Source organism: Actinomycetota bacterium (genome assembly GCA_013152275.1).
Classification (GTDB): Bacteria; Actinomycetota; Acidimicrobiia; order Spongiisociales; family UBA4744; genus BMS3Bbin01.
In genome coordinates this window covers 1-55,994 of the sequence record JAADGS010000070.1, presented here as the reverse complement: position 1 = coordinate 55,994, position 55,994 = coordinate 1, and the positions used below count along the sequence as shown (strand labels likewise).

The following is a 55,994-nucleotide window of genomic DNA, read 5'->3' as shown; positions in this document are numbered from 1 at the left end:
GCCGACATCGAGCTGTTGACGGGTCGTTCCGAAGCCGACGCCTACGACCATTTCGCCCGGCGAGTTGCCTTGCCGCCGTCTGGCCGCCTGTCCGAGGAGCTGGCCATCGCGATCTCGCAACGGTTCACAACGTCACTGGAAGCCTTTGAGGATGTCGAAGATACGCTGGAAGCCCTGGTGGCACGCGATGTCCCGCTCGCCGTGGCGTCGTCGAGCTCTCGGCGGCGCCTGGCCCTTTCGCTCTCTTCCACCGGCCTGGATCGCTTCTTTCAAGTCGTGGTCGCAGGGGACGAGGTCGACGCCGGCAAGCCTGAGCCGGATGTCTTCCTGGAAGCCGCTCGCCGGCTCGGCTTCTCGCCCGAGGTCTGTGTCGCCGTCGAGGATTCTCCTGCGGGCGTGATGGCGGCCAAGCGGGCAGGAATGTTCGTCGTGGGAGTCCAGCGCTCCGGATCCGCAGATCTGGGCGCGGCGGATCGAGTCGTTCCCCGTCTCACCCCGGCGTCCGTTGTCCTCGAGTAGCCGGTGGCCCGCTGTCTCTGACGGTCGACCGCCGAGTGTGATTAGGCTCCGTTCTGTGCAAAACGTGCCGCTGATCATCGCGATCGCAGCAGCAGTGCTCGTCGGCTTCTGGCTGCTGAAGAAACTCGTCAGACTCGCCCTCTGGGCGGCCGTGATCGGCGCCGTCGCCTGGCTCTGGTACTTCAAGATCCGATGAGCTTTCTCGCGGATGTGATCCGCCAGGCGGTGGAGATCATCGGCCGGTTCGGAGCCGAGCTACAGGCCGTCGTGTGGCTCACGCTCGTCGTGAGCGGAACGGCGACGCTGCTCGGCGTACTCGCAGGTGTTCCTCTGGGGGCTGCGCTCGGTCTTGGCCGATTCAGGGGGAGGAGGCTGCTCCTTGCGGCGGTGAACACCGGCATGGGGATGCCGCCCGTCCTCGCCGGCCTGTTGTTGTTGCTGCTGCTGTGGGGTGAAGGTCCGCTTGGATCGTGGGGGCTCATCTTCACTCCGATGGCGATGGTGATCGCCCAGACGATGCTCGCCATACCGATCGCCGCCGGTGTCACGTCCGGAGCCATCCGCGGCCTGCCCGGCGACGCTCACGAACAGCTCGCTGCGTTGCGCCTGTCGAAGGTGAGCCGTGCAAGAGTCGCCCTTCGAGAGGCGTGGCCCGGCGTTGTGGCAGCCGTGGCGGCCGCCTTCGGGCGCGTGGTCTCCGAAGTCGGTGCGGTCCTCATCATCGGCGGCAACATCCGGGGAGAGACACGAGTGCTGACGACAGCGATCGTTCAAGAAGCCCGCCAGGCTCGGTTCGGGGAGGCGCTGGCTCTCGGCATCGTCCTGATGGCCATTGCACTGGTCGTCAACCTCTCCCTGACGTGGCTGCAGGAGCGGGGCGCGTGAAGGTACTGACGAACTTGCGGTACGGGTCTGTCGTCACCGTTCCCGAGCTGATCCTCGACCCGAACGGAAAAGCGGTGATCTTCGGCCCGAACGGCGCCGGCAAGACGACCCTGCTGCGAATGCTGGCCGGACGGCTGCCGGGCCCTGCTCTCGAGACCGCCTACCTTCCTCAACGTCCGTACCTCTTCCGTGGAAGCGCAGGACACAACCTCGGACTGGGGCTGTCGAGTGAGCAGGCGGCGCGTGCCCGGCAACTGGTCGAGCGGTTCGGACTTGCACCGGAGGTGCTCAGGCGTCCGTCGGGCACGTTGAGTGGGGGAGAGCGTCAGCGTCTCGTCCTTGCACGCACGATTGCCCGACCGGAGCCGTGGGTTCTGCTCGACGAGCCTCTGGCGGCGCTCGACGTGCGAGATCGCATGGATGTCGCCCACGAGCTCGTGGCGGCGCTCGACGATCGTGGAGTGGTCATCGTGACCCACGACCGTGACGTGGCGGTTGCGATGGGAGATTCGGTGGCGGTGATGATCGATGGGGCCATCCAGCAGGTCGGCCCGGTCTCGGAGGTCTTCGCTCTCCCTGCCACAGAGAGGGTGGCGTCGGTGATCGGCACGGCGAACGTTCTCGAAGGTCGCACGTCGGGTTCGGTCCATCCGCTCGTTGCCCTCGACCTTGGAAGCGTCGAGGTGTGGGGCATGGGTTCGCTGCCTTCGGGCTCGTCCGCCAGGGCACTGTTCGGAGCGGAGGCCGTAACGATCTATGGGGGGGCGGCAAAAACCGGATCTGCACAAAACCACTGGCGCGGCAGGGTCGTCGACCTTCGGCAGGTGGATCGGCTCATCGAAGTCGTCGTCGACGTCGGTGTCAGAGTCGTCGCGCTCATCACGCCGGGTGCGCAGGCGATGCTCGACCTTCACTCCGGATCCGAGGTGACCGTTGCCGTGAAGGCCACCGCGGTTCGAATCGTTCCGACATGAGGCGGGCGCTCGTCGCTGTGATGATTGCGGCTCTGCTCGTGGGGTGCGCAGGAGGAGACCGGGTGATCGTCGCCGCCGGTACGACCGTGGTCGACTCCGGCTTCCTCGATGCGGTGATCGACATCTACGAGTCCGAGCATCCGGGAATCGAGGTGAGCGTCGTCGGCGATGCAACGAGTCGGGTGCTCGAGTTGGGGCGGCGCGAATCCGCCGACCTGCTCATCACCCACGCTCCCGATCAGGAGCGCCGGTTTGTCGATGAGGGGCTGGCGTTTCGGTACGCACCGTTCATCGACTCCAGATTCGTGATCGTGGCCCCTCCCGATTCCGGGCTGTCCGGTCCACCCGAGGAGATTCTGCGCGCGATCGCGCGGCGGTCCTTCCCGTTCGTCACCCGTGCCGACGGCTCCGGCACCAACGCGAAGGAGATCGAGTTGTGGCGAGACGCGGGGATCGATCCGACGGGCCGCCCCTGGTATATCGAAACCGGTCAGGGCATGGGATTCACGCTGCAGGTCGCTGATCAACGGAACGCCGCAACACTCGCGGAGCTCGGCGCGTATCTGGCCGCCGCGCCGACACTTTCGCTCGTGCCGGTGTCGTCGGACGATCCGCGGCTCGTCAACCCGTATCACCTCATCGTCGTGGCACACGCCTCGAATCGTGGAGCGGCCGCCGACCTTGCCGAGTGGCTGCTCTCACCGGATGGCCGTGCAGCGGAGAGACGGGTCGACCGGGAGCTCTTCGGCACGATCGTGTACGAGCCCACCGACGCAAACTCTTGAACCCAGGGCTCAGGGGGGTCGTCACGACCCCTACGAGCCCTGGGTTCGCCGTGACGCGAAGAGCGTGTGTGTGCCAAGCTTCAGGGTGACGAGAGGAGAGAGATGCGCGCACTAGGTACTGCGGCATGGTTTGCCGTGCTTTCGGGGCTGGTTACAGGATGGCTGGCGGTCGTTCACGCGGTTGGAGCGGAGGACATGCCCGCCGCGGTGAGTCTTCTCGCCGCGGGATTGGTATTCGGGCTGCTGTCGCTGGCGCTGCTGAGGGCGGTCAAGCGATGAAGAGCGATGTCATCGAGGTTCGAAACCCGTACGACGGTGAGGTCGTGGGCACCGTCCCCTTGTGCGATGCGAACGACGTCGATGCCGCGTGTCGGACTGCGGCGGCGGTGCTTGCACGTGACGATTTCCCCAGGCACGCGAGAGCGCGTGTTCTCGAACAGGCGGCGGGACTGCTCAGAGGCCGTGTTCGCGAGTTTGGAGAGGTGATTGCCAGGGAATCCGGCAAGCCGATCAGGACGGCAACGGCGGAGGCGATGCGAGCCGTCGACACGCTGACGTTCTCTGCCGCGGTGGCACGCACGTTCACCGGAGAGATGGTTCCGATGGAAGCGTCCCAAGCCGGGGAAGGGCGGATCGGCTTTGCGATGCGGGTGCCGATCGGGGTCGTGGCCGCGATCAGCCCGTTCAACTTCCCCCTCAACCTGGTCGCCCACAAGGTGGGTCCGGCGATTGCCGCCGGCTGTCCGGTCGTGTTGAAACCGGCATCGGCGACGCCGCTGTCGGCGATCGCTCTCGTGGATCTCTTGATCGAAGCCGGCCTTCCGTCGGACTGGATCACGGTCGTCACCGGTCCAGGGGCGACCGTTGGCGGCGCCCTCGTCGATCATCCGATCCCCGCGCTGATCTCGTTCACGGGAAGCCCGGCCGCCGGATGGCAGATCCGGGCACGCGCCCCGCACAAGAAGGTGTCGTTGGAGCTTGGCTCGAGCTCACCGCTGATCGTCGAACCGGGCGTCGACCTGGACAGGGTGGCTTCGGCGGTGCGAACCGCAGGCTTCTCCCATGCAGGACAGAGCTGCATCTCCACACAGCGCATTCTCGTCCACAGGGACGTCAAGGATGCGCTCGAACATCTTCTCGCGAAAGCCGTCGATTCCCTCGTCGTCGGCGATCCACTGGACGAGGCGACGGATGTCGGCCCGCTGATCGATGCGGCGGAGACCGAACGCGTGTTGCGATGGATTCAGGCTGCAGTCGCGGAGGGGGCGAGGCTCGTGGCGGGTGGCAACGTCGAGAGCGGCCTGCTGCGACCGACCGTGGTGGCCGACGCTCCACTCGACACGGATCTGTGTACGAAGGAAGTGTTCGGCCCTGTGGTCGTGACGATCGGCTACGAGACGTTCGATGAGGCCATCGGGATCGCCAACGCCACCGATTTCGGGCTCAACGCAGGCGTCTTCACGAACGATCTGGGCAAAGCACTGCGGGCAGTACGGGCGTTGCACTTCGGGAGCGTCCTGATCAACGAAGTGCCGACCTACCGTGCGGATCAGCAGCCATACGGAGGCGTGAAACAGTCGGGGAACACGAGGGAGGGCCCCGCCTACGCCGTGCAGGAGATGACCGAGCTCCGGTTTGTGATGTTCTGAGCTACAACGGCACGACCATGACCGGGCACGGCGCATAGTGGACGAGACGGTCGGCAACCGATCCCAGGATGAAGCGTTCGATCAACCCGGCACCGCGACGGCCGATGACGAGTAGATCGGCGTTGTTCTGCTCGCAGAAACTGACGATCGTCGCAGCCGGATCGCCCAGCTCCTCGACCGTCTCATAGTCGACGTCGTCGAGGTCGAGAGCGTCGAGCGTCGAGTCGAGTGCTTCCTGTTGCGCCTCGTCCAGCGCCTTGGTGAGAGCGGTGGCGGTCGGAGGGGCGCCGCCGATGCCCCACCACCCCTCAGGAGGGCGTACCACGGTGACGAGCAGGAGCTTGGAACCCCATGCCCGGGCGATGTTGGCTGCCACCTGTGAAGCTCGAACACTGCCTTCGGAGCCGTCGGTTGCCGCAACGATGATCTTGGGAGCCCATGTCTTCATACGCCACCTCCAGTGAGTTTTCTCACCCAACTCTATGGCATCGCCGGCCACGATGTTGGTTTTGTGGCTTCAAACGGCAACAATGTCGGCTGTGAAGATCGTCGTCGCAGAGCCCATAGCGGATGCAGGGTTGCAACTGTTGGCCGTCAACGCCGAGGTGGATCTGGCCACCGAGGCGGATCACGAGGAGCTCATACGGCGTCTCCGAGAGGCAGACGCGCTTGTTGTTCGCTCCGCCACCCGGGTCGATGCGGGAATGATCGAGGCAGCTTCCAAGCTGCGAGTCATCGGCCGTGCGGGGATCGGCGTGGACAATATCGATCTGGAGGCCGCGACCCGAGCAGGCGTTCTCGTCGTCAACGCCCCGCAGGCAAACACCATATCGGCCGCCGAGCACACCATGGCTCTCCTGCTGGCCCAGGCACGCAATATCGCCCAGGCAGATGCCGCGTTGCGGAGCGGATCATGGGACCGAAAGCGGTTCCGGGGCGTCGAAGTGCACGGCAAGACCCTCGGCATCATCGGGCTGGGCAACATCGGAACGCTGGTTGCCAAGAGGGCGGCGGCGTTCGGGATGCGGCTCATCGGGTATGACCCCTACGTTCTGCCCGCCAGGGCATCCCGCGTCGGGGTCGAGCTCTCCGCCGATTTGGCAGGGTTGTGCGCGGAAGCCGATTTCATCACGGTGCACCTTCCCCGGACGAGGGAGACGGAAGGACTGATCGGAGCCGACCTCTTGGCACTCATGCGGGACGGTGTGCGGATCGTCAACACATCTCGAGGCGGGATCATCGACGAGGAGGCACTGGCGGACGCAGTGAGATCGGGCAAGGTCGCCGGTGCCGCCCTCGACGTGTACGCGTCGGAGCCGCTGCGTAACAGTCCGTTGTTCGAGCTACCTCAGGTCGTACTCACGCCGCATCTTGGAGCTTCGACGCGCGAAGCCCAGGATCGTGCGGCCACCGACGTCGCCGAAGCAGTCGTGGCTGCGCTCAACGGTGAACTCGTGCTCTCGGCGGTCAACGTCGATCTCGGCCAGGACATCTCGGATGAAGTGCGGCGGTTCCTGGCAGTTGCCGAACATCTCGGCAAGGTGTTCGTGGCGCTCGCCGGTGGCCTTCCGCGCGTCCTCACGATACGAGCCGAAGGGCGACTCGGCGGATACCCGATTCGTCCCCTGCGCCTTGGAGTGCTCAAAGGGGCGCTCGCCGGGAGCAGCGATGCACCGGTCTCCTATGTCAACGCTCCCGCGATGGCGGCGGATCGAGGCGTCAGGGTGGAGGAGGAGTCTTCTGAAGAGGCTCGCGGGTATCAGTCGGTGTTTCGGGTTTCAGGGATGGTGGCCGGTCGCGCGATCTCCGTTGCCGGCACGGTCGGTCGGGGCCCGCTCATCGCCGGGATACTCGGGTTTGCGCTCGAGCTTCCGCTGGCAAGTCACCTGTTGATCATCCGTAACCAGGACATCCCGGGGATGATCGGCAGGGTCGGTACCCTCCTCGGAGAACTCGACATCAACATTGCGGATATGGTTTTGGGACGATCACAGGATCAGCCGGGGATCGCGTTGATGGCGCTGAGCGTCGACCGCAGCATGTCGGATACGGAACTGGACGGATTGCGGGCCATGCGCGGTGTCGGCGAGGCGGTCGCCGTCGAACTGGATCTGCACTGACCGCCGTCGAGTCTCTCTCCCGAACCGGAGCGGGTGGAGCCGACACGTCGTCACGCCAGGATGGCGAAGAGCGCCCATCCGGCGGCGAGTCCGTAGAGGCCGGCGATGATGTCGTCCGCGGTGACTCCCAGCGCGCCGGGTAGGCGTTCCGCTTCGGAGACGCCGGGGAATCGCTTGGTGATGTCGGCGACACGGAACACGACGAACGCGACGACCGCCGCCCATCCTCCGAGGCCAATCGTGGCCCACAGCATGCCGGCGGCCTCGTCGGCGACGACCCATCCGGGGTCTCCTTCGGCGAACGGGCCGGCAGACCAGAGGGCGAGCGCGGTGACGGCCAGTGCGGCTGCGAGTTGCACACCCCACCCGAATGGATGCAGGAGGAGGGCAATGACCAGGGTCACCACCGAAGCGACCGTTCCCGAACCTGCATCGGAACCCCGAAGTCGTCTGAGTATGAGCCCGGAACCGAACCAGGATGCGACGAACCGATGCATCCCGTCAGCGTAGCCCGGGGCGTCGGGCCTGCGACGAACCGGATATAGCTCATCGGTCGGGATCGGACAGGTTCGGGATCGGGTGTGGATGTCTCCGATCCGGCATCGGCAGGCGCGGCCGACACCCGACGGCCCGCGATCTGCAAAACTAGGGACATGGATACGTCACGGTTTGTCTGGATGGACGGCGAGCTTGTTCCATGGGAGAAGGCCACCGTCCATGTTCTCGCTCATGCACTGCACTACGGCACCGGGGTCTTCGAGGGCATCCGTGCCTACGAGACTCCCGATGGCACTGCCGTGTTCCGCCACAGGGAGCACATGGAGCGTCTCCACAGTTCGGCACGGGCCTACGGCCTCGAGTTGGAGTGGACGGTCGATCAGCTCATGGAAGCCGCACGGCTGGTGGTCAGAGAGAACGAGCTCGAATCCGCCTACATCCGTCCGCTGGTGTATCTCGGGACGGGGTCGCTCGGTCTCAACCCGACCGGAGTTCCGACCCGCACCGCGATCGCCGCATGGCGTTGGGGTGCGTACCTCGGAGAGGAGGGGCTCCGGCGCGGTATTCGAGTGCGGGTGTCGTCGTGGCGGCGGCTCGACCATCAGGCGTTCGTGCCAAACGCGAAGGGGACGGGCGGCTACATGAACAGTGTGCTCGCGAAACGCGAGGCCGTTCGAGACGGGTATGACGAAGCCATCCTGCTCAATATGCGCGGGTTCGTGGCGGAGGGCTCCGGAGAGAACCTCTTCCTGGTGCGCCGCGGGGAGGTGAAGACTCCGCCGGTCTCCGCCGGGATCCTCGATGGGATTACACGCGCAACGGTGATGCAGCTCCTGCGCGACGACGGGTACGACGTTGCAGAGATGGAGGTCACCAGAAGTGATCTCTACAACGCAGACGAGCTGTTCTTCACCGGAACGGCCGCGGAGGTGACGCCGATTCGTGAGCTCGATGGCCGGTCGGTGGGTGCCGGCGAGCGCGGTCCTGTCTCGAAGCGGGCACAGGAGTTGTTCAAAGGCACTGTCACCGGCGAACTCGACCGGTACCGCCACTGGCTGGATTTCGTGTAGGAGGCTGACCGGTGGCCCAACAACCCAACATCGAACTGAACCGCGCCGACCTGCCTCGCCCGGGTCTGGCGTCTGAGGCGGCGGCCTGGAAACAACGGCGGCCCGGAGAGATCACCACCCCCGAACAGGCGGTGTGGGGCGGGTCGTTTGGCCGTCCCGGTCCGGACGCCGGCTGGGTGTTGCGTCTCGTCCGCGGCGCCGAGTTCGATCGAGGCGATCGCCCGGATACGCTCGAACGGATCGTTGCCACGGTTGCCGGCGCCAGAGCGGCTTTGGCGGGACGGGGGCCGATGTCCGAAGATGTCGAGGTTGCTTTGATCCTGCTCGGGTTGCGTCCGGAAGGTCTTCCGGGACAAGTCGCGGGTGTCCTTTCGGATGCCAGACGCGCCGCGATCGACCATGCCGCCCACGAACGGGACAAGGGCCGTTCCTTCTTGCGGACCGTGCCGGACGAGAAGCTCACCGCGAGCCCGGCCGAGCTTCTCGACATGCTGGCCGCCTGATGCAGGGTCGTTCAGGCGTGCGCGACGTCGAGCGGTCGCACCGATGAAGGTCGTGCGGCTCCAGACCGGCGAGGGGATTGCCTACGGCGTCCCCGAACAGGACGGCATTCGAGTCTACGAGGGCAGTCCGTTCGTGGCCTGGCGACAGACCGACGCCATCATCCCCTACAAAGAGGCGAAACTCCTGGCCCCGGTCTTTCCGACGAAGATCGTCTGTGTCGGCAAGAACTACGCTGCACACGCGGAGGAGATGGGTTCCGGTGTTCCCTCGGAGCCGATCATGTTTCTCAAGCCTGCCACGGCGGTGATCGGCCCCGGCGCCCCGATCATGTATCCGCGGATCTCGAAGAACGTGCACCACGAGGCAGAACTGGCGGTGGTGATCGGCAGTGTCGCGCATCATGTCAAGGCGGAAGAGGCCGAGTCGGTCATCTTCGGCTACACCGCGGCCAACGATGTCACGGCTCGCGACCTGCAACTCCGCGACGGGCAGTGGACGCGAGGCAAAGGGTTCGACACGTTTTGTCCACTCGGTCCGGCGATCGAGACCGAGCTGGATCCTCGAGAGGGTCTGGCCGTGTCGGCGCGGGTCAATGGAGAGACGAGGCAGTCCGGGTCGACCGCCGACATGGTGTTCGGTGTGGATGAACTGATCGAGTTCATCTCCGAGGTGATGACGCTGCTGCCGGGGGACGTCATCCTCACCGGCACACCGTCCGGAGCAGGGCCGATGCTTCCCGGTGACAGAGTCGATATCGAGATCGACCGCATCGGCGTTCTGTCCAATCAGGTGGCGGCCTCGTGAGCGTTCGTGTCCGCATCGCGCCCTCACCGACAGGGCCCCTCCACATCGGCAATCTCCGATCGGCGCTCTTCAACTGGCTGTTCGCACGGCATGAGGGTGGCGTGTTCATCGTGCGGATCGACGACACCGACTCGGTTCGCTCCCACCGCGAGTACGAGGACGATGCGCAAGAGAGCTTGAGGTGGCTTGGCCTGGACTGGGATGAAGGGGTCGGCGTCGGAGGCCCGCACGGCTCCTACCGGCAATCCGACCGACTCGACCGCTACAGGGAGGTCGCCGATGCGTTGTTGGATCAAGGGAAGGCGTATCGGTGTTTCTGCACTCCCGACGAGTTGACGAGGCGCAGAGAGTTGGCCAGGGCGCAAGGCGGGTTCTCGGGGTACGACGGCGTCTGCCGGCTGATCGACCCCGAGGAAGCCGCGCAGCGCAAGGACTCCGGAGAGGCGTCGGCATTGCGGCTGGCCGTCCCGCGCCCCGGTGAGACCCGGTTTCAGGATCTCGTGCGTGGCGAGATGCGATTCGACCATGCGGACGTGGACGATTTCATCCTGTTGCGATCCGACGGATCACCCACCTACCACCTGGCATCGACGGTCGACGACGTCGATTACGGGATCACCCATGTCGTGCGGGGTGAGGACCTGCTCTCTTCCACTCCGAAGCACATCCTCATCACGAAGGCGATGGGCGCACCTGTTGCGACATACGCCCACCTGCCGCTGCTGTTCGGTCCGGACGGGAAGAAACTCTCCAAGCGTCATGGTGACGTCTCCGTGCAGGCATACAGGGACCGGGGGATCCTTCCGGAAGCGATGTTCAACTACCTCGCGCTGCTCGGGTGGTCCTACGAACCGGACGTCACGGTGTTCACGAAGGAGCAGGCCGTCGAGCGATTCGACCTTGCCGACGTTTCCAAGAACCCGGCCGTCTTCGATCCGGCGAAGTTGGAGTGGATGAACGGCGTCTACATCCGAAACCTCGATGCCGACGGCTTCGTGTCGAGGGCGGTTCCTTTCGTGGAAGTTTCGATCGGGCGGACGCTCACCGATGACGAGCGTGAACGGTTCCGCAAGGTCTCGCCGCTGATTCAGGAGCGTGTGAAGAGCCTCACCGAAGTTGCACCGATGGTCGCTTTCGTCTTCACCGACCGACTGGAATATGACGAGAAGTCGTGGCGGAAAGTGCTCGGCCATGAGACGGCCCCGGCTGTGCTGGTGGCTGCGATCGAACGCCTCGGACGTCTCGCAGAGTGGGATCACGCAGCGATCGAGTCTGCGCTTCGCGCGATGCTGGAGGATCTGGGCATTGGCGCACGTCGAGGCCTTCAGCCGGTTCGTGTCGCCGTGACCGGATCGTCGGTGAGCCCTCCGCTGTTCGAATCGCTCGAGATCCTCGGCAAGGAAGTGACCCTTCACCGCCTCCGCGACGTCGCGGCACGACTGGAATCCTGAGGGCCGGTCTCCCGTTCGGGTCCACAGGGTCGTGCCAGGCCGGTGCCGGCCATGACTCTGTCAGAACGTGGGCGGGGCGGCACTAGGCTCAGGAAGTCGCATGGAGGAGGAAGGATGAATAAGGGACGCTGGCTCATTTTCGTGGCCGTGCTCGCCATGGTCATTGCAGCATGTTCGAGCGGTACGACCGCTGGTAGTGGAGGGACGTCGTGCGCGAAGGGCGACCTGCGGCTCGTCACCCCTGGTGTGTTGACGATAGGAACGGACGACCCGGCGTTCCCGCCGTGGTTCGAGGAGAACGACCCTTCGAATGGCAAGGGTTTCGAGAGTGCGGTTGCGTACGCGGTTGCCAAGGAACTGGGATTCTCGCCCGACGAGGTCACCTGGGTGGTGGTTCCGTTCAACAACTCGTACCAGCCGGGTGAGAAGAACTTCGACTTCGATATCAACCAGATCTCGATCACGCCGGAGCGGGCCCAGGTCGTCGACTTCAGCGACGGCTACTACAACGTCAATCAGGCGCTCGTGGCCTTCGACACCTCGCCTGCAGCGAGCGCGAAGACAATGGCCGATGTGAAGAAGTTGAAGCTCGGCGCCCAGATCGGTACGACGAGCCTTCAGTACATCGAGAACGAGATCAAGCCTGACACGGAGCCGTTCGTCTATGACACGAACAACGACGCGAAACTCGCGATGGAGGCCGGTCAGATCGATGGGATCGTCGTCGACCTGCCGACGGCGTTCTACATCAGCGCGGTCGAGATCGAGGGTTCCTCGGTCGTCGGTCAGTTCCCGTCGGTGGGGGACAATCCCGAGCAGTTCGGCATGCTGTTCCAGAAGGACAACCCGCTGCGAGCCTGTGTGAACGATGCCTTGCAGAAGCTCAAGGACAACGGGGAACTCGCAGGGATCGAGAAGCAGTGGCTTTCGGATGCCACCGGAGCGCCTGTGATCACTCCCTAGATGAGACTGTTCGGACCACCGCGGGACGTCGAGCCGACGTCCCGCGGGTGGTCGAGTCGGAGCCTGCCTCAGCGGTGGCGTGATCTGCGTGCCCAGGAAGGGGCGCGGGCCGCGCTGATCGCCATGGGCAGCACCGTCGTGTTCTTCACGATCGTCATCTGGGCGGTGCTGAGCTCCCCGACGTGGCCGAAAGTGCAGAAACAGTTCTTCTCGGGCGCCCATTTCGCCAAGGTGTGGCCGGACGTGCTTGCCGGGTTCTGGCTCGACGTGAAGATGTTCCTCGTCGCCGAAGCCCTGATCCTGATCATCTCGCTCATCATCGCGGTGATGCGCAGTCTTCACGGTCCCGTGTACTTCCCGCTGCGAATCCTCGCCGTGGGATACACCGATCTGATTCGTGGTATCCCCCTGCTGCTCCTCCTCTTGCTGCTCGGTTTCGGGGTCCCCGCCCTCGGTCTTCACGGGGTGCCGTCCAGCCCGGTGTTCTGGGCCGTTGCGTCACTCGTCATCTCGTACAGCGCGTACACCGCGGAGGTGTACCGGGCGGGTATCGATTCGGTGCACCCGAGCCAGCGTGCGGCGGCGAGGTCTCTCGCGCTCAGCCAGGGTCAGTCGCTGCGCTATGTCGTGCTGCCCCAGGCGGTGCGGAACGTCATCCCACCGCTCCTCAACGGTTTCGTCAGTCTCCAGAAGGACGTTGCGCTGGTGAGCATCCTCGGGGCGCGGGAGGCGGTGCGCGAAGCGCAGATCTATGCGGCGCTGAATTTCAACAACACGGGGCTCGTCGCGGCGGCACTGCTGTTCCTCGCAGTGAGTGTCCCCCTTGCGCGATTCACCGACTGGTATGCGGAGCGTGACCGTCGGCGCCGGTCGAGTGGGATGCTCGTATGAGGGCGACACCGAAACTCATGCTCGAGAAGGTCCGTAAGTCGTTCGGAGATCTGCTCGTTCTCGACGACATAGATCTCCAGGTCGGTGAGCACGAGGTCTTCTGTCTGATCGGCTCGTCGGGTTCCGGCAAATCGACCCTGCTCAAGTGTGTGAATCTTCTCGAGGCGATCGACGCGGGCAGGATCCTGCTCGACGGCAAGGTGACGACAGAGAGGGGAGTGAGTCCGAACGATGTGCGACGGCACATCGGGATCGTGTTCCAGTCGTTCAATCTCTTCCCGCACATGATGGTGCTCGACAACATCACCCTCGGACCTCGCAAGGCTCTCGGTGTGGACGACGAGGAGGCGGAGGACGCGGCGATGACGCTGTTGGAGCGCTTCGGCCTCGCCGACAAGGCGTCGGAGTATCCGGATCGTCTCTCCGGCGGCCAGCAGCAGCGTGTCGCCATCGTTCGGGCGTTGGCGATGCAGCCGGATCTCATGCTCTTCGACGAGGTGACGTCGGCGCTCGACCCCGAGCTCGTCGGCGAGGTTCTCGGAGTGATCCGCGATCTGAAGGCTTCGGGCATGACGATGCTCATCGCGACGCACGAGATGGGTTTTGCCCGTGAGATCGCCGATCAGGTCTGCTTCCTCGACGGCGGTCGTATCCTCGAGCAGGCACCACCCGAGGAGATCTTCACCAATCCGAAAGCGACGAGGACCCAACAGTTCCTCCAGAGGATCATCGAGGCGGGACGGCTTTGAGTTCTTCGTGGCCTTCGGGGAGGCTGCCCAACTGGCGGCATGCTTCTGGGCGCCTATCATCGTTCCGTCATCGTGGCCCCGTCGTCCAGCGGCCCAGGACGCCGGCCTTTCAAGCCGGTAACGCCAGTTCGAATCTGGTCGGGGCTACCAGTGCGGATTCGCTCGTGATCTCTCCGACGGGCCGCTCTCCTTCCGTACCGGCGGGTCCGGCGGCGTACGTCCCTCATCGCGGGTCGGCAATTCTGTCGGGGGGGCCTGGTACGATACGAACGTATGTTCGATACCTCGATACCGCAGCGTTTGGCCGAGATGGAGCCGGGGCCGGCTCTGGCCGCGTTCCTGGCGTCGATCGATGTCGGGAAGTTGTCTGGTCATGACCGGGTTGTCGTGTTGCGAGCCCATCAGCGAATGGTGTCGTGCTACACGGCCCATGTGTATGAGGACATGGCCGCCGTGGTCGACCACATGCACCAACTCGATGACGATCGGCGACTGGCCGAGGAGTCGGCGGCTGCCGAGATCCGGGCGGCACTGCGCCTGACTCGTCGTGCCGCCGACACAGAGCTGGGCTGGGCGCTGGACCTCAAGCTGCGTCTCCCACAGGTCTGGGGGCTGTTGGCCGCCGGCCACATCGATGTACGTCGCGCCAAAGCCATCATCGTGGCCACTTCGCATCTTTCGATGGAGACTGCCCGGGAAGTCGTGGAGCGGGTGTTGGACATGGCCCCACAGTGGACAACCGGGCAGTTGACGGCTCGGTTACGGCGGCTGTGTATCGAAACCGATCCCCAACAGGCCGAAGTGCGTTATGTCGAAGCGGTGGCGGATCGCAGGGTGGTGGTGCAGCCGACCGAGTCCGGGACCGCCAATCTGCTGGGTTTCGACCTGCCGCCGCATCGGGTGGCTGCCATAGCCCGCACGATCAATAGGTTGGCTCGAAGCCTCAGAACCACCGACGAGCCTCGTACGATGGATCAACTCCGAGCCGACGTGTTCATGGACCTCCTCGCCGTCACCGACGGCACCGGCGCGGTGAGCAGGGATCGGGGGGTCGTCGACATCCATGTCGATCTCGAGACTTTGACGGGTCTGTCGGAAGCTCCCGGTGAGTTGGCCGGATACGGGCCCGTCATTGCCGACATCGCCCGTCAGGTGGCCGAACGGCAAGAAGAGGCCGAGTGGCGGTTCGTCGTCACCGATCCCGACACCGGGCTTCCCCTCCACGATGGGATCACCCGCCGGCGGCCCTCCGTCGAGCAACGACGTTTCGTGGAGACTCGTGATCGAACCTGTGTGTTCCCCGGTTGCCGCATGCCGGCCACCGACTGTGATCTCGACCACCGAGATCCCTACGCGCAGGGCGGGTCCACCGATCCCACGAACCTGGCGCCTCTGTGCCGACACGACCATGGCATTCGCCATCAGGCAGGATGGACATACCAGTCCCTTCCCGACGGCGGCCATGAATGGACCAGCAGGCTTGGCCACCGCTACACGATCTGTGGTCGATCGCCCTGACCACGCCTGAAGGTCGGCAATGGTGATATCGCTAGCCTGATCGGGTGACCAAGTACCTGGTTCGGCGTACGCTCTCGGGGCTCGTCGCTCTGGTGCTGTTTACCGCCGGCATGTTCCTGCTCGTCGAGGCGCTCATTCCCGGCGACTACGCGACACCGTCCCGACTCTCCCTGTCCGGACCGGAACTCGAAGTGTTGCGCACCCAACTCGGCCTCGATCGCCCGATCCTGATTCGGTATCTGTTCTGGCTCCGCAACGTGGTCACGCACGGGCTCGGGTCGACCACGTTGGGCTGGGTGGGGCCGGGGGAATTGATGAGGGCCATTCCTGCGACCGCTCTCGTGTTCATGGTCGGAATCGGGGTTGCGTACCTGTTCGGTTCGTGGCTGGGACGCATAGCCGGCTGGCGGCGCGGGGCGAGGGGAAGGACCTTGACATTCCTCGCCGTCACCACGTACACGATCTTTCCCCCGTTCCTCGGATTCATGCTCGTCTACCTCCTCCGGAGCCGGCTCGTCGATGTGCGCAACGGTGTGTTGGGTTCCACCGTCGACTGGTTGGGAGTCGATCGCGCAGCCGTGATGGGGCGAATGACCGTCACGATCGTGATCGCCACGCTCCTCGTGTTCACCGTCGGGGTCGTCGGGGCTCGAGTCTTGGGGAGGCGGCGGGGCCTGCCCCTGCTCGGCAAGCTCGTCTTGGTCGTGGGGGTCTCCGTGGGGTGGTGGGCCTACCGGGGGATGCTGGGCTTCGCGATCGACGTGCTGTTCCTGGCGGCAGTTCCGACGATCGCCTTCGCGGTCCTCTCCTACGGTGATTTCCTGCTCGTGATGAGAACGTCCATCGCCGCCGTCAGGCACGAGGACTACGTGATGGCCGCTACGGCCAAAGGGCTTCCGGATCGAGTCGTGCGGGACCACCATGCCGCGCGAAATGCCGTGTTGCCGGTCCTCGGCAGACTCGTGGTCAGCCTGCCCTACCTGCTCAGCGGCCTGATCATCATCGAAGAGTCCGTCGGATGGGCCGGAATGGGCACGCTGCTCTTCGATGCGGTGTCGGCACAGGACATGCCGGTCGTCATGGACATCTTGCTGCTGATCGGCGTGCTCACACTCGTCGTGCGCCTTGTGTTCGAGATCATGCAGGCGGTGCTCGACCCGCGGATCTGGAGGGCCGTGTGAAACTCGTGGTCGAGCGCATTCGGGCACGCCGGCGAGGCGTCCGCAGGTCTCTGCAGGCCGTCTGGGGGAGCCCGACCGCCGTGGTCGGGCTCGGGCTGATCCTGCTGTTCGGGATCGCCGCGTTGATCTATCCGCTACTGCTGAGGACGGTCTGGCCGGCCAAGATCTACGATCCGCTGGTCGGATTCGACTTCACGATGATGCATCCCGCCGATCCGTCTTCCGCGCATCTGCTCGGCACCGACGCCCTTGGCCGCGATGTGCTCAGCATGATCCTGGCCGCCTCGCGGCCCGCGTGGGTGGTCGCGCTCACCGCGGCGATCACAACAGGCATGATCGCGACGTTCGTCGGAGCTTTGGGAGCCTTCTACAGGGGGTGGGTCGATGGTGTGCTGTCCCATGTCTCCGACGCCTTCCTGCTGCTGCCGGCACCGATCTTCGTACTGATCATCGCCGAGCAGGTCGAGCTGTCCCCGGTCCGGTTCGGGCTGGTGTTCGGGCTCATCAACGGTCTCGGTGCGGGGGCGATCGTGATGCGGAGTCAGGGGCTCAAGGTCATGGCCGAACCCTTCATCGAGGCCGCCAGGGTCGCCGGCGGGGGCGGTCCCCATATCCTGGTCAGGCACCTCGTGCCGCACTTGCTGCCCCTGGCGGTCCTGTACATGATGCTGTCGGTCGTCGGAGCGATCGTCGCTCACGGATTCGCGGCGTTTCTCGGACAAACGGAGTCACTCGTGAGTTGGGGTGCGATCGTGTTCTTCGGTGTCACTTCGGCGAGATCGTTCAGCGGCGTGGTGCCTTGGAGTGCGCTGGTATCGGCCTCTGCGGCGCTTTCGCTGTTCGCCGGGGCGTTCTACCTGGTGTCGTCGGGGCTGCGCGAGATCCTCGATCCGCGTCTGCGGGCTCGGTGAGTTTTGCCGAGAGCAACCCCCTTCGGTACCGTAATGGTCCCTTCGGGGGTGGTGTAATTGGCAACACAGCAGGTTCTGGTCCTGTCATTGAGGGTTCGAGTCCTTCCCCCCGAGCGAAACGATCGTTTCGCCGCGCTCGGCCCCGTCGTCTAGCGGCCTAGGACGCCGGCCTCTCAAGCCGGTAACGCCAGTTCGAATCTGGTCGGGGCTACCACGCGAGACCCCTGCTCGGCGGGGGTCTCTGCGCGTGATGTGCCACGCGTCCCACCGGATCTCGGATTCCGCCCTAGGCGGCTGGTGTGAGCACGGATTCGAGTTCACGGATGGCGATCGACCGCGTGCCCGTCCGCTCGCGGAGGAGGATCCGCCATTCGGAGTGGATGACCTCGATGCCGAGGTACTCGCCGATGGCGACGAGGCCGGTCTGGGTTCTTGCCGTATACGTCTTTCCCCGGCGGAGGTGGTTGATGTCGATGGTCGCGACGGTGCGCGACCGGGAAGGTGCCGTCATGGCACTCCTTTCTGGATTGGGCCTGATCCGACCCAAGTGTGGTGTCTGGTCGAGGTCGCAACGACGGCGTATTCGCCGTCGTTGCGGACCGATTGGTGGAAGGCTCGGCCGGCCTACTCGGACTCGATGCCGAGTTCGACGAAGATCCGATGGCGTTCCTTCGCGTAGAGGTCCTCTGCGAGCGCGCCGGCGGCGTAACGCTCGCTCAGCACTCGGAATTCCTCCATGAGTCCGGCCTCATCGGGCGCGTCCGTCGGGTCGGCGGCGTCTGCGGAGGCAGACTGGCGCCGCACGCGCTTCGCCTCCTGTCGCTCCTGGCGAGCCCGTTCCCGGGCCCGCTTCGCCATTGCCTGAGCCCCACGCCGTGCCATGTCAGACGGGCCTGACGTTGACCGCCTCTGGACCCTTGCGTCCCGGTGCGGTCTCGTACTGGACCGACTGGCCCTCCGTGAGCGAGCGGGATTCGCTCCCTGCGATATTGGATGCGTGGACGAACACGTCGTCTCCGTCCGGCGAGGTGATGAAGCCGAACCCCTTCTGTTCGTTGAAGAACTTGACAGTTCCGGTTGTTGTCATTGTCGACCTCCTGGGTCGTGCGTCATATCCGACGCGCCGGGATCGGTACCCGGATTGTGATTCCCGCGCGTGTTCGAGCTGCAGACTCCTGAGAATCGCGAGAACCGAATGGTCGGTCTTCGCCATGAAGGACCGACTGCGGGGCCCGAGATGACTCGGGCCTGACATAGGTTAGTCGATTACCCCGGAATACGAGCATCTTTTCGATTGCCGGCGGTGATGGCCGCATCGTGTTCGTCCGCCCGAGACGTCTACCGGCCGGTTTGGCGAGAGAAGAACCGGTCCACCACGACCAACGCAACGGCCGTGGCGGCGGCGATGACGAGCGCCGCATACCAATCGATGGGGCGGTGAGGCCATAGGCCCTGGACCACCACGTTGACCAGAAAGGCCGATACGAACACGACAAGCGCCAATCTCGGTGAGCGTCCCATCACGTTTGATTGTACCTGTGGCGACCGTCCACGTCGGCTTGCTGTCAGACGTGTCGGCTACCGTGGTGGCATGAGTTGGCACACAGGACCGCTTGCCGCTCTCGATCTCGAGGCCACCGGTGTCGACCCGGCGACCGCTCGCATCGTCGAGGTGGCGCTTGTCGAAGTCGCCCCGGACGGCACCGCGCGAGAGATCGTGAACCGGCTCGTCAACCCGGGGGTCCCCATGCCACGAGCTGCCTCCGAGATCACCGGGATCACGACCGCCGAACTTCGAGAACGGGGCGACGATCCCGTGGACGTGCTCGGGGAGACGCTCGGTGCCATCCGGCGGTTCGTTCGCGACGGGATTCCGATCGCGATCTACAACGCACCGTATGACTGGCCGCTCCTCGCCGAGGAGCTGGCCCGGTACGGGCTTGGCGCGCTCCCCGATGTGCCGCCCGCGGTGATTGTCGATCCGCTCGTTCTGGACCGGCACGTCGACCGGTATCGGAAAGGCAGGCGCCCCCTTGCGGTCACTGCCGAGCACTACGGGGTGAAGGTCGGTGGATCTCACCGAGCGGCCGCCGACGCGATCGCGGCCGTCGGCGTTGCTCGTGCTCTCGCCGATAGATACCCGGAGTTGCAGCTCGACGGTCCCGACCTCGTCGCCCTCCAGATCGATGCATACCGGACATGGAGGGACGGCCTCAACAAGTATCTGGCACGCATCGGTGCCGACCGTCCCCCGGTCGTCGGAGAGTGGCCAGGGCGTTGAGGGATCAGGCCCTTCCGTACACGGGGATGGCTGCCCCGGAGATCGTTGTGCTCGCTTCACTCAGCATGAATTCCATCACGGCCGCGATCTCATCGGGTGTGGGCCAGTCGACGTAGTCGGAGTAGGGGAGTGCTTTTCGCGTGGCGGGCGTGTCGATGACCGAGGGCAGGATCACGTTGGCGGTGATGGCATCGCCTCCGAGTTCTTGAGCGAGTGACTTGGCGAGTGCGACCACACCGGCTTTGGCGACGTTGAATGCGGCTTGTCCCGCCGGGGCGTCGACGGCTGCGCGGCTTCCCATGAGCAGGATGCGGCCCCAACCGGCCGTTTTCAGGTAGGGGAGCGCAGCCCGAACCGCCACGAACGCCGATCGGAGGTTCGTGTCGATCATCCTGTCGAACCGGACATCGTCCGTGTCGACGACATCGCGCCCGCCGGCCCATTTGCCCGCGAGGCAGCAGAGCGAGTCGATGCTCCCGAAGCGTTCCGCCGTGTGTTGCATGAACGTTTCCACTTCTTGGGTGTTCGCGGCATCGACTCGTGCAAGGAGGAGTCGCTCTTCATCGAGGAGCACGGATTCTTCGAAGGCCCGTGCTTCTTCCGGGACGAGGTAGGTGGCGGCGAACCGATAGTCCGAGGCTGCGAGCCTACGAACCAGGGCAGTGCCCAAGCCTCCGGTCGCTCCTGTGATCACGAGCACGCGTGTATCGCTCATCATGGTTCCCTTCTTTTTGCTATTTTGGCACCTGCAGCGCGAGATGGGTGGAGGACACCGTGGCGGGTATTCGTTTTGATGAGGTCGGCAAAGTCTATCCGGGGGGCACACGGGCGATTGAGGACGTCTCCTTCGAAGTGGGCGACGGTGAGTTCGTCGTGCTGGTGGGTCCGTCCGGGTGTGGCAAGTCGACGCTCTTGCGCATGGTCGCCGGACTCGAGGAGATTACCGAGGGGGAGGTGCGGATCGGGGACAAGGTCGTCAACGATGTTCCCCCGAAAGACAGGGACATTGCAATGGTGTTTCAGAACTACGCGCTGTATCCGCACATGTCTGTTTTCGACAATATGGCGTTCGGTCTGAAGCTCAGGAAGCTTCCGAAAGAAGAGATAAAGACCAGGGTCGAGGATGCTGCGAGGACTCTCGAGATCACCGACTTCCTCGCGAGGAAACCCAAGGCTCTCTCCGGTGGCCAGCGACAGCGCGTCGCGATGGGCCGGGCGATCGTGCGCGAGCCGGAGGCGTTCCTGATGGACGAGCCGCTGTCGAACCTCGATGCGAAGCTGCGCGTGCAGATGCGATCTGAGCTTGGCGAGCTGCATGCCCGGCTGAAAACAACCACGCTCTACGTCACACACGATCAGGTCGAGGCGATGACGATGGGGGATCGTGTGGCGGTCATGCGCAAGGGAACCCTGCAACAGGTCGACACGCCGCGCGTCCTCTACGACCATCCGGTCAACATTTTCGTGGGCGGGTTCATCGGCTCACCGTCGATGAATTTCGTCTACGGGACGTTGGGGGCCGAGGAGGACCGAGTGTTCGCTTCGTTCGGCGACGATCGGCTGCGCATCGCTCCCGAGCTCCTTGCCGAACGTCCGGGTCTTGGCCGCTATGTCGGGAAGGAACTGGTGGTCGGCATCCGACCAGAGTGTTTCGAGATGGCCACGGCCGTTCCGGGTGCACCCGAAGATCGGCTGTTGAAGGTCAGGGTGGCGCTCGTGGAGCAGCTCGGTCCGGAGGCATTCGTGCACTTCGAGAAGCTGATTCCACCGGTGGTCACTCCGGACATCCAGGAGCTGATCGCCGATCAGGGTCAGGACGCATCGGTCCTCGGAGACCTCACGAAGTTCACGGCCCGTGTCAATGCCGACACGGCCCCACGGCTCGGCGATGAGGTGCAGTTGTTCGTCGATACCTCCAAGCTGCACTTCTTCGACAGGCACAGCGGGTCGGCGATCTACTGATCGACCAGTGACCGTAGCCAGGCTCCGCGTGGATGCCTGATCGCGCTCTCCAGGTCGGAGGGACCGTCGAGGTCGAGGCCCAGTCCCAGCCTCACCACGATCCGAAGCCGCTTTCGTGATGCGACGCCGAGGTGCCGGCGGAAGCTGCCTTCCCCGTAGCGAAAGTCGAACGAGCCCAAGGTCCCCGCGACCACCGTCGTGCCTCCGTTGTAGGACGGAGCGATCACGACGTCTGCTTCTTCGAGCGCCCCGATGACGGCATGAAAATCATCGACTTCCACGAGAGGGAGGTCGGCGTGGGCGATGATCCAGGGACACGTATCGAACGCTGCCGCGTCCACCGCTGCCCGGGCAGCTCCGGTGAGGCCCGGCTCCAGCTCCGGGATGCTCGCAAACCCGAGGGCGCCGGCCCACTGCCGGACCCCTCGGTCGCCGGCGACCACAACGACGCTCGCTCCCGTCTGTCGCGCGGCCTCCAAGGTTCTGGCCGCGATCCGGCGGCCGACGATGGATCGTGTGGGGGCGTCCATCACGGTCGCGAGTCGGCGCTTGGCGACGCCGAACGGCTTCACGGGGACGGCGATGAGGGGTCGTGGCATGGAGACGCATGGTACTTACGGAGCAAGCACTCATAAGGTGTGGGCACGCAGACGATCGGAGTTCATAGATGCGTTTTGGCGCCTTTGTTCCACAAGGATGGCGGATGGACCTCGCCGGCATACCCGAGGAACGCCATTGGGAGACGATGCGGTCGGTGGCCGCGACGATCGAGCGATCCGGATACGAGTCCCTGTGGGTGTACGACCATTTTCACACGGTCCCGGTCCCATCTCAGGAGGTGACCTACGAGGCCTGGACGCTGATGGCGTCGCTGGCCGCCGTCACGAGCACCGTGCGGCTCGGCCAGATGTGCACCTGCAACTCCTATCGACTTCCCTCGTATCTGGCAAAGGTCGCGGCTTCGATCGATGTGATCAGCGGAGGCCGGGTCGAGATGGGACTTGGCGCGGGATGGTATGAGCACGAGCACGCAGGGTACGGATATGCGTTTCCCAAAGCATCGGTCAGAATCGGCATGCTGCGCGAGGGGATCGAGATCATGCGCAAGATGTGGACCGAGGACACGGTCCATCATGAGGGGAGGTACTACACCCTCGACGGTGCCATCTGCCGTCCGAAGCCCGTCCAGGACCCACATATCCCCTTCTGGGTGGCCGGCGGAGGAGAGAAGTTGACCCTCAACGTGGCGGCGCGGTACGCGGCCTACACGAACTTCGGTCAGTCGGTCGACGAGTTCATCCACAAGTCCGAGATTCTTCGAGGGCACTGCGAGGACGTCGGCACCGACTTCGACACGATCGTTCGATCGAGCAACTTCAATGTCGTATGCGAAGAGTCCGAAGCGGCGGTGGAGGAGCGCCTTGGTTGGATCAAGGACCATTATCGGCCGTACGTTGCCGAGGATCGGCTCGACCGGATGGAGGCGATGTATCGCGAGATGGCCGGAACGCCGGAACAGCTCGTCGCCAGACTGAAGCCCTGGGCCGATGCGGGTCTGCGCTACGCGATCGGGTACTTCGCGGAGGCGGCATATGACACCAACGGTCTCGAACTCTTCGCGCGTGAGGTGATTCCGGCTCTCGCCTAGACAGGCCCCGGTGGGTACGCTTCCGATCATGACCAGACAAACCAAGATCGTCGTCACGCTGGGTCCCGCCGTTGCCACCGCAGAGGCGATCGACGGGCTGGTTGCCGCGGGGATGGACGTCGCCAGATTGAACTTCTCCCACGGCGACCATGACACGCACCGCAAACTGGCGACCTTCGTACGTGAAGCTGCCACCCGGCAGAAGAGAGCCGTTGCGATCCTGCAGGACATCCAGGGGCCCAAGATCAGGGTCGGTACGTTTCCCGATGGCGGGATCCGACTGAAGAGCGGAGACCGCGTCAGCCTCGTCGCCGGCATGGGGCTCGGCGACGCGAGCCGAATCGAGATCGGGTACCCGCGTCTCGTCAACGATGTGGGGGTGGGCTCGGAAGTCGTACTCGCCGACGGTCTCGTTCGCATGAGAGTGACCGAGCAGACCCGAGACCGACTCGTTGCCGAAGTGATCGAGGGTGGTCCCGTGGGTGACCATCGCGGAGCCGCCTTCCCGAAGGCGAATCTGCGTGTCTCGGCGGTGACGGAGAAAGACAAGGTGGACCTGGCGTTCGGGCGCGAGATCGAGGTGGATTTCGTCGCTGCGTCCTTCGTCCGCTCGGCGGCAGATGTGGAGCGGGTCCGCCAACTCTCGGGGGTGCCGGTCATCGCAAAGGTCGAACTCGCAGTCGCATTCGAGAACCTCGATGCGATCCTGGGGGTGGCCGATGGTGTGATGGTGGCTCGCGGAGACCTTGGCGTCGAGATGCCACTCGAGCGGCTCCCGTTCGTGCAGCAGGACATCCTGCGCCGGACGAATGCCGCCGGACTCATCTCGGTGACCGCGACGGAGATGCTGGAGTCGATGATTCACAGTACGCGTCCCACCCGGGCCGAAGTCACCGACGTCGCGACGGCCGTCATGGAGGGAACGGATGCGGTCATGCTCTCGGGAGAGACCGCAATCGGGGACTATCCGATCGAGACGGTGGCGATGATGGATCGGATCCTGGTCGAGGCCGACCGTCCGCGATCCGATCATCAGTCGATCGGCTTCCTTGCCGGGCAGGCAGGCTATGCGTCTGCGATGGCGAGAGCTGCCGTGGAAGCGGCGACGGATCTCGGTCTCGGCATCATCGTTGCCTTCACCGAGTCTGGCAGTACGGCACGGTTGCTCTCGAAATATCGTCCTGGAGCGGCGATCATGGCCTTCAGCCCCGTGGAGCGCACACGCCGTAGAATGGCGATCTACCGGGGCGTGACTCCTGTCGCCTTCGAACGACTCGACTCGACCGATGCGATGATCGAGTCCGCCGACCGCTACCTCGCCGAGAACGGCGTGTGTGTGGCCGGTGAGGGTGTCGTGATCGTCGCGGGAACCCCTCCAAACCGCAGCGCCTCGACGAATCTGATGAAACTGCAGACCATCGGCGAGTGAGGATCCTGAAGGGAGCAGATGTGGGCCAGAGTATTGCGGTCGAGAGCGCCGTCCACGGAGAAGTGGCGATCTTCGATACGGACCGGACCTTTACAGGTCAGGACGGCCGGGAGTTCACGCGTCCGGTGGCCGAGGACGGCCTCGGTGCTCGTCTCGCGGAGCGTCTCTTCGAGGCGGATCCGGCAATTCGGCACGTGTATGTGCAATTCAACGTGGTGTCGGTACAGCGAAACGGTGGATGGGACGAGGGCAGCGTTCGCCGTGCCGGAGAACAGATCCGCGACTTCTTCGTGGTGACGGCTGCTAGTCGGTCGCGGTCGTCGTAGTCGACGCCACGGTCGTCGTAGTCGCCGCCGTGGTCGTCGTGGTGGTCGTCGACTCCGTCGTCGTCGTGGGACAGGGCACGGGCTCTTGCCCTTCCTCGGGGGGGATCATGCAGGAATTCACTTCGACTTCACGGGGCTGTGGCCGGTAGCGAACACGCCATTGCTGGGTGTCGACATGACCGTCCGGGTATTCGATGTGTCTCTTCACGATGACCGTCCAGCCGATTCTGCCCTTCACGTTGACGATCTCCTCACCGGGCAGCAGTTCGTCGTTGGCCGTGTACTCGATCGGCGGGTCTGTCTGATCGAAGCGCGAAGAGACGCTGGATGTGACCTTTCTGGCGGTTGCGTCTCCTTCCGAGGTGACCTCCATGTGCAGACGTCCGTTCTTTTGCTCTCCGACGACAGTCCGCCCTCCGTTGTTCCCGTAGAAGCTCACGGTCAGGGAGGTGTCGGTGTAGGACGTCTTGATGAGCACCGCAGCATCGGAGTCATTCCGGAACACGAGATTCGGCGCCGGCCAGGAGATCGTCGCCTCGTGCCCTTCCGGATATCGGCTGAAGTAGTAGCTGTGTGGCGAGTGGGTGATGTCTTCGTACCCGCCCCAGTACATGGCGTTGTAGAACGTCGTGGCGAACTGGCTCACCCCACCGCCGATCGTGTCGACCATCTTCCCCTGCACGATCGTGTGATCGGGAAGGAACCCGCGGGCGGTGTCCCGCTCGCCCACGTACTCGTTGATCGAGAACTTCTCGCCCGGCAGAACGATGACCCCATCGATGATGTCCGCCAGAAGATGAATATTGGTGACACGGTTCTGGCAGCAGCGGTGGTAGGTCGTGAACTGCGAGACCAGATGCTTGATGTTCATCGCCTGGGCGTCTTCGGTTGTGAACTCGGGCTCGGCGGCATCTTCGAACGGCAACCGCCCGGTTCGGTCGGGCGTGCGAGAAGCAACCTCCAGCGCTCCGGCGGTCAACTCCGGATCCACGATCTGTCCGGGTCTGCTCGGCACGATGGTGACCAAACCGTCCTCACCGACCTCGAAGGACGCATCACGCGGCGGCACACCGAGATGGGCGCTCGCCGGTTGCAGAATCGCGCCGATCACCTCGGGATCGAAGCTCAGTTGGATGTGTGCCGGAGAGTTGTGGACGATCCGACTTCGCAGGGCGGACGCAAGGTTCCGGGGTGTGAAGGTCACCGAGATGTCCGGGTCCTCACGTGACAGAACGATCGACCGGCCGATCATCTGTTGTGCCTTGTCGACTGCAGCGTCGATGTCCGCGTCACTGAGGTCGGATTGCAGCGGTGCCGTTGCGATCGTGACGATCGGTCGATCCGGGTTGAGCAGCGACGCAAGGATGGCTTTCGAAGCCGACGATCGGTCGATGCCGGTACCGGGATGTGGGTATCGGGCGACGGCTTGGGTTCCTCGGACCTCGACGGCTCCGTCGAAGGGAGGGTTCGAAATCGTGGATTCGTCCCAATAGTCGAAGACGGCCGAGAGTGCCTCCTCATCCAAGCTTCCATGCACCGGCACGGTTTCGATCGTGAAGACGTGTGTCATCCACCATCGGAATTGGTCGATCACCGTTCCCTCGCGTCCGACGGCGAGAGCACTGGCCGCAGCGTCGGGCTCGTCGATGTCGAAACGGACCGTGGTCGGGTCGAGATCCACGGTCGTCCCGGCGATCTCGAATACCGCGGGCGTCGTGCCGAGCTCGTCCTCCAGCGCGACGAGGGTCAGCTCGGCTCCTGCTTCGTCTTTTCCGGAGAGGTCCACGGATGAAGCGTGCACATTGTGCAGCACCTTGCCGATGTGCAGGGCGCGGTCGATCCCGAATGCCCCGATGACCATCAGGAAGAGACCGGCGAGCACGCCGAGGATGACAATGATGATTCGAGAAGTACGTGACATGATCAGCCCTGGAACGGGAGTTGAGTGTAGTGGTCTCGGCGGTCGGTCGATACCATGTCGTTCATGATCGTGTTTCCAGAGATCGAGCCCGGCGATGCCGTTCGGCTCTCCGGTTCGACGTTTGTGGCCTATGGGGAATGCGCAGACTACGCCAAATCGAGGATCGAGGGAGTCTGGGGACCGGAGAGTGTCCCGGCATTCAAGGGTGGGCTCGCCCACCGTGTGTTCGCCCGGCATCTCGGCAGTGGACCGATCTCTGCCGACCGGCTGGAACAAGTGTGCCGCGAAGAGATCGGTGGCTCGAACTTGAACTTCAAGATGGCTGCGTTGTCGATGAAACCCTCCGGTCTCGAACGGGTCATCGATGAAGTGGGTGCCCTCTACGAGCGGTTCCGACGTTTCCCTGTCGAAGGATTCCAGGGAGCGGAGGTTCAGATCCAGGTCGAACCCGTCGACGGTGTGACCCTCGTCGGGTCGGTAGATGCAGTGTTCTCCGACGATGGAGGGGTTCGTCTGGTCGACTGGAAGACGGGTGAGCTGGGGGAGGTTCACGAACAACTGCGCTTCTACGCACTCCTGTGGGTGCTCGACAAGGGAGAGATCCCGTCGAAAGTGGAGGCGGTATCCATCCGTACCGGGGAGCGGTTCACCGAAGAGCCCGGGACCGATTCGCTCAGGGAGACGGCTCGGCAGGTGGCCGGTATCGTCAATGCGTTGCGTCGGGCGTGGGCCGAGCGGCGGGACATCGAGCGCAGGGGCGGTCCATGGTGCCGGTACTGCGGCCTCCTCGAGGAATGTGTCGAGGGCCGTGCCGCGACGGCACTTCTGTGATCCGGCCGAATCCCTGCCGACTGCAGAGACCTAGTCGTCCTGCTCGTCCTTCTCCTCGATGGACTCGACGACATCGCCATCACTGCACACGGCCTCGAACTTGGATGTGTGGTCGGAACTCTCGAACTTGACATCCACCTTGTTCTCTTCGACTTCTGTGCGTTCGACGGAGAATCCGGCCTTTGGAGCGGCGGATTTGAAGCTGATGTCGTCTCCGGAGCAGGCAACCGTTACCCAGCCACCGACGAGTGTGTAACGCCGATCTACGCTCGGCGCAGCGGTCGTCGTCGGTGCGGCGCTCGTCGTCGTCGGTGCAGGGATCGTCGTCGTCGGTACGGCGCTCGTCGTTGTCGGTGCAGGGATCGTTGTCGACGTGGGGCTCGCCGTGCGCTGGGGGACTTCGGGGTCGATGACGGTCGGCGTGGCGGCGAGAGCTGCAGTGGACGGCGTCGTTGCCGTTGCAAGGAGAGTGGAGACCGTCCGGGAGGGTCGATCGGTGACCTGGTCTCGCACGAGACCGACGGCCTGGGAGGCGAGTACGATCGCCAGCAGGGTCGCCGTCAGCCAGGCGGCGAACAGGCCAAGACGCCGTGTGCTCATGTGGGCAGTATTGCCGGTATGCGCGTTGGAGAGCGGTAACGGCAGGTTAAAGGTGTGATAAGTGGGTCGCGTCGGCGATGGTTCGGTGTGGCATCCGTATAGGGTGTGAAGGTGGCTTCATTGATCATCATCGAGGACGACGTCCGGATCCGCCAGACGCTGGCAGCAAGGCTGGCAGAGCGTGGACACGACGTCCGTGCCGCCGGCTCAGGCCTTGGCGGGCTCGAGCTCGCGGTGTCCGGAAACCCCGATGCCGTGATTCTCGACCTTGGGCTGCCCGACATCGACGGGGCCGAGCTCCTGAAGATGATTCGAGCCGTGACCGATGTCCCGGTCATCGTGGCAACGGCCCGGGACGATGAGCAGGAGATCGTCCATCTCCTCGATGCAGGGGCGGACGACTATGTCGTCAAGCCGTTCTCCGCGGCTCATCTCGACGCGAGGATCAGGGCCGTGCTTCGTCGCGGAGGTGAGGCAGCCGAGAAGGTCGTCCTGTCGCTCGGGGATCTGGTGATCGATCTTGCTTCCCGAGATGTGAGGTTGGACGGCCGGACGCTGATACTCACCCGAAAGGAGTTCGACCTGCTGGCATACCTCGCGCAGCGACCTGGAACGGTCGTTGGGAGACGCGAGCTCCTCGCAGAGGTCTGGCGGCAGCCATACGGTGGGGCCGACAAGACCGTCGACGTACATCTTTCGTGGCTTCGCAAGAAGCTCGGTGAGAGCGCCGCCGAGCCTCGATATCTCCACACCGTGCGGGGAGTGGGTGTCAAGCTGGTCGTACCGTGAGAAGGCGGCTCGCCGTGGTCTCGGCCGCAGTGACCGCGATGGTGGTACTCGCCTTTCTGATCCCACTTGCGGGGATGGTCAAGACACTTGCGCGGGACCGGGTTCTGGTGGCCGCCGAAAGGGATGCACAGACATTGTCGCAAGCACTCGGCATTGTGATCACCGGTGGGCGCCCCCAGGAGGTCGTGGCGCTCGTCGGATCGGGAAAGCTCGCCGGCGGGGGACTGCTCTCGGTTGTCCTCCCGGATGAGACGATCGTTGGAGAGTCGTTCGAGTTGGGCGATGGGTATCGACGAGCGGCTGCCGGCGAGGCGTTCCGTGAGCCATCGAAAGACGGCGAGATCATCTGGGTTCCCGTACTCGTCGAAGGTGAGGAACGGGCCGCCGTGGTGCGGGTCTTCGTTGCCTCGGAGCTGTTGGATCGCAACGTCACCGCGGCGTGGATCATCCTCGGTTCGCTCGGGGTCGCGTTGGTGATGCTCTCTGCGCTGGTCGCCGACCGACTGGCTCGTTCGGTGGTGCGGCCCGTCCATGATCTCTCCGTCGCGGCGCATCGCCTCGGTGGGGGAGACCTCAGCGTGCGCGTCGAACCGGACGGGCCGGCGGAGATCGTCGAAGTCGGCAAGGCGTTCAACCGGCTGGCCGGTCGCGTCGGCGAGCTTCTCGAGGAGGAACGCAGGGCGGCAGCCGATCTGTCCCACCGCCTCCGGACCCCGTTGACCGCCTTGCGGCTCGAGATCGAGGCCGTACCCGACCGATCGGAGCGTCTCATCGGTGATCTGGACGAACTGGAGAGAACCGTCGATCACCTCATCCGGCAGGCTCGCCGCCCGTTGCGCGAGGGTATCGGCGCCAGCACCGATCTGGGAGCCATCGTCGAGGAACGGGTCTCGTTCTGGGGGGCGCTCGCCCAGGAGCAGAGAAGGCTCTGGTCGGCGGACGTCGATGGGGGACCCCATCATGTGGCGCTTCTCGAAGGGGATGCGGCAGCAGTCGTCGACGCTCTCGTCGGAAACGTTCTGGCCCACACACCGGAAGGGACACCGTTTCACATCCGTGTCGACCGAACCGAGGATGGGATGGTGCGACTCGTCGTCGAGGACGCGGGACCGGGCTTTCCCGAGGGTGACCCGGCGCGTCGGGGAGAGTCGGGGAGCGGGTCGACAGGACTGGGATTGGATATCGTCCGCAGGGCCGCAGAAGCGACGGGAGGGGCGCTGAACTTGCGAGTCGGCCCGGACGGTGGTGCAGGCGTCGAGGTGTTGTTCGGGCCTGCCCGCGACACACCGACTGTTTGAAACGAAACCGGAGACCTGGTGTGGGACAATCCGCCGATGGGACGGCGGATCTCCTCGGTGGCACGGTTGCGGGCCGCGCTCGACGCGTTGGGCGACCAGATCGCCGCGGTCGACTTCGGACTGCCGTCTGCCGATCAGCAGGTCCGCCGAGAGCTTCGAGACGAGCTCGGGTGGATGATTCGCGAGTACCTCATACCTCGTCTCGCCGATCTCGACACGGACGTTGTCGCGGTGGTCGTCGGCTCCACCGGCAGTGGTAAGTCGACACTCGTCAACACGCTCGCTCAACGACCGGTGAGTCAGACCGGACCGATACGCCCAACGACAAAGGCGCCGGTCATCTGGTGTCACGAGAAGCACGCGCAGCGGTACCGCGACACGTTCATGAGTGGCTACGGAATCGACACCGACTCGGGCCGCAGCCTGCGCGTCGTTGCCGACACGGCACCTCTGCTGCGCGGGGTGACGCTCATCGACGCACCCGACTTCGACTCGGTGATCGGAGAGCATCGAGAGATCGTGACGGAACTGCTCGCGATCGCCGATATCTGCATCTTCGTCACCAGCGCCCAGCGGTACGCCGACGCGGTCCCCTGGGAGTTTCTCGATCGGGCCCGTCGACGCAAGCTGCCGATTGTCTTCGTCGTGAACCGACTTCCCGACACCGGTGTCTCCGAGATCCTCGCCGACTACTCCGGTCACCTTCGCCGGCGTGACATCCTCCAGGGCGATCCATCCATCGTCGAGATCCGGGAGCAGACGATCATCCCCGAGTACATGGGTCTCACCCCGGGTGCGGTCGATGGCTTGCGAGAGCGGCTCGCAGCATTTGCAGACCCCGGCAGACGATACGCCGTCATCGTGGACACGACGAAGGGTGCCGTTGAAGACGTGGTCGCGCGTTCCGGCGACCTGGCGGCTGCAATCCGGCAGGAGGCAGAGGAAGGTGCTGCTCTCATCGGTTTCGCCAAGGAGGCATACTTCGAGCAACTCGATGAGATCGGCCGTGCGTTGGACGAAGACTCCCTGATCCGCGCCGAGGGCGGAACACGCCGGAAAGAGTTTGGTGCCTCCGTCGCACGGCGGCTCGACCTCGCGGCCTCCCAGACGGCGGCGGCATGGGAACTCGATCCGGCGGGCAGAGTTCTCCTGGGGGATGCTGCACTGTGGAAGCGTGCCCCAGAGGCAACCGGTCGCATCGAGGAGGCGATCGGGGCCGCTCGGCGAGGCCTCCTCGAGCGCCTGCGTGACGTCTTCGACGCCGACGAGGCACGGTTCGCCGGTCGAGTCGAAGCCCTCTTGTCGGGTTCGACTCTCGGTCTGCGGCATGCAACGGCAACGGTACGGGAGGCTGCGGAGATCTTCTATGGCGGGTGATCTGGGCAAGGCCCTCGACATGCTCGATCTTGTGGTCGCCAAGGCATGGTCCCTTACCGGTGACGATCGTCTCGAACCGTATGCCCGTGTGGCCAGACAGGCCAGGACGCGAATGGGGTATCTGGGCGAAACGGTGGTTCTCGCACTTGCGGGTGGGACGGGTGCCGGCAAGTCCAGTCTTCTGAATGCGATCGCCGGGGCGTCCGTGGCGCCCGTCGGTCGTATCCGCCCGACGACGGACCGGCCGCTCGTGTGGCTGCCGAGCGAGCCCGAGCCAGGGCTCCTGCGCCTCCTCGACGATCTCGGTGTGGAGGAACGGATCGAGCACACGGCGGCATTGAACCTGGCCATCGTCGACCTGCCGGACTTTGATTCGATCTCTCTCGAGCACAGGGCGACCGTCGAACGGCTCATCCCCAGGGTCGACGCCGTCCTGTGGGTCCTCGACCCCGAGAAATACGGCGATCGATCCCTGCATGAGACGTATCTGCGTCCGCTGTCCGGCTATCGAGAGCAGTTTGTCTTCGCCCTGAACCAGATCGACCGTCTTGCGCCCGGAGAACTCGACCTCGTTCGTGACGACCTGATCGCGCTTCTCGAGGCCGACGGGATCACCGGTCCCGTCGTGTTCGATACTGCCGCCGATCCCGTGGCGGGACGGCCGATCGGTATCGAGCGCCTCGTGGCGTTCGTCGAGGACACCCTGGAGGTCAAACGCACCGTCATCGGGAAACTGGTCGAGGACATCCGCAGGGCAGGTCGTGGCGTCGCAGACGTCACCGGCGTTCAGCCGGGATCCGGACTCGACTTCGATCGCCGCTGGGCCCGAACACGAGCAGCGGTCGTTGCGGGACTGGGGGACCTCCTCGTCGGTCGGGAGGTCACAGAGGCTGCCGAGGATGCCGGCCGGCTTCTCGCCGTTCGCAGCGGATCGGGTCCTCTCGGAAGAGCAGTGGCGGGCCTTCGGAGAAGCCTCGTCGGTCGCCCACTCGAGACGGCGGCGGAAGACGAGGCGATCGGAGGGGAACGTCATCGGCGGCAAGATCGCACCGGGCTCGGAGAGGCGGTCGAAGCGGTCGCCTCGACGGTGACCGAGCTGTCCTTCGAGTCGGGGGGTGGCTTCGGTGCCGAGCTCAGAGAGCGTTTCGGGCCGGCAACGGTCGAAACCGAACTGCAAGAGGCCACGGAAGGTGTCCTGGCCGCATCGCGCGATCGTCCCGTGCCGGCCAAGGTCGGTTGGTGGCGGCTCGCAGCGGCCGCACAGTGGCTGATCGTCATCACCGTCGTGTCTGCGTTCGTGTGGGCCTGGGCAGGCCCCGAAGCGCTGCGGCGAGACGCGTGGCCGTGGCCGATCATCCTCGGCGTCGGTGCGCTCATCGCCGGTGTCGTGCTCGCCCGAATCGTGCGGTGGTCGGGGAGAAGAGCCGGTAGAAGAGCAGCAGGCGTGTACCGGGTCGCGATCGAACGACGCCTCGCCGCGAGAGTCGATCAACGAATCGGCACACCACTTCGCACCGTCATGCGAGACCGCGCCGAGCTTGGAGGGGCCCTCGCGGAGCTCGGTGTAGAGCTGGCCAGACTCGAGTCCGTGCTCCCGCAGGTTCCGATCCGCATCAAACCGGACGCATCGAACGCGGATCCCGGAAGCTGAAAGCTACAGTTGACGGCTCGGAGGGCGGGTACGTGACGGAATGGCGAGACTGGGCGGCATGGCGGCGTGTTACCGCGGTGTCACTCGATACCGTGTCCAGCGCCGCGTTCGTCGGAGCGGAAGCTGCAGAGGCGATCGAGCAGCTTGCGCGAAGTGTCGCAACCTACGCTCCGGAGTCGTACCCCGAGGCGATTGTCGATGCGCTCGAGCTGCTCGTCGATCGGCAGGCGGTCCGCGCTCCGGTCCTCGCTCTCTGTAACGAGTTGTATCTGTCCCTCGCCGACGGCGCGGACCGTGTCGTGGACGTCGCCAGAGAGTTCGCCGACCGCCTCGCCTCGTCTACGGCGAAGATCGGTTCGGTGGGCGCCCATCTCATCGGCGAGGGGGTGACGGTTCTGGTCCACGGCGCCTCCAGCTCGGTGCGGTCCGTTCTCGATGCTGCCCGGGAGCAATCGTCGTTCCAAGTCTGTTGCACCGAAGCGATGCCGGGGGGAGAGGGCATGGAGATGGCCGCCGAGCTGACGGTCGCAGGATTCGACGTCGAAGTGGTCGATGACGGATCCGCAGTTGAACTCCTTCCGGGTGTGGATGTGGTCGTCTCGGGAGCGGATGCGATCGGACCTGACGCCGCGGTGTCGAAGGCCGGGATTCGGAGGCTGGCCGTTGCCGCCGATCTTGCAGGAGTGGCCCTCTACCTCACTGCCGGCAGGGACAAGGTACTTCCTTCCGGCCTGTTCCGCATCACGGCGCAGCTCGGAGGGCGCAGGGCCTTGTCGGAGATCGTAGGGCTGGAATACTTCACCGCGATCGTGTCCGATATCGGGCTTCTCACGGCCACCCAGATCGCCGACCTCGCAGCAGAGCGGACGGTCGCCGAGGAGCTGAAGTTTTAGTCAGTCGTTGACCGGCGCAGTCGGCGCAATGACCCGCAGACCGCGAGGTCGAGCCGAGAATCGGACCGAGTCGATGGTACCGAGGAGCTCTCCATCAGCCTGAAGGGGCGATCGCGGCTCGGCATGCACGTCGATGTGCCGAACGTTCTTCCACACGTGCACGCCGGGGATCCGTTGCAGGTCCCTGCCGGTGACTGCCGCCAGCAGGATCGCGGGGATGCGCGGCAGCGTCAGCCGCTCGACGAGCAGCGCGGCGAGACCGGCATGCGGGCGGGGAGAGATACGGAGGGGGACCCTGCCGAAATACGTGTACGGATCGTGGACCTGGACCAACACCGCGGCGGCGTTCGCCGAGCGTGTTCCGTCATCGACGCGCATGTTTGGCGGCTGCCGACTGTCGCGTGAGAGGACGACGCCGACGGCGGATCGCGCGTAGTGCACTCCACCAAACCAGTACTTTCGGTAGGGCTCGAGGTTGGAGACTCGCACGACCTCTGCATCGAAACCGACACCGGTGGCGAACGTCGCGTATCGAACGGTCGTGCCGGCACCGGTATCGAGGGAGATCTGGGCGACGGGGGCGTAGATGGCAGGCGGTCCCGAGGCGAGGTACGCGGCGGCGCGTCCCGGGCGGGCGGGGATGCCGAGAATCCTCGCGAGCACGTTGGTCGTCCCTGCCGGGATGATGCCGAGAGTTGCTCGTGTGCCGTATATTCCGTTGACGACGTGGTGTACCACACCGTCCCCACCCATTGCTGCGACAACGTCGACTCCGTCGTGGGCGGCCTGTAAGGCTCGCGCTTCGACTTCGCCGGCACTTGTCGGCCATGTGGTCTCGACGTCGTAGGTTTTCGACAACCGGAATACGACGGAGCGGTGGAGACCACCGGTGAAGCGGGATGCCGCCGGGTTTGCTATCAGGAGGAGGGAACGCACAGGCGAAGGGTAATGGCCTTCCCGGTCCGCGGCTTCGCACGCACTTCCCCTCAAGGCCCACAGGCAGTCTTCCGATAGCTCGAAACATGGAAAGGTCACGCCACGCCGCCACCTACGAGGCAGGCGGAGAAGGCGCGCTGCTCGGAGCGGCTGCCGGGGAGTTACTGGTCTCTGGGACCCGTCGCGCGTACGGGTTCGGTGTTCAACAGATGGTCCTGACCGCGTACCACCTGATGCGGGCACAGGCGGTCGATGGGGAGACCTTTGCCGCGAACCTGCTCGAGTTCGCCTATCCGCAAGATGGACGGGCGAGCGTCTACCGTTCGCCCGATTCTTGGTTCATGGCCTTTCTCGAGGAGTCTCGGCGAGGGCTCTCGACACCGATGCCGTTTCGCAATGCCGGCGCGGCCATCCGAGCGGTTCCGGTCGGGGTGTGGTATCGGAAGGATCCGGACGCCTTGATCGCCACGGCGGCCCAAAGTGCGAGAGCAACGCACACGCGCCCCGAGTCTGCGGTCACCTCCTGTGTGATCGCGGGTGCCGTGGCCGCGGCAGGGTATGGGCAGACGGGTTGGGACCTTGTCAACGGGGCCAGAGAAACAGCCGTTCAGGCCGAGCGATTCATCGATCGCCCCACGGCAGTTTCCGATGTGCTCCGGCGGGTACCCGACCTGGTCGGGAGTTCGGCCAAGGACGTGTCCGTCGCCGTCATGTCGTGGGGCATCGAAGATGCGGAAGTCGAAGTCTCCGCGATGGTGATCGCGCTTTCCTCGTCAGGATTCGAGCAGGCGGCGGTCGTCGTGCGTGAGGCTGCCGGTGTCGTCGCTCACGCCGACCACGTGGCTCCGCTCGTCGGTGCGGTCGTCGGGGCCCGGAACGGCCTGCATCGGTGGCCATGGCCGATACCGAACGACCTCTGGTTCGCCGAGATCGGCCGACGTCTCGCCCGCCGGACGGCCATTGTCGAGGACCTCCCCGACCCGTACGCGGTCGAGGAAGTGCTCAACTACGAACTTGCCACCGACACCCTCGTGGAGCGGTAGGAACTCACGAGGATCGGTCGTCTCTAGTGATCGGTCACTCCGGCGAGGATCCAGCGCGACGAGGCAAAGAACAAGAGGAGGGTGGCGATGGCAACGATCCGGCCCAACCCGAGCGTGACGGTGACGAACGCCCATACCAGGGGGCCGAGTAAGGTCGCGAACCTGCCGACCGTGGCATACAGTCCGTAGAACTCCCCGTAGTGCTCCGGAGGGGAGAGTCTCAGCATGTAGACACGGTCGGATGTCCACGTCGCCCCCGCGGCCGCACCGCCGAGCACACCGACGAGCCATCCGATGGAGCTGTGACCGCTCAGCGCTGCGAGCACTGCAACGGCGACTGCCGCGCACCATGTGTAGATTGCACCGTGGAGCACCTTTCTCGGCCCGATCACGTCCACGACTCGTCCTGTGACCAGTGAGCCGAGCACCGCCGACACGATGGCCGCCAGGGCGAGAAGGTCGGTCTGACGATTGGAGAACCCCATCTCGGTGATGGCGAAGATCGACACGAACAGAAACGCGGTGTTGGCGGCGTCTGCGTAGAGGAACCGTCCGACGAGGAATCGGGTCACTCCCGGGAACTGGCGGGCGCGCTGCCACGCGTGGAGGAGGTGTTGGAGGGAGCCGAGGAACCGAGGCGGCTTCGTGTCCTGATGCGCTCTGGGCCGTTCCTTGAGGAGGAAGAACGCGGGGAGCGCGAAGAGCAAGAACAGTGCCGCCAGAGTCCGAAACAGTGGACCGTATCCGAACCTGTCGAGCATGAACATACCGGTCCCGATGGCGATGAACGAGCCGATGTATCCCACCCCGACGCCGAGCCCGGAGATCCGGCCCCGGTTCTGCTCGGTGCTGACATCGGGAAGCATCGCGTCATACACGACACTGCCAAGGGTGAAGCCGATCTGTCCGACGATGTACAGTGCCAGCGAGGGGTACAGGCCGACGGTCGTCAGCAGCGCGGTCGCTCCGACCGTGACGATCGTGGCAATGATCAACGCGGGTTTGCGCCTCCCCACATGGTCCGAGCGCGCTCCCACCCATGGAGCGAGGATGATGACGATCACCATGGCGATGGCGGTGGCATACCCGAAGTGGGCGTCGGTCGCTCCCTGGTCTTCGACGACCCAGACGGAGAAGTAACGGCTTCCGACGGCCAACGCGAAGATCGTGTTGGCCAGGTCATACAGCACCCATGAGATCGTGCTGGTGCGTGTCGGTGTCCAGGTGTCCATGAGTGGCGACTGTAACGCAACGCGTGCCGTCACCCGGGACCTGACGATCAGAACGTGACGGCCACCGAGATGAGTTCCTCATGCCCGAGGAGGCCGGCGGACGCCTCGATGGCCCGTTCCGCCTCGTCGAGCGGGAATTCGTGGCTGACCAGTTTGTCCAGGCGAGGATCCTTTTCCAGGTGCTGCGCGGCCCAGTGATAACCGGCGGAGCTTGCCCCGAAGGCTCCACGGATGTTGAGCTCCTTGAGCACGATGATGTCGGAGAAGAGCTGGTTGACGGCACGAACGCCTTTGATCGAAGCGATCACGACCGTGCCGCCGGAGCGGACCAGGTCGAGAGCCGTGTGGATGGCATCGGGATCATCCCTGGTCACGTCCAGAACCACTTCGGGGCGGGCTCCGAGACTGTCTGCGACGGAGCCTGCCACGTCGGCCTGGCGTGCGTCGACGACCATGTCCGCCCCAAGCTCCTTGGCGAGAGTGAGACGGTCACCGTCTTCGGTGAGGCCGCTGATACCGACCCAACCGGCACCGGCCTCTTTCGCCGCGATGAGCGCGGCGAGACCACGCGGCCCGGGTCCCAGGATCAGGACACTGTCACCGGCTCGAAGGGCGGGAGTCTCAACCGTCCAGGTGAACCCGTCGGCGAGGGCATGCGTGAAGGTCGCGACGGGCGCCTGGATATTGTCGCTGATCGGATGGAGTCGTGCACCGGGATCGAGGTAGAGGAACTCTGCGAACCCTCCCCACAGGCTCGGTGGTTCGGTCGAGGGAAGCCGACCGTAGGCATTGATCGGTTTGCGGAACGCGCACGAGTGGAGTCCGCTCAAACAGCGACGGCAGGCTCCGCAACGGATGGTCGATTCGACGACGACACGCGTTCCGATGGGGATGTCGAACGCTTCGTCGACAACCGATGCGATCCGCCCGACGATCTCATGGCCCGGGATCAGCGGGTAGCGCATGAATCGGTTCGTCCCCTGCCAGATCTGGACGTCGGATCCGCTCACTCCCGTCGCTTCGATCGCAAGCCAACCGCCGGTTTCGACCTCAGGAATCGCAAACGTCGTCGCGCTGAAACGCTGCGGTTCGACCAGCAGCATCGCCTTGGCAGTCGCGCCCGTCATTCACTCCTCCTTGGCGGGAGTGTAAACGTGTTGGTGTCTGGCTCAGCCGGTGAGAAGCTCGGTCAGGCGGCGAAGGCCCTCGTTCAGGTCTTCATCCCCGAGGGCGTAGGAGAAGCGGCCGTATCCGGGTGCACCGAAGGCTTCGCCGGGGACGAACGCCACGAGCGCCTCCTCGAGGACGACTTCTGCAAGTTCGGCGGTCGTGGCCGACACCCGTCCACCGATGGGCCGGTGCAAGAAGGCTTCGAGGGACGGGAAGGCGTAGAACGCACCTTCCGGTTCCCGGACACGGATCCCTGGGATGTCTCGAAGGATCCGGTACATCGTGCGGCGGCGCCGGTCGAACGCTTCGCGCATCGCAACGACAGGCTCGAGGCCTCCCCGTAGCGCAGCGAGGGCCGCGGCTTGTGCGATGTTGCACACGTTCGAAGTCGAGTGCGACTGCAGGTTGGATGCCGCCGCGATGACGTCGGGAGGTCCGACCATCCATCCCACCCGCCATCCGGTCATGGCATAGGCCTTCGCCACACCATTGATGATCACGGCCCTGTCTCGGAGGGCGGGCACGACTCCGGGCATCGACCGGTACTCGGCGTCTCCGTACACGAGGTGCTCGTAGATGTCGTCGCTCACGACCCAGATGCCCTTCTCGGCCGCCCAGCGACCGATCGCCTCGACCTCCTCCGGCGGGTACACCGCGCCCGTCGGGTTCGAAGGGGAGATGAACAGGAGCGCTTTCGTTCTCGGCGTCCACGCCGCCTCGAGCGAGTCGATGTCGACGCGAAACCCGCTTTCGACATCGGCCGCGACGGGGACGGTGATCCCTCCTGCGAGCTTGATCGCTTCGGGGTAGGTGACCCAGTAGGGGGAAGGCAGCAGGACTTCGTCGCCCGGATCGAGCAACGTCGCCATGGTCGCAAAGACGGCGTGCTTGGCTCCGTTCGTGATGAGTACCTGGCCGGCCGTGACCGGGAATCCCGCGTCCCTGGTGGTCTTGTCGGCGACCGCCTCTCGAAGTTCCGGGAGTCCCGCGGCGGGCGAGTACTTGTGATATGCCTGGACGGTGCAGGCTTTGGCTGCCGCCTCCACGATGTACGGCGGCGTGGGAAAATCGGGCTCGCCGGCTCCAAAACCGATGACGGCGTGTCCCGCTCCTCGCAACGCCTTCGCTTTCGCGCTGACGGCCAAGGTCTTCGACTCTGCAATTGATCCGATGCGTTGAGATATCCTGCCCATGTTCCGCTATGTTTGACGACTCCCCGAGACTTTAGTGAGTATGCCGTGAACATCCGGATTCCAAGCCATCTATTGCCTTCCGACGGGAGGTTCGGGTCGGGCCCGACCAAGGTTCGCCCGGAAGCCCTCGATGCGCTCGTCGAGATCGGCGCACGTTACGTGGGCACGTCGCATCGGCAGCCCGGAGTCCGCGATGTCGTGCATCGCATCCGCTCCGGCCTGGCCGAGCTCTTCTCGACTCCCGGCGGGTACGAGGTCGTGCTCGGAAACGGAGGAGCAACGGCATTCTGGGATGCGGCCGCATTCGGGCTGATCGAGCGACGAAGCCAGCACCTCGACTTCGGGGCGTTCAGTGCACGGTTCGCTTCGGTCGTCGCGGGGATGCCCCATCTCGAGCCCCCCCAGGTGATCGAGTCGCCTCCCGGCACCCATCCGGTTCCGGAGCCGAATCCGGAGGTCGATTTCTACGCGCTGACACACAACGAAACATCGACCGGCGTCACGATGCCCCTGCTGCGCCCGGGGTCCGGCATCGTCGCGGTCGACGCCACGTCCGCTGCGGGAGCGCTCCCGGTGGACATGCGGGCGGTCGATGTGTACTACTTCTCTCCGCAGAAGGCGTTCGGTGCCGATGGAGGACTCTGGATCGCGTTGCTCTCTCCCGCCGCCATCGATCGAATCGAACGGATCTCGGCATCGGGTAGAGCCATACCGCCGTCACTGAATCTGGAGAGCGCGCTTCGCAACTCCAGACTGGACCAGACGCTCAACACACCGGGTCTGATCACGTTGTTCCTGCTCGAGGCGCAGATCGGCTGGATGATCGAACAGGGAGGCCTCTCCTGGGCGGTCGAGCGCTGCCGCGCCATGTCATCGCGGGTGTACGAGTGGGCCGAGCAGGTTCCCTACGCCTCGGCGTTCGTCGAGGACCGGGCGATGCGGTCACCGGTGACCGTGACGATCGACTTCACGGTGGATGTGGCCGCCGTGTCGGAGGCGCTGCGCAGCAACGGCATCCTCGACACGGAGGCGTATCGCAAGCTCGGCAGGAATCAACTGCGCATCGGCGTGTGGCCGGCGACGGATCCTGCCGACGTCGAGCGACTTCTCGCCAGCATCGAGTACGTCGTCGACCACCTGTGAGAGGTCGGGCCCGGCAGGCCGCCAGAGCGCAGCGAACTTCAGATCTCCACATCGATGAGGGTCGCCGCCGGCCGGTACACGGTCCGTGCGAGCGGGGAGAGTACGGCCAGAGGATGGACGACGGGCACGATACGCGTCGCCCTCGCCTCTGCTCGGAGAGCGATGTCTGCAGCTCGAGCGGTCGTCCAGATTCGATTCCGGAATCGCGCCGCCACGGGAATCAGGACCGCGGCAGCCTCCTCTGGAGGAGCGACCACGATCGGAAGTCGCAGGTAGCCGAGCCCGCGAGCGATGGACGATCTGTCGACGAAGAGGTCCGTTTCCTGTGAGCTTCTGAAAGCTACGACTTCGAGGATCGACAACGTGGCATCGCCGAGCGACAGAACTCCGAGCGAAGCGTGGTGAGCGAGGCGAAGGCCGAGTTCCTGGGTCCAGGATGTGTCTCGAATCTTGCGTTCGACCTCGCCGAGGCCGGCTTTCACGCGCTCCGGATCCGGATCCAATGCGGGGTCCGTGACAGCGAGTACCAGCGGGCTGTCCATCCGTCGCCGCCGCAGTTGTTGTACCGCGGCGAGCCCCTCGGTCCAGTTCTGGTCGACGAGGGAGCGAACCGCCTCTGCGATGGCCGCGGCGGTCCCCAGTGGGTCCGCCCATTCATCTCTCGCCGCGGTGTTCAGAACTTCGATTGGATCGTTCATGATGGAGCAGAATCAAACCTACCTGCACACATGAGTCCCGTGGCAATCGCGATAGGCTGGGGGTGCCGAAAAAGGAGGCGCATTGTTCGAGCCGTACGTGAATGAGCCGTATTCAGATTTCTCCGATCCAGACAACGCGGCCGCGTACCAGGAGGCCCTTCGAGGCGTTCGAGGTCGATTCACGCACCACCCGTTGGTGATCGGCGGTGAGAAGGTGGTGACCGATCGAGAGATCGAGAGCCTGAACCCTGCCCATCCCGACGAGGTCATCGGCACGGTTTCGATGGCCGATACCGAGGCTGCCGAGCGTGCGCTGCTCGCCGCGTGGGACGCCTATGCCTCATGGTCACGACTCGGCGCCGATGAACGGGGCCGGCACCTGGTCAAGCTCGCGGCGATTCTTCGCGATCGTAAGTATGAGATCTCGGCGTGGGAGACTCTGGAGGCATCGAAGAACTGGCTGGAGGCCGAGGCCGATGTCGCCGAGGCGATCGACTTCTGCGAGTACTACGCACGGCAGGCCATCGAGTTCTCGAGGCCCCTTCCCGTGTTCTCCTACCCTGGAGAGGAGAACGAGTCCCATCTGGTTCCGATCGGTGCAGGCGTTGTGATCCCACCGTGGAACTTCCCACTTGCCATCCTGGCCGGAATGGCCGCCGGGCCGGTCGCCGCCGGGAACACGGTCGTGGTCAAGCCGGCGTCGACGACACCTGTCGTGGCGGCGATGTTCATGCAGGCCGTCGAGGATGCAGGTTTTCCTCCGGGCGTCATCAACTTCCTGCCCGGAGCCGGGAGCGAAATCGGCGATGTTCTGGTCGACCACCCGAGAACTCGCTTCATCAACTTCACGGGATCCATGGAGGTGGGGCTGCGGATCGCCGAACGGGCCGCCGTCGTGCACGAAGGTCAGCCCTGGCTCAAGAGGGCCTACATGGAGATGGGCGGAAAGGATGCACTTGTCGTCGACGAGACGGCCGATCTCGATGCGGCTGCCGCCGCCGCCGTCGTCAGCGCCTACGGGTTCCAAGGCCAGAAGTGTTCGGCGTTGTCGAGACTGATCGTGGTCGATGACGTCTACGACGCGATACTCGACAGGGTCGTCGAAGCCACATCGGCCCTGCCTGTGGGCCCTGCAGAAGACAACGTGCAGGTCAATGCGGTGATCAGTGCCGTCCAGCAGCGAAACATCCTCGCCGACATCGAACGGGGCCGAGGCGAAGCCAAGCTGCTGACAGGTGGGGATCCTGTGGATCTCGACGGCGGCTACTACATCCGGCCGACCGTATTCGCGGACGTTGCTCCGGATGCATACATTGCACAGCATGAGATTTTCGGACCGGTGATGTCGGTTCTTCGTGCCAGGGACTTCGACCATGCCGTCGAGATCTTCAACGGCACGCAGTATGGCCTGACCGGGGGGTTGTTCTCGGCGCGGCGGGACCGCATCGAGCGTGCACGGCAGGAGTTCCACGTGGGGAACCTGTACATCAATCGCAAGATCACCGGTGCCCTGGTCGGAGTTCAGCCGTTCGGTGGTTTCAACATGTCCGGCTCGAACGCGAAGGCGGGGGGCCCCGACTATCTGCGCCTGTTCATGGAGATGAAGACGGTCGCCGAGCGCTGGCTCGTCTGACGAAGAGGGGTGCACGACCGTGCACCCCTCTTCGTGAAGGTGCTCAGCCTTCGACGGTGCCTTCCGTGCCGCCGGCGGCTTCTTCTGCAGGTGTGCCTTCTTCGGCACCGCGCAGCTCGTCCATCTTGTCTTCGACCTTCTCCCGAACCTCTCCGGCGACGTCTTTCGCCTTGTCGAAGGCCTCCGCGGCGACGTCTTTGGCCTTGTCCACCATCGGCGCGGCCTTCTCACCGAAGTCTTCGGCCATTTCCTTCGCCTTGTCCACCATCGGTGCGGCCTTCTCACTGAGGTCTTCGGCCATTTCCTTCGCCTTGTCCGCGGCCTCGACGGCCTGCTCTTTCGCCTTGCCAAACAGGCCCTTGAGCGTGTCTGCGAATCCCATACCCTTCTCCTCTCTGTGTCTATCGATCTGTGTCTACCGAGGAGAATACGTGATAGAAGAGACAAGTGCTCCCGAATCGTCGAATAGCATGACGATGTCCCCTTCGTTGTTCCAGATGGGGCCGTCGGCACACCAGTGGAGGTCTTCGGAGCCGTCTCGCCCACAACCCGTGTGGACGGTGACGCCGGTGCCCGGAAGAAGCTCGAACCCGGCGGGGAATACGAACCGGTGAACGCTGGAACCGTCTCTGAGCGTCCATCCCGAGAGGTCGATCGGGGACTCCTGGTTGTTGCGGAGTGTCACGGTCTCCTGGTCGAGGTGTTGGCCGTCGGGGCCCGGAGGGTTGAAGGAGATGCGGCCGATATCGACGATCGCCGACGGTTTCGACCCGCAGGCCGAAGGGGCCCACATGCCGGCACGCTCCCTTCTGGCACGCTGCATCGCCCGATCGAGGTCAGGTTGAAGGGAGGTGTTGGGCGGATAGGGTCGAGCCAGGGCGAAGCCGTCCTCCACGAGGCTTTGATTGGCGAGTTTCCCATCCACATAGACGTACGCGAGGAGCCGACCGTATTGGTCGGATGCTTCGGTGTCGGTGACCAGCGTCACCGTTCGCCCATCGACAAGGTGACGAAGTGCCTGGGTGGCCTGAGATCCGTAGCACTCGTCGTGCTCCGGGGCATTGATGCCGATCAGCCGGACCCTGATCTTCTCTCCCCCTCGTCGAACGATCAATGTGTCACCGTCGATGACGCGAAGGACGGTTGTCCCCTGCTGTGCAGAGCACGCCGTCAGCACCAGCAGGATTGCCGCGAGGAGTTTTCTCATGGTCGAGATGGTACGAGTCGGGGGTGACAGTAGTGTGGTCGTATGCAGTATCGAGACATCGGAGGGCAATCGATCGCCTTCCATGAGCGAGGGCAGGGTCCCCTTGCGGTGTTCGTTCACGGGTTTCCTCTCGATCACCGGATGTGGCTGGATCAGGTGGAGGCGTTGTCGCCGGTGCGGCGATGCGTCGCCCTCGATCTCCCCGGGTTCGGCAGGTCTGATCCGTTGCGTGATCGGGTCCTGACGATGAGTCGGATCGCAGACGACCTTGCCGAATTCATCGGTGATCGCCAGGCCGACGTCGTCGCCCTGTCCATGGGTGGATACGCGGCGCTTGCGCTGTGGGAGCGACATCCGCAGGTGATCCGTTCGCTGTCGTTGTTCGACACGAGATCGGGTGAGGACAGTGAGGAAGGAAGAGCGGGGCGAAGACTCATGGCCGAGCAGGTCGCAGACAAGGGTATGGGTGCATTGGTCGATGGCCTGATCGACAGATTGCTTGCCCTGGACGCCTCGGTCGTTGCGCGGGCGCGGCTGCGAGGCATGATCGAGTCGACCGCTCCCGAGACGGTCGTGGCTGCGCTCGAAGGCATGGCTCGCAGACCCGACCGTACCGGCATCCTCGCGACCATCACCGTCCCGACCCTGGTGCTGGTCGGTCAGGAGGATCAGCCGACGCCACCGACGGTCGCCGAGGCCATGGCGGAGCTGATCCCGGGGTCCACGTTGGTCACGGTGCCCGGAGCGGGACACCTGACGCCGGTGGAAGCCCCCGAACGGGTCAACGATGCCCTCAGAGAGTTCTGGACCTGAAACTCCGTCCAGACACGATCAGGATAGGATCAGGGTACGTGCAGCACAGACGGATCGAATGATGGGGCATCGGCGGCATCCCGGCGAGGCGCGGAGCAACGGGCCGGAGTTGTGGACGGTGCTGTGGACGCGTGGCGACGGCTGCGAGGAGCTCGCGGGAATTCTCGGAAAGCCGGTGTTCGCAGAGGGGAACCTGCGAGAGAAGTGCATCGAGGCCAGGGCGGATCTCGTCGTGCAACGTCGGCTGACGTCGTTCGACCTCGTCGACTCCGTCGCCTCCAACCAGTTCGACGTCAAACAAGTGACCTCTGTGATGGCCGCCGTCGGTGGAGGGCCGCACTCGCTGCTCGCGGGAAGGGTGGCCCAACAGGTTGCCGTGGCGCTCGGCGTTCCGGGATCGTTGGTCTCGGCCACCCGCAACGCGGTCGAGGATGTCTCCATCCGGGAGAATCTCGACAGGATCGGTGAGCACGTGCCCGCACTCGAACGCCGCCTGGAGCAGGTCACCAGTGCCGGTGGGTTGCTGTCGACCCTGGACGATGGGGCGCTGCTCGTGCTGGGAGCCCCCGGGGGCTCGTGGCTGCAACGGCAGTTCTTCGGGCCTGGCCGCCAACTGATCCACGCGGCACCCGGGGGGATCGTCGTCGTGCGCAGCTCCCCCCGGCGTTGCTTCCATGCCGCGGAGCCGGCAACGGCAATTGCACCGTGGCTGTCCGTCGCCGAGGCGGTGAAACTCGGCGGTCCCTCCGTCGTCCCCGTTGCGGCACATGGCAGTCTCGTCGGCCTGTTTCGCCTCGAGACCGCTCGTGACGCCGCAGAGGGAGCGACCGTACAGGACGTGATGGAAGAGCCCGTGTTCCTCTCCGTCGACGATCCCGTCGATGCTGCAAGCGACCTGGGCTCGTTCTTCGACGGAGCACCGGTCCCGATCGTGGATCACGATGGCCGGCTCATCGGTGTCCTTCCGATCTGAGCTACGGTCTCGTGGCGGCTTGACGAGCTTTGCGCGCCGCGACGTTGGCAGGTTCCCACACGCCTGAGAACGGCGGTGAGTAGGACAGATCGACGTACTCGAGCTCATCGGCGGTCATCCCGACCCACAGGGCCGTGGCGAAGGTGTCGATGCGCTTGCCGGCACCGGGACCTCCCACGATCTGGGCACCGAGCAGTCTTCCTGAAAGGCGTTCGACCACCGTGCGAATCCTCATGGGGGTCGACGCCGGCCAATACCCTGCTGCCGTTGCGCTGCGCAACCCTGCGGCCACCGCATCGATGCCCGCATCGGCTGCCTCTGCGAGTGTGAGACCCGTTCTGGCGATCTCGATGTCGGCCACTTTCGTGATGGCCGTTCCGAGAACGCCGGGGAATGCCGCGTCGCCGCCTCCCAGGTTGGTACCGGCAACACGGCCCTGTTTGTTCGCGACCGTGCCGAGATGAAGATTCACCGGTGCGCCGGTGACCCGGTGGATTGCCTCCGCGCAGTCGCCCGCCGCGTAGACGCCGTCGGCGCCGGTCCGCTGGTGATCATCGACGGCCACGGCGCCCGTGGGACCGAGCGCAATACCCGATGCGTCGGCCAGTGCGGCGTTCGGTACCGAGCCGAGGCCGAGTACGACGATGTCGGCCGGATAGGTCGTTCCCGCCGCCTCGACGCCGACGGCGCGGCCATTGTCTCCGATCACGGCGTCCACTCGGGTGTCGGTGTGGATCTCGATGCCGAGCGCCCGCACCTGGGACGCGACGAGCTCTCCCATCTCGGGGTCCATCGTGCGTGAGAGAAGCGTCGGGGCCATCTCGAAGATGGTGACCGGTATGTGCAGGTTGTGGAACGCCTCCGCGAGCTCGAGTCCGATGTACCCACCCCCGATCACGGCTGCATTACGAGGTTGTGCCTCGAGCGCGGACCGGAGACATCGGGCGTCGTCGAGCGTGCGGGCTTGATGGACGCCTTCGAGATCCAGGCCTTGGATCGGTGGAAGCAGAGGCCTTGTCCCGGTCGCATACAGCAGCAGGTCGTACGCGAACATGCCGTCCGTGCCGGCCTCGAGCTCGCGTACTTGGACGGTCTTGGCAGAAGTGTCGATCGCCGTGACTTCGTGGCGGAGCCGGACGTCGATGCTCATCTTGGCGAACTGCTCCGGTGTCCGGGCTTGGAGTCGTCGCAACTCTTGGACATCGCCGCCTACGTAGTAGGGGATGCCACATGCCGCATAGCTCACCCAGTGTGTTCGCTCGAAAACGACGATGTCGAGGTCGGGATCCATCCGCCGCGCCTGGCTCGCTCCGGACATTCCGGCGGCATCGCCACCGACGACGATCAGCCGCCTCATCGTGTCCCCTTCTCGAGCTTCTTCAGTTTGTCCTTCCGACGCAGCCGGCGGCGACGGCGCAGTCGAAAGATCAGGCCGGCCAGTTCATCGATGATCACCGTGATGGCGGCGACACCGAGGATGATCGAAATGAGGGGAACCTCGCCCTTCCAGAAGATCAGGTCGAGAGGAACCGCAGCCGTATTGAGGGCTGCAAGGACGGCGACGATCACGATCAACAGGGCGCCGAAGATGATCGGCCACGACACTCCTGCACCGACGTAGACCTTCTTCTGGGCCGGTTGCTCCTCCGGTACGACCGGCTCGGTCTGCGATGGGGCCGGTTCCGTATCCGGCTGCGGCGATGAAGATGTTTCGTTGGTGTCCTTGTCGGGTGTCACGGCAGCTCCTTTCGACCACAGGTTAGGAGTCCGCCGAGCAACGGCGGTTCGTCACATCGGTTCCCTCCCATCGGTCAGGCGTCCGCCGTGCCCCGCTCGATCGCGGCATCGGCCTCCACGGCGATCCTGTGTCCTTCGTCGACGTCGACGGTTTTGAGGATTGCGATGCCGACGATGAAGAACACCACGAGGCTCAGGACCGCGGGTCGGCTGCTTCCGGTGAGGGCGACGGCACCGGCGAAGATGACCGGGCCGAGGATCGAAGAGAACTTCGACATGACCGAGAAGAACCCGAAGAACTCGCCGCTCTCATAGGCGGGTGACATCGATGCGTACATGCTTCGACTGAGGGCCTGACTTCCGCCCTGTACCACTGCAACCATCCATGCGAGGAACCAGAACTCGAAGATGGCGTCGAGGAAGAAACCCCACACGGCGATGATCGCGTATGCACCGATCGCAAGGATGATCGCCCGCTTCGTGGTCATCGCATCTGCGAGCTTCGAGAACAAGGTCTTGCCGAATAGGGCAGAGAGGGCGAGACCGAGGATCTCGACCACGAGGATCAGACCGAGGATGACGCCGAGGTTGCTGGTCCGCAGCGGGGCAAGGACCTTGATCTCTCCGATGGCGAGTCGCCCGTCGCCGGACGCTTGGAGTGTGAGTTCGTGCGTCCCGGGAGTGCCCGCGTCGATGGTCACCTGCGCCCCGTATCGCGTCGTGGGGGTCGTGGCGTCGATGGTGACCGGCTCACCGTCTTCGATGAGCGGTCGCCCGTCCATCGACACGACCCAAACTCCCAGATCGGGCCCTGTGCTGTGGATGATCTCGACCCGCCGGCCGTTGAAGGTGAACGTTGCCGTCGATGAGGAGTCTGCGGCGGCCGAGTAGGGGATCGGATTCGAGGCCGTCAGTATCAGAAGCTCGGCGAGGGCGGCGATGAGCAGCGCGGCGATCCCGGTGAGCAACGGAGTGAGAACGGTCCAGAGGCTGGAGGTCGGATTCCTTCGTCGTCTGATGCCCAGCACCCATGCCGCGGCGAGAGCGATCAGGCCGATGAGCAGCAGGATCGGTGCCGCAGTCTCGGCGACCCTGGTGAGTCCATGCGTCGCATCCGCAACCGTCTCGACGGGTATCTCGGTCCAGCTCCCGTCGAAGGTGATCGCATCGATCCCGTAGCTTCCCTCTCCCAGTGCAGTACCGACGGTCTCGTAGGGGGCGGGAGGGGCTCCGGTCGTGTCGGCGGGGAGAACTCTTGCGCCGATGGCACCGACGAGCGGAAGGGCCACGATGTTGAACACGATGAAGGCCAGGTAGATGGCCCGGTTGGCATCCTTGCGGCCGGGGATCCGGCCGAAGATCAAACTGAAGGGGATACCCACGAATTGCACGAGCAGGATGGCGAGGACCAACTCGGTGGTTTTGAATCCCAGCTCGGTCCCGTAGATCACGGCGACACTGATGATCGTTCCGATCCCGTCGTTGTAGATGAGGAACGCGATCAAGAATCGGAAGAGATGACGGTACTTGCGAAGGTGCTGGAATGTCGTACCGAGGCGTTTCAGGCTGGCCGTGATGATGCTCGTTCCCCGCTCGTGCGGAGCAGAGGCCGCAGGCGGCTCGGGGACGCGGCGGAACAACGGAATCGAGAAGATCGCCCACCAGATCGCCACGGAGACGAACGAAAGCCGGGCCCCGATTCCCGGGCCGAGCACGAAGATCATGACCACGTTCACGGCGAGCAGCAGTCCGCCTCCCAGGTAGCCGATCGCATAGCCACGTGTCGAGACCACGTCCTGGTCTTCGGGACGGGCAACATGTGGCAGCAAGGCGTCGTAGAAGACGTTGGCGCCGGCGAATCCGACCCGTCCGAGGATGAAGAACACCGATGCGAGGACCCAATCGCCGGTGGTGACGAGGACCAGAAGCCCCGTGCCGACGACGCCCATGCCGACGAAGATCGAAAGGAACTTCTTCTTGCCCCGCATCACATCGGCGATCGTGCCGAGCACGGGGGACAGAAAGGCGACGATGATCAGCGAGATGCTGAGGGTCGTCGTCCAATACGCGGTGGCGACTGCCGCGCTCGGGAGGGTCGCTCCCGCGACGGAGCTGTAGTAGGCGGGCAGCACTGCGGCGAGAATCGTCGTGGCGAACGCAGAGTTTGCCCAGTCGTAGAGGGTCCAGGCTCTGATCCTGCGCCGGTACTCCTTGTCTGGGAGACCTTCGTACGCGGGAGTCAACGCTGCCATTCCCTCTCCTGTGCTCGGCAATGGCAGGCTAGCGGTGAGGAGGGTGCGCGTGCGGCGACCATCCCTGTCGGGTCAGACGGTGTCGAGCGCCTGCGACAGGTCGAGGATCAGATCATCGGGATGCTCGACTCCCACCGAGACGCGAACCAGCCCATCGGTGATTCCGTACCGTTTCTTGTCCACGTCCGGCACGCCGGCATGCGTCATCGCACCCGGATGTTCCGCCAGTGATTCGTTGCTGCCCAGACTGACCGCGAGGTGGATCAGCTTGAGAGCGTTCAGGAACCGGAACGCTCCCTGCTCGCCGCCCTGTACCTCGAAGGAGATCATCGCACCGGCGCCCAGACACTGTTTGACGAAGATGTCGTGCTGGGGATCCCCGGGCTCCAGGTACCCGAGATAGTTGACGTAGTTCACCTTCGGATGCGAGCGGAGGAAGTCGGCAACCTCACGCGCCGTGTCGGCCTCCCTGTGCATGCGCAGCGACAGTGTCTCCAGGCTGCGCATGAGCAACCAGCCGTTCCATGGTCCGGAATGTGTTCCCAGGTACGTGCGCATCCCCCGGACGGGGCCGATGAGGGCTTTCGAGCCGAGCACGGCTCCCGCGATCAGATCGCTATGACCACCCAGGTACTTGGTCGCACTGTAGATCACCAGATCTGCACCGTGATCGAGCGGCCTTTGGAACAGCGGACCGAGGAACGTGTTGTCGACGACGAGGGGCACGGGGCGTTCCGGTGTCGATGTTGCGTTGGCGACCGTTGCGCACTCCTGGATGTCGAAGAGCGCGTTCGTCGGATTCGCCGGGGTCTCGATGAAGATCATGCCGAGGCGGTTCCCGGACTCGGTCACCCGGCGCCGGATCTCCTCGTGGGTCTCGTCGGGGAAGAATCCGATCGATCCGATGCCGAACTCGGGGAGCACGCTGTTCACGAGGTGGTCGGTGCCGCCATACAGCGGTTCGCTGTGCAGGATGAGATCTCCCGGACGAAGGTAGGTGAACAGCGTGGTGGCGATGGCCGCCATGCCGCTCTTGAACAGGAGTGCGTCTTCGCTGCCGTCCCACAGGCAGAGCCGGTCCTCCGCGATCTCCAGGTCCGGATTGTTGAGGCGGCTGTAGATCAGCCCGACTTTCTCTCCCGGCTCCGGCGGGCGCTTGCCGGTGGCGACTTCGAAGAACGCCTTTCCCTCCTCCGCGCTCTCGAATGCGAACGTCGAGGTCTGGAAGATCGGGCTCTTGATTGCGCCTTCGGACCACTCCGGCTTGTAGCCGTAGCTCATCATGAGGCTCTCGGGGTGGAGGTGCTTTCCGTCGATGGTGTCGTCCCACTTCATGACCGCTCCTCTCGGATGCGCAACATCTACTCCAACGATAGGGTGCCTGCATGCGCCGTGTGGTCATCGCCGGGTTTCTGCTCGTTGCCGCGTGCTCTCCGGGTTCGGAACCGGTTTCCACAACCGTTCCCGAGACCGTGACGACGACGGCATCTACGACGACGGCCTCCCCGGTCTCGACGACGACCACGACAATCACGACCACCCCGACCGCTCCGACGTCGACGACGACCACCACTCTGCCACCGCTCCAAGGAGTCGGCTTCGAAGCCGTCGCGACGGGCCTGGTCGACCCCTTGTTCGCCACGGCGTCTCCCGGAGATCCACGTTTGTTCGTCGTCGAGCAGGCCGGTCGGGTCTGGATGCTCGACGGTGACGAGAAGACCCTGTTCCTGGACATCCGGGACGTCGTCGATCGGAAGGGCAACGAGCGGGGTCTGCTCGGCATGGCGTTCCACCCGAACTACCCGGACGATCCTCGTGTGTTCGTCGACTACACCGGTTCCGGCGGCAAGACGGTCGTGGCCTCGTATCGGCTCGCCGGAGAGGTTCTCGATCCTGCTTCCGCGGCGGTGCTGCTCGAGATCCCTCAGCCGGCGTCGAACCACAACGGTGGCATGGTGGCCTTCGGACCGGACGGATACCTGTACGTGGGGTTGGGCGATGGGGGAGCTGCGGGGGACAAGTTCGGCAACGGCCAGCGCCCCGACACGCTGCTGGCGACGCTGCTTCGGCTCGACGTGACTCCTGAGGACCGCTACGTCATCCCGCCCGACAACCCGTTCGTCCACGGTGGCGGTGCGCCGGAGGTGTGGGCGTACGGGCTCCGGAACCCGTGGCGATTCTCGTTCGACGGTGGGCTGCTCTACATCGCCGACGTCGGTCAGGAGAAGTACGAAGAGGTCGATGTGGCGCCGGCGAACGCGGCCGGGTTGAACTACGGATGGCCGGTCGTCGAAGGGGACCACTGTTACAGGCCGTCCAAGGGATGTGATACCGAAGGGCTGACGTTGCCGGTGCTCCAGTACGACCATTCGCAGGGCTGTTCGATCACCGGCGGGTATGTGTATCGGGGCATCGCGATCCCCGAACTCGCCGGCGACTACTTCTACTCGGATTACTGCTCGGGGTGGATCCGAAGCTTCCGGTACGAGGACGGGGTGGCGACCGACGAGCGGCAGTGGGCCGAGTCGATCGGGAACGTCACTTCGTTCGGCCTCGACGGGGACGGCGAACTGCTCGTCGTGACCCGCGACGGAACGATCTTCCGGATGGTGCCGGTGCGCTAGACGGGCGTCACCGGTGGACGTTTGCGACCGCTCCAGACGTACCGCGGGTGCGTGTTTGGTGGAGGCCAGAGGCCCTGGCGGCGGTACGCCCAGTACTCGAACGGGTTGTCGTAGTAGGCGATCGTGTCGACCGTCCGTCGCAGATCCTCTCCACGCCCCAGTGCCAGGGCGGTGCCCACCGCGGCGCCACCGATCATCCAGAGTCCATAGATCGCAGGGAACAGCGGACCGAGCAGGCGGGACTGCCACACGTGCAGCATCTCGTGGCGCTCCAGCAGGTCTATCCGGGCCTGGCCCTTGCCGAGGTTCGTGACCGTGTTGCCCGCGGCCATCGTGAACCCCTTGCGCATCGTCACCCCCGTCTCGTACACATGACGGCCCTTGCGGGCGCTGAGGTCGGCCCGGTACCCGCCCCTGTCCCGGCGGAGCTGCTGCAACGCGTGCACCCCGAGGCCGGCGCCGGAGCCGATGAGGCCCCACGTCGAATCGAGGACGAACGCCGCCCATCCCGACGGACGATGCCAGTCGTAGATGCGGCGCTTCCCGGAGATCATGCCGTTCAGGCCACCGATGATCGCCCCCGGCACACCGAGGCCGATCGGTGCCAGCGTCGCGCCGCCCAACACCGCCCCGGCGGCACCGGTGGCAATCGTCTCGCCGGTGACATGCCTGCGCCACGGCCGGATAGGCAGCGCCGGCCTGCGTGAGAGGGTCTTCGTGTCCACGGGTCGCAGGGTACCGGAGACCGGGGAGCGTCGGGTCGTTGCGAGACGGGCGGCCGGGCCATGGCCGTGGCAGTGCCCCGTCAGCGGGAATCCTGTAGCCGGCGCAGCGTCGCCTCGAGGGTCTCGGCGAAGTCGTCGGGCCAGTCGTGGCCGAGGCCGGGACGCTCGTCGTACCGGACCGGAACCGTGGAGGCTTCGAGATTCGCTACGGCCCGGCGGATCTTGTCGATGCGACGATCCTCGTCCCCGGCGAGGATGACGGTGGGGATGCGACGGGTCACCGAATCCGGGGTCGGGATGCCACGGGGCCCGAAGGATGGTGCCACCAGGAAGACACCGACGGCGTCGACCCGGCCCGACCAGGCGAGATGACCGGCGATGCCCGCACCCTGGGAGAACCCGGAGAGGACGGGGTGTTCCGGAGTACCGACGTCGTGAAGCTGCGAGATCACGACGGCTTCGGCATCGTCGGCGGGCCAGGCGAACTGTCCCGCGGCGACGGGCACGGTGCCGTGGAGGGCGATCAGTCGATAGCCCCAGCCGAGTGCCGGCCGGTACCGGTCGAGGATCGAGTGCGGACGCCATCCGAACCCGTGCAGCAGCACCAGCGTCCCCACGAGCTCGCCGTCCGGCCGAATGTCGAGTGGTCTGAACGGTCCGGCCGATGCCTGTGACTCTCGTGCGATGCTGACGGCGGCCAGCCGCTGCCACTTCGGATCGTCGCGCACCGCGTCGAGGTCGTGATCGGCGATCATCCGCTCGCTCCACCAGAGCCCCCCGTCCAGTGTGCGGGCGAACTCGGCACACGCCGCATCGGTTCGCCCGAGTAGCGACAGCAGACACACATGCCAGAAGGCGACGTCGACGATCTCGTCGGGATCGGTCGTCTCGTAGCGCTCGATGGCGTCGAGGGCCGCCTGATACTCACCTCTCTCGTGGGCAGGGAAGACGAAGCGCCGAAGCTCGGAGAAGTCCATACGGTCAACCTACACGCGGCGGCCCGGCGGCGGTGCGAGAGTCACGTGGACCGAAGGGCCTCCACAGGTTCGATCCGGCTTGCCTTCGCCGCCGCGGGGACGGCGGCGAGTACGGTGGCGATGAACGCCGTCCCGACACCGAGCCCGACGATTGCACCTGGGTACACGAACGGAAGCCCGCGACCGATGTCATACACCCAGGCGGCGGTGACTCCGACCGCCCACCCGCCCAGGACGGCGACGAGAGCGATCGCGGCGAGTTCTGCGGCGACCATGGCGGCAATCCCGCCACGAGAGGCGCCGAGCGCTCGACGCAACCCGATATCCCGGTAGCGCTCCATGACCGACGCGATCGCCGCAGCTCCCACTCCCAGGCCGTTCGCGATCAAGATGGCGGCGGCGATGGCGGCGGCGAGAGCGTCGACCTTGGTGACTACGGCGTTGCGAAGCCGTGTTGCTTCCGGCGGGTATCGCACCAGCACCACCTCGGGTGCGCCGGGGACCAGAATCCAGGGGAGGACCTCGGCGACGGCCGGGGCGGTTCCCAGACGCACCTGCACGACGAGTTTCCCTCCCTCGGACTCTGCCGAGTTCGGCTCCGGTTCGACGGAAAGCACGCCAAGCAGCAGATCGGTGAGCTGCGGCGACTCGGTGATCACTCCCACGACGCGGACAGGCCGTCCGTTCAACTCGAGGTCGTCGCCGACATCGATGCCGAGTCGCCCCCGCAGACCTGCCCCGATGAGGATCTCGTTCGTTCCGACGGCCGGTTCGGGATTCGAGCCGTCGATCTTCAGACCGATGACGCCGGTGTCTCCCCAATAGCGAAAGACGCGAACCTGGCGGTCGACTCCGAGCCAGGGCCGGCGAACCGACGTGAGCGGCGTCGAGTCGGAAAACCACACGGTGGCCGCGTCGACGACGTCGGGAAGTCGGCGTATCTGCTCGATGACGGCCTCGTCCGGGGCGGAATGCCGGCGAGAGTCGACGGGCAGGTCGACCTGGACGCGAGTCGCGGCCAGCTCGTCGAAGACCCGGACCACCGCGGTCGCCGATGCGCTGGCGATCAGGGTCGATGCGACGTAGATCGCGGCAGCGAGGGCGGTGCCGACTCCCAGCAGCAGGACCCGCAGCGGACGCCGGGCGACGTTGAGTCGCAC

The 55,994-nt window shown here is 64.8% G+C and carries 58 protein-coding genes and 3 tRNA genes (1 of these 61 running past the window's edge); 38 read left to right on the top strand and 23 right to left on the bottom strand.

What is annotated here, in order from left to right; genetic code table 11:
- The 7 genes from GXP34_11420 to GXP34_11390 form a co-directional block, all read left to right on the top strand.
- On the top strand, window positions 1–519 hold the 3' portion of the coding sequence (locus tag GXP34_11420; GenBank protein NOY56580.1) for an HAD family phosphatase. Its footprint begins 108 nt before the window's first position; the window shows 519 of its 627 coding nt (coding positions 109–627); its start codon lies off the left edge, out of view; it ends in the stop codon at window positions 517–519.
- 55 nt (window positions 520–574) lie between these two features.
- Entirely contained in the window at window positions 575–715 is a 141-nt protein-coding gene (locus tag GXP34_11415; GenBank protein NOY56579.1) for a hypothetical protein, read from the top strand.
- Window positions 712–1,404, top strand: coding sequence for an ABC transporter permease subunit (locus GXP34_11410; GenBank protein ID NOY56578.1), 693 nt, complete (start codon window positions 712–714; stop codon window positions 1,402–1,404). Before GXP34_11415 ends, GXP34_11410 begins: the two co-directional genes overlap by 4 nt.
- Entirely contained in the window at window positions 1,401–2,378 is a 978-nt protein-coding gene (locus GXP34_11405) for an ATP-binding cassette domain-containing protein (protein ID NOY56577.1), read from the top strand. Before GXP34_11410 ends, GXP34_11405 begins: the two co-directional genes overlap by 4 nt.
- Window positions 2,375–3,163 carry a solute-binding protein gene (locus tag GXP34_11400; GenBank protein NOY56576.1) on the top strand — a complete coding sequence of 263 codons (789 nt, stop codon included), beginning with the start codon at window positions 2,375–2,377 and terminating at the stop codon, window positions 3,161–3,163. The genes GXP34_11405 and GXP34_11400 overlap by 4 nt, the downstream gene beginning before the upstream one ends.
- A gap of 102 nt (window positions 3,164–3,265) precedes the next feature.
- Window positions 3,266–3,442 carry a hypothetical protein gene (locus GXP34_11395; GenBank protein ID NOY56575.1) on the top strand — a complete coding sequence of 59 codons (177 nt, stop codon included), beginning with the start codon at window positions 3,266–3,268 and terminating at the stop codon, window positions 3,440–3,442.
- On the top strand, window positions 3,439–4,812 hold the full coding sequence (locus GXP34_11390) for an aldehyde dehydrogenase family protein (protein NOY56574.1): 1,374 nt from the start codon (window positions 3,439–3,441) through the stop codon (window positions 4,810–4,812). The genes GXP34_11395 and GXP34_11390 overlap by 4 nt, the downstream gene beginning before the upstream one ends.
- Window position 4,813: 1 nt before the next feature.
- On the opposite strand, the gene GXP34_11385 is transcribed toward GXP34_11390, so the two are convergent.
- A complete protein-coding gene (locus tag GXP34_11385; protein NOY56573.1) occupies window positions 4,814–5,260 on the bottom strand; it encodes a universal stress protein in 447 nt (148 codons plus the stop codon).
- 91 nt (window positions 5,261–5,351) lie between these two features.
- Here GXP34_11385 and GXP34_11380 point away from each other — a divergent pair, with 91 nt between their 5' ends.
- Window positions 5,352–6,932, top strand: a complete 1,581-nt coding sequence (locus tag GXP34_11380; protein NOY56572.1) for a phosphoglycerate dehydrogenase — start codon at window positions 5,352–5,354, stop codon at window positions 6,930–6,932.
- A gap of 50 nt (window positions 6,933–6,982) precedes the next feature.
- On the opposite strand, the gene GXP34_11375 is transcribed toward GXP34_11380, so the two are convergent.
- Window positions 6,983–7,429 carry a hypothetical protein gene (locus GXP34_11375; protein NOY56571.1) on the bottom strand — a complete coding sequence of 149 codons (447 nt, stop codon included), beginning with the start codon at window positions 7,427–7,429 and terminating at the stop codon, window positions 6,983–6,985.
- A 156-nt stretch (window positions 7,430–7,585) separates the two neighbouring features.
- Here GXP34_11375 and GXP34_11370 point away from each other — a divergent pair, with 156 nt between their 5' ends.
- The 13 genes from GXP34_11370 (at window position 7,586) to GXP34_11310 (ending at window position 17,686) form a co-directional block, all read left to right on the top strand.
- Window positions 7,586–8,500: a branched-chain amino acid transaminase gene (locus tag GXP34_11370; GenBank protein ID NOY56570.1), complete on the top strand. Its 915-nt coding sequence runs from the start codon at window positions 7,586–7,588 to the stop codon at window positions 8,498–8,500.
- An 11-nt stretch (window positions 8,501–8,511) separates the two neighbouring features.
- Window positions 8,512–9,003 carry a hypothetical protein gene (locus GXP34_11365; GenBank protein ID NOY56569.1) on the top strand — a complete coding sequence of 164 codons (492 nt, stop codon included), beginning with the start codon at window positions 8,512–8,514 and terminating at the stop codon, window positions 9,001–9,003.
- A gap of 43 nt (window positions 9,004–9,046) precedes the next feature.
- Complete coding sequence (locus tag GXP34_11360; protein ID NOY56568.1) at window positions 9,047–9,808, top strand: fumarylacetoacetate hydrolase family protein; 762 nt, start codon at window positions 9,047–9,049, stop codon at window positions 9,806–9,808.
- On the top strand, window positions 9,805–11,259 hold the full coding sequence (locus GXP34_11355; protein NOY56567.1) for a glutamate--tRNA ligase: 1,455 nt from the start codon (window positions 9,805–9,807) through the stop codon (window positions 11,257–11,259). The genes GXP34_11360 and GXP34_11355 overlap by 4 nt, the downstream gene beginning before the upstream one ends.
- Window positions 11,260–11,394: 135 nt before the next feature.
- Window positions 11,395–12,222: an amino acid ABC transporter substrate-binding protein gene (locus tag GXP34_11350; protein ID NOY56566.1), complete on the top strand. Its 828-nt coding sequence runs from the start codon at window positions 11,395–11,397 to the stop codon at window positions 12,220–12,222.
- Window positions 12,223–13,113, top strand: coding sequence for an ABC transporter permease subunit (locus GXP34_11345; GenBank protein NOY56565.1), 891 nt, complete (start codon window positions 12,223–12,225; stop codon window positions 13,111–13,113).
- Complete coding sequence (locus GXP34_11340) at window positions 13,110–13,862, top strand: amino acid ABC transporter ATP-binding protein (GenBank protein NOY56564.1); 753 nt, start codon at window positions 13,110–13,112, stop codon at window positions 13,860–13,862. Before GXP34_11345 ends, GXP34_11340 begins: the two co-directional genes overlap by 4 nt.
- Before the next feature lie 74 nt (window positions 13,863–13,936).
- Window positions 13,937–14,012 (top strand) — tRNA-Glu (locus GXP34_11335).
- A 123-nt stretch (window positions 14,013–14,135) separates the two neighbouring features.
- Window positions 14,136–15,380 (top strand): DUF222 domain-containing protein, encoded by a 1,245-nt coding sequence (locus tag GXP34_11330; GenBank protein ID NOY56563.1) that lies wholly within the window; start codon window positions 14,136–14,138, stop codon window positions 15,378–15,380.
- Window positions 15,381–15,424: 44 nt separating this feature from the next.
- Window positions 15,425–16,561, top strand: coding sequence for an ABC transporter permease (locus GXP34_11325; GenBank protein ID NOY56562.1), 1,137 nt, complete (start codon window positions 15,425–15,427; stop codon window positions 16,559–16,561).
- Window positions 16,558–17,472, top strand: coding sequence for an ABC transporter permease (locus tag GXP34_11320; protein ID NOY56561.1), 915 nt, complete (start codon window positions 16,558–16,560; stop codon window positions 17,470–17,472). The genes GXP34_11325 and GXP34_11320 overlap by 4 nt, the downstream gene beginning before the upstream one ends.
- A 42-nt stretch (window positions 17,473–17,514) precedes the next feature.
- Window positions 17,515–17,586: transfer RNA gene (locus GXP34_11315), tRNA-Gln, on the top strand.
- 24 nt (window positions 17,587–17,610) lie between these two features.
- Window positions 17,611–17,686: transfer RNA gene (locus GXP34_11310), tRNA-Glu, on the top strand.
- A 72-nt stretch (window positions 17,687–17,758) separates the two neighbouring features.
- On the opposite strand, the gene GXP34_11305 is transcribed toward GXP34_11310, so the two are convergent.
- From GXP34_11305 to GXP34_11290, 4 genes are all read right to left on the bottom strand, one after another.
- Window positions 17,759–17,983 carry a hypothetical protein gene (locus GXP34_11305; protein NOY56560.1) on the bottom strand — a complete coding sequence of 75 codons (225 nt, stop codon included), beginning with the start codon at window positions 17,981–17,983 and terminating at the stop codon, window positions 17,759–17,761.
- A 113-nt stretch (window positions 17,984–18,096) separates the two neighbouring features.
- Window positions 18,097–18,354: a hypothetical protein gene (locus tag GXP34_11300; protein ID NOY56559.1), complete on the bottom strand. Its 258-nt coding sequence runs from the start codon at window positions 18,352–18,354 to the stop codon at window positions 18,097–18,099.
- Between the two features lies 1 nt (window position 18,355).
- Window positions 18,356–18,559, bottom strand: coding sequence for a cold shock domain-containing protein (locus tag GXP34_11295; GenBank protein ID NOY56558.1), 204 nt, complete (start codon window positions 18,557–18,559; stop codon window positions 18,356–18,358).
- Between the two features lie 251 nt (window positions 18,560–18,810).
- A complete protein-coding gene (locus tag GXP34_11290) occupies window positions 18,811–18,993 on the bottom strand; it encodes a hypothetical protein (GenBank protein NOY56557.1) in 183 nt (60 codons plus the stop codon).
- Between the two features lie 70 nt (window positions 18,994–19,063).
- Here GXP34_11290 and GXP34_11285 point away from each other — a divergent pair, with 70 nt between their 5' ends.
- Window positions 19,064–19,753 (top strand): 3'-5' exonuclease, encoded by a 690-nt coding sequence (locus tag GXP34_11285; GenBank protein ID NOY56556.1) that lies wholly within the window; start codon window positions 19,064–19,066, stop codon window positions 19,751–19,753.
- Window positions 19,754–19,757: 4 nt separating this feature from the next.
- On the opposite strand, the gene GXP34_11280 is transcribed toward GXP34_11285, so the two are convergent.
- Window positions 19,758–20,468, bottom strand: coding sequence for an SDR family oxidoreductase (locus GXP34_11280; protein NOY56555.1), 711 nt, complete (start codon window positions 20,466–20,468; stop codon window positions 19,758–19,760).
- 59 nt (window positions 20,469–20,527) lie between these two features.
- Here GXP34_11280 and ugpC point away from each other — a divergent pair, with 59 nt between their 5' ends.
- Window positions 20,528–21,715: a sn-glycerol-3-phosphate ABC transporter ATP-binding protein UgpC gene (gene ugpC, locus GXP34_11275; protein NOY56554.1), complete on the top strand. Its 1,188-nt coding sequence runs from the start codon at window positions 20,528–20,530 to the stop codon at window positions 21,713–21,715.
- On the opposite strand, the gene cofC is transcribed toward ugpC, so the two are convergent.
- Window positions 21,709–22,314, bottom strand: coding sequence for a 2-phospho-L-lactate guanylyltransferase (cofC, locus tag GXP34_11270; GenBank protein NOY56553.1), 606 nt, complete (start codon window positions 22,312–22,314; stop codon window positions 21,709–21,711). The two genes, ugpC and cofC, sit on opposite strands and share 7 nt — an antisense overlap.
- A gap of 68 nt (window positions 22,315–22,382) precedes the next feature.
- On the opposite strand from cofC, the gene GXP34_11265 reads away from it, so the two are divergent.
- Genes GXP34_11265 through GXP34_11255 form a run of 3 tightly spaced genes read left to right on the top strand, consistent with a single transcriptional unit; the run spans window position 22,383 to window position 25,118 of the window.
- Window positions 22,383–23,363, top strand: a complete 981-nt coding sequence (locus tag GXP34_11265) for an LLM class F420-dependent oxidoreductase (GenBank protein NOY56552.1) — start codon at window positions 22,383–22,385, stop codon at window positions 23,361–23,363.
- A gap of 28 nt (window positions 23,364–23,391) precedes the next feature.
- A complete protein-coding gene (pyk, locus tag GXP34_11260) occupies window positions 23,392–24,792 on the top strand; it encodes a pyruvate kinase (GenBank protein NOY56551.1) in 1,401 nt (466 codons plus the stop codon).
- Complete coding sequence (locus GXP34_11255) at window positions 24,789–25,118, top strand: hypothetical protein (protein ID NOY56550.1); 330 nt, start codon at window positions 24,789–24,791, stop codon at window positions 25,116–25,118. The genes pyk and GXP34_11255 overlap by 4 nt, the downstream gene beginning before the upstream one ends.
- Here GXP34_11255 and GXP34_11250 read toward each other — a convergent pair.
- The gene (locus tag GXP34_11250) at window positions 25,096–27,039 is read right to left on the bottom strand and encodes a hypothetical protein (protein ID NOY56549.1); all 1,944 of its coding nucleotides are present in this window, start codon (window positions 27,037–27,039) and stop codon (window positions 25,096–25,098) included. The two genes, GXP34_11255 and GXP34_11250, sit on opposite strands and share 23 nt — an antisense overlap.
- Window positions 27,040–27,102: 63 nt before the next feature.
- Here GXP34_11250 and GXP34_11245 point away from each other — a divergent pair, with 63 nt between their 5' ends.
- The 6 genes from GXP34_11245 to GXP34_11220 all read left to right on the top strand — a co-directional run bounded on the left by GXP34_11245 (window position 27,103) and on the right by GXP34_11220 (window position 34,478).
- On the top strand, window positions 27,103–27,870 hold the full coding sequence (locus GXP34_11245; GenBank protein NOY56548.1) for a PD-(D/E)XK nuclease family protein: 768 nt from the start codon (window positions 27,103–27,105) through the stop codon (window positions 27,868–27,870).
- A 711-nt stretch (window positions 27,871–28,581) separates the two neighbouring features.
- Window positions 28,582–29,259, top strand: a complete 678-nt coding sequence (locus GXP34_11240) for a response regulator transcription factor (GenBank protein NOY56547.1) — start codon at window positions 28,582–28,584, stop codon at window positions 29,257–29,259.
- Window positions 29,256–30,557 carry a HAMP domain-containing histidine kinase gene (locus GXP34_11235; GenBank protein NOY56546.1) on the top strand — a complete coding sequence of 434 codons (1,302 nt, stop codon included), beginning with the start codon at window positions 29,256–29,258 and terminating at the stop codon, window positions 30,555–30,557. The genes GXP34_11240 and GXP34_11235 overlap by 4 nt, the downstream gene beginning before the upstream one ends.
- Before the next feature lie 36 nt (window positions 30,558–30,593).
- A complete protein-coding gene (locus GXP34_11230) occupies window positions 30,594–31,934 on the top strand; it encodes a GTPase domain-containing protein (protein ID NOY56545.1) in 1,341 nt (446 codons plus the stop codon).
- On the top strand, window positions 31,924–33,585 hold the full coding sequence (locus tag GXP34_11225; GenBank protein NOY56544.1) for a hypothetical protein: 1,662 nt from the start codon (window positions 31,924–31,926) through the stop codon (window positions 33,583–33,585). The genes GXP34_11230 and GXP34_11225 overlap by 11 nt, the downstream gene beginning before the upstream one ends.
- Before the next feature lie 32 nt (window positions 33,586–33,617).
- On the top strand, window positions 33,618–34,478 hold the full coding sequence (locus tag GXP34_11220) for a hypothetical protein (GenBank protein NOY56543.1): 861 nt from the start codon (window positions 33,618–33,620) through the stop codon (window positions 34,476–34,478).
- Here the strand turns inward: GXP34_11220 and GXP34_11215 are convergent, their stop codons facing one another.
- Window positions 34,479–35,414: a hypothetical protein gene (locus GXP34_11215; protein ID NOY56542.1), complete on the bottom strand. Its 936-nt coding sequence runs from the start codon at window positions 35,412–35,414 to the stop codon at window positions 34,479–34,481.
- An 86-nt stretch (window positions 35,415–35,500) separates the two neighbouring features.
- Here GXP34_11215 and GXP34_11210 point away from each other — a divergent pair, with 86 nt between their 5' ends.
- Window positions 35,501–36,457, top strand: coding sequence for a hypothetical protein (locus GXP34_11210; protein NOY56541.1), 957 nt, complete (start codon window positions 35,501–35,503; stop codon window positions 36,455–36,457).
- A 23-nt stretch (window positions 36,458–36,480) separates the two neighbouring features.
- Here GXP34_11210 and GXP34_11205 read toward each other — a convergent pair whose 3' ends face one another.
- From GXP34_11205 to GXP34_11195, 3 genes are read right to left on the bottom strand one after another with little or no spacing between them, the layout of a single operon-like run.
- Complete coding sequence (locus GXP34_11205) at window positions 36,481–37,689, bottom strand: MFS transporter (GenBank protein ID NOY56540.1); 1,209 nt, start codon at window positions 37,687–37,689, stop codon at window positions 36,481–36,483.
- 47 nt (window positions 37,690–37,736) lie between these two features.
- A complete protein-coding gene (locus GXP34_11200; GenBank protein NOY56539.1) occupies window positions 37,737–38,816 on the bottom strand; it encodes an alcohol dehydrogenase catalytic domain-containing protein in 1,080 nt (359 codons plus the stop codon).
- Between the two features lie 42 nt (window positions 38,817–38,858).
- The gene (locus GXP34_11195; GenBank protein NOY56538.1) at window positions 38,859–40,052 is read right to left on the bottom strand and encodes a pyridoxal phosphate-dependent aminotransferase; all 1,194 of its coding nucleotides are present in this window, start codon (window positions 40,050–40,052) and stop codon (window positions 38,859–38,861) included.
- A gap of 45 nt (window positions 40,053–40,097) precedes the next feature.
- Between GXP34_11195 and GXP34_11190 the strand changes: the two genes are divergently transcribed.
- The gene (locus GXP34_11190; protein ID NOY56537.1) at window positions 40,098–41,195 is read left to right on the top strand and encodes a phosphoserine transaminase; all 1,098 of its coding nucleotides are present in this window, start codon (window positions 40,098–40,100) and stop codon (window positions 41,193–41,195) included.
- Between the two features lie 38 nt (window positions 41,196–41,233).
- Here the strand turns inward: GXP34_11190 and GXP34_11185 are convergent, their stop codons facing one another.
- Window positions 41,234–41,893, bottom strand: coding sequence for a hypothetical protein (locus GXP34_11185; protein ID NOY56536.1), 660 nt, complete (start codon window positions 41,891–41,893; stop codon window positions 41,234–41,236).
- Window positions 41,894–41,975: 82 nt separating this feature from the next.
- Between GXP34_11185 and pruA the strand changes: the two genes are divergently transcribed.
- Complete coding sequence (pruA, locus tag GXP34_11180) at window positions 41,976–43,526, top strand: L-glutamate gamma-semialdehyde dehydrogenase (GenBank protein NOY56535.1); 1,551 nt, start codon at window positions 41,976–41,978, stop codon at window positions 43,524–43,526.
- A gap of 43 nt (window positions 43,527–43,569) precedes the next feature.
- On the opposite strand, the gene GXP34_11175 is transcribed toward pruA, so the two are convergent.
- A complete protein-coding gene (locus GXP34_11175; GenBank protein ID NOY56534.1) occupies window positions 43,570–43,908 on the bottom strand; it encodes a hypothetical protein in 339 nt (112 codons plus the stop codon).
- A gap of 33 nt (window positions 43,909–43,941) precedes the next feature.
- Entirely contained in the window at window positions 43,942–44,733 is a 792-nt protein-coding gene (locus tag GXP34_11170; GenBank protein ID NOY56533.1) for a hypothetical protein, read from the bottom strand.
- A gap of 42 nt (window positions 44,734–44,775) precedes the next feature.
- On the opposite strand from GXP34_11170, the gene GXP34_11165 reads away from it, so the two are divergent.
- Both GXP34_11165 and GXP34_11160 read left to right on the top strand, forming a co-directional pair.
- On the top strand, window positions 44,776–45,546 hold the full coding sequence (locus GXP34_11165) for an alpha/beta fold hydrolase (protein NOY56532.1): 771 nt from the start codon (window positions 44,776–44,778) through the stop codon (window positions 45,544–45,546).
- Between the two features lie 58 nt (window positions 45,547–45,604).
- Window positions 45,605–46,519, top strand: coding sequence for a CBS domain-containing protein (locus tag GXP34_11160; GenBank protein NOY56531.1), 915 nt, complete (start codon window positions 45,605–45,607; stop codon window positions 46,517–46,519).
- A gap of 1 nt (window position 46,520) precedes the next feature.
- Here GXP34_11160 and GXP34_11155 read toward each other — a convergent pair whose 3' ends face one another.
- The 4 genes from GXP34_11155 to GXP34_11140 all read right to left on the bottom strand — a co-directional run bounded on the left by GXP34_11155 (window position 46,521) and on the right by GXP34_11140 (window position 51,843).
- Window positions 46,521–47,876: an FAD-dependent oxidoreductase gene (locus GXP34_11155; GenBank protein ID NOY56530.1), complete on the bottom strand. Its 1,356-nt coding sequence runs from the start codon at window positions 47,874–47,876 to the stop codon at window positions 46,521–46,523.
- Entirely contained in the window at window positions 47,873–48,256 is a 384-nt protein-coding gene (locus tag GXP34_11150; protein ID NOY56529.1) for a DUF1049 domain-containing protein, read from the bottom strand. Before GXP34_11150 ends, GXP34_11155 begins: the two co-directional genes overlap by 4 nt.
- 74 nt (window positions 48,257–48,330) lie before the next feature.
- Complete coding sequence (locus GXP34_11145; protein ID NOY56528.1) at window positions 48,331–50,508, bottom strand: MFS transporter; 2,178 nt, start codon at window positions 50,506–50,508, stop codon at window positions 48,331–48,333.
- A gap of 72 nt (window positions 50,509–50,580) precedes the next feature.
- Entirely contained in the window at window positions 50,581–51,843 is a 1,263-nt protein-coding gene (locus GXP34_11140; GenBank protein NOY56527.1) for a cystathionine gamma-synthase family protein, read from the bottom strand.
- A gap of 239 nt (window positions 51,844–52,082) precedes the next feature.
- On the opposite strand from GXP34_11140, the gene GXP34_11135 reads away from it, so the two are divergent.
- Window positions 52,083–53,132: a PQQ-dependent sugar dehydrogenase gene (locus GXP34_11135; GenBank protein NOY56526.1), complete on the top strand. Its 1,050-nt coding sequence runs from the start codon at window positions 52,083–52,085 to the stop codon at window positions 53,130–53,132.
- Here GXP34_11135 and GXP34_11130 read toward each other — a convergent pair.
- The 3 genes from GXP34_11130 to GXP34_11120 all read right to left on the bottom strand — a co-directional run.
- Window positions 53,129–53,857, bottom strand: a complete 729-nt coding sequence (locus GXP34_11130) for a hypothetical protein (protein NOY56525.1) — start codon at window positions 53,855–53,857, stop codon at window positions 53,129–53,131. The genes GXP34_11135 and GXP34_11130 overlap by 4 nt on opposite strands.
- Window positions 53,858–53,937: 80 nt before the next feature.
- The gene (locus tag GXP34_11125; protein NOY56524.1) at window positions 53,938–54,834 is read right to left on the bottom strand and encodes a hypothetical protein; all 897 of its coding nucleotides are present in this window, start codon (window positions 54,832–54,834) and stop codon (window positions 53,938–53,940) included.
- A 41-nt stretch (window positions 54,835–54,875) separates the two neighbouring features.
- The coding region (locus GXP34_11120; GenBank protein NOY56523.1) for an ABC transporter permease at window positions 54,876–55,994 on the bottom strand (1,119 nt) is incomplete at its 5' end.

What these genes read in the sequence shown, in the direction of transcription:
- GXP34_11410 (NOY56578.1), top strand. Translation starts at nt 712, where the DNA reads ATGAGCTTTCTCGCGGATGTGATCCGCCAGGCGGTGGAGATCATCGGC.
- GXP34_11400 (NOY56576.1), top strand. Translation starts at nt 2,375, where the DNA reads ATGAGGCGGGCGCTCGTCGCTGTGATGATTGCGGCTCTGCTCGTGGGG.
- GXP34_11395 (NOY56575.1), top strand. Translation starts at nt 3,266, where the DNA reads ATGCGCGCACTAGGTACTGCGGCATGGTTTGCCGTGCTTTCGGGGCTG.
- GXP34_11390 (NOY56574.1), top strand. Translation starts at nt 3,439, where the DNA reads ATGAAGAGCGATGTCATCGAGGTTCGAAACCCGTACGACGGTGAGGTC.
- GXP34_11385 (NOY56573.1), bottom strand. Translation starts at nt 5,260, where the DNA reads ATGAAGACATGGGCTCCCAAGATCATCGTTGCGGCAACCGACGGCTCC.
- GXP34_11375 (NOY56571.1), bottom strand. Translation starts at nt 7,429, where the DNA reads ATGCATCGGTTCGTCGCATCCTGGTTCGGTTCCGGGCTCATACTCAGA.
- GXP34_11370 (NOY56570.1), top strand. Translation starts at nt 7,586, where the DNA reads ATGGATACGTCACGGTTTGTCTGGATGGACGGCGAGCTTGTTCCATGG.
- GXP34_11360 (NOY56568.1), top strand. Translation starts at nt 9,047, where the DNA reads ATGAAGGTCGTGCGGCTCCAGACCGGCGAGGGGATTGCCTACGGCGTC.
- GXP34_11345 (NOY56565.1), top strand. Translation starts at nt 12,223, where the DNA reads ATGAGACTGTTCGGACCACCGCGGGACGTCGAGCCGACGTCCCGCGGG.
- GXP34_11340 (NOY56564.1), top strand. Translation starts at nt 13,110, where the DNA reads ATGAGGGCGACACCGAAACTCATGCTCGAGAAGGTCCGTAAGTCGTTC.
- GXP34_11330 (NOY56563.1), top strand. Translation starts at nt 14,136, where the DNA reads ATGTTCGATACCTCGATACCGCAGCGTTTGGCCGAGATGGAGCCGGGG.
- GXP34_11305 (NOY56560.1), bottom strand. Translation starts at nt 17,983, where the DNA reads ATGACGGCACCTTCCCGGTCGCGCACCGTCGCGACCATCGACATCAAC.
- GXP34_11300 (NOY56559.1), bottom strand. Translation starts at nt 18,354, where the DNA reads ATGGCACGGCGTGGGGCTCAGGCAATGGCGAAGCGGGCCCGGGAACGG.
- GXP34_11295 (NOY56558.1), bottom strand. Translation starts at nt 18,559, where the DNA reads ATGACAACAACCGGAACTGTCAAGTTCTTCAACGAACAGAAGGGGTTC.
- GXP34_11290 (NOY56557.1), bottom strand. Translation starts at nt 18,993, where the DNA reads ATGGGACGCTCACCGAGATTGGCGCTTGTCGTGTTCGTATCGGCCTTT.
- GXP34_11285 (NOY56556.1), top strand. Translation starts at nt 19,064, where the DNA reads ATGAGTTGGCACACAGGACCGCTTGCCGCTCTCGATCTCGAGGCCACC.
- GXP34_11280 (NOY56555.1), bottom strand. Translation starts at nt 20,468, where the DNA reads ATGAGCGATACACGCGTGCTCGTGATCACAGGAGCGACCGGAGGCTTG.
- cofC (NOY56553.1), bottom strand. Translation starts at nt 22,314, where the DNA reads ATGCCACGACCCCTCATCGCCGTCCCCGTGAAGCCGTTCGGCGTCGCC.
- GXP34_11265 (NOY56552.1), top strand. Translation starts at nt 22,383, where the DNA reads ATGCGTTTTGGCGCCTTTGTTCCACAAGGATGGCGGATGGACCTCGCC.
- pyk (NOY56551.1), top strand. Translation starts at nt 23,392, where the DNA reads ATGACCAGACAAACCAAGATCGTCGTCACGCTGGGTCCCGCCGTTGCC.
- GXP34_11250 (NOY56549.1), bottom strand. Translation starts at nt 27,039, where the DNA reads ATGTCACGTACTTCTCGAATCATCATTGTCATCCTCGGCGTGCTCGCC.
- GXP34_11245 (NOY56548.1), top strand. Translation starts at nt 27,103, where the DNA reads ATGATCGTGTTTCCAGAGATCGAGCCCGGCGATGCCGTTCGGCTCTCC.
- GXP34_11230 (NOY56545.1), top strand. Translation starts at nt 30,594, where the DNA reads ATGGGACGGCGGATCTCCTCGGTGGCACGGTTGCGGGCCGCGCTCGAC.
- GXP34_11225 (NOY56544.1), top strand. Translation starts at nt 31,924, where the DNA reads ATGGCGGGTGATCTGGGCAAGGCCCTCGACATGCTCGATCTTGTGGTC.
- GXP34_11210 (NOY56541.1), top strand. Translation starts at nt 35,501, where the DNA reads ATGGAAAGGTCACGCCACGCCGCCACCTACGAGGCAGGCGGAGAAGGC.
- GXP34_11205 (NOY56540.1), bottom strand. Translation starts at nt 37,689, where the DNA reads ATGGACACCTGGACACCGACACGCACCAGCACGATCTCATGGGTGCTG.
- GXP34_11200 (NOY56539.1), bottom strand. Translation starts at nt 38,816, where the DNA reads ATGACGGGCGCGACTGCCAAGGCGATGCTGCTGGTCGAACCGCAGCGT.
- GXP34_11195 (NOY56538.1), bottom strand. Translation starts at nt 40,052, where the DNA reads ATGGGCAGGATATCTCAACGCATCGGATCAATTGCAGAGTCGAAGACC.
- GXP34_11185 (NOY56536.1), bottom strand. Translation starts at nt 41,893, where the DNA reads ATGAACGATCCAATCGAAGTTCTGAACACCGCGGCGAGAGATGAATGG.
- GXP34_11175 (NOY56534.1), bottom strand. Translation starts at nt 43,908, where the DNA reads ATGGGATTCGCAGACACGCTCAAGGGCCTGTTTGGCAAGGCGAAAGAG.
- GXP34_11170 (NOY56533.1), bottom strand. Translation starts at nt 44,733, where the DNA reads ATGAGAAAACTCCTCGCGGCAATCCTGCTGGTGCTGACGGCGTGCTCT.
- GXP34_11165 (NOY56532.1), top strand. Translation starts at nt 44,776, where the DNA reads ATGCAGTATCGAGACATCGGAGGGCAATCGATCGCCTTCCATGAGCGA.
- GXP34_11160 (NOY56531.1), top strand. Translation starts at nt 45,605, where the DNA reads ATGATGGGGCATCGGCGGCATCCCGGCGAGGCGCGGAGCAACGGGCCG.
- GXP34_11155 (NOY56530.1), bottom strand. Translation starts at nt 47,876, where the DNA reads ATGAGGCGGCTGATCGTCGTCGGTGGCGATGCCGCCGGAATGTCCGGA.
- GXP34_11145 (NOY56528.1), bottom strand. Translation starts at nt 50,508, where the DNA reads ATGGCAGCGTTGACTCCCGCGTACGAAGGTCTCCCAGACAAGGAGTAC.
- GXP34_11140 (NOY56527.1), bottom strand. Translation starts at nt 51,843, where the DNA reads ATGAAGTGGGACGACACCATCGACGGAAAGCACCTCCACCCCGAGAGC.
- GXP34_11125 (NOY56524.1), bottom strand. Translation starts at nt 54,834, where the DNA reads ATGGACTTCTCCGAGCTTCGGCGCTTCGTCTTCCCTGCCCACGAGAGA.